This window comes from Cupriavidus ulmosensis, from assembly GCF_977008105.1.
On record NZ_CDRMWP010000002.1, the window covers coordinates 3168873 to 3224876 of the forward strand.

A 56004-nucleotide genomic window follows, 5' to 3' on the forward strand; every position below is an offset into this window, starting at 1 on the left:
CGGCACGTGCGAGATCTTCGCGCCCGACTGGTACTTGAACAGCTCGCCCGCCATGTGCGTCGACGAGCCGTAGCCGGCCGAGCCGAAGAACAGCGTGTCCGGGTGCGAGACGCTGTCCTTGATGATGGCCCCGGTGTCCTTGAGCTTCACGTTCTTCGAGACCACCAGCACGTTGGGCATGGCCGCCAGGATCACGATCGGCTTGAGCTCGGTCGACGGGTTGTAGTTCAGCTTCGGATAGACCTGGTACGTCGAGTGGATGCCCATCGTGCCGAACAGCAGCGTGTAGCCGTCCGGCGCCGAGCGCGCCACGTTCTCGGCGCCGATGTTGCCGCCCACGCCGGGCCGGTTGTCCACCACCACGGTCTGGCCGTATTTCTCGCTGAGCTTCTGCGCGAGCAGGCGGCCCAGCACGTCGGCCGAGCCGCCCGGCGCGAGCGGCACGACCAGCCGGATGGACTTGTTCGGGTAGCCCTGCGCCGATGCCGGACAGGACGCGAGAATGCTGATCGACGCAATGAGGGCCAGCGCTATCTTCTTCATGGTTTCGCCTTGATGTGTGAGTTGCCGGGGAAAACCCGCGCGCGGCGCGGCGGGATTTCCGCTTCGGATGCGATCGATCTGGCGCGGGCCGGCGGCACGCGGCTTCCGGATTCGGTCCGGTATCTCGCGATCTGCGAAGCAATATATGGACGCACCCGGTGGCTGCCCAATTCTTTTAGGCGCGCAGGGTATGTCGTGCGGATATGCGCTCCGGCGCGCTGCCCGCATGCGGTGCGGCGCGCCGGAAATACCGCACCAGGAGAGGGCGGCGCGGGCGGCCCGCGCCCGCAATAGGTGCCGCCGGAACACGCGCCGGCGCGGCGGGAAAGCCGCTTTGCGCGGCCCGCGGCGAGGTTACGGCAACGCCGGCGCGGCGGCGTCGCCCGCCATCAGGTGGCGCGCCAGCAGGCCAGCGTGCGGCGTCAGCGCGGCGAAGTCGCGCGCGCACAGATGCAGCTGCCGCAGCGCCCACGGCTCCGACAGCGGCAGCAGCGCCAGCCCCGGGCGGCGCAGTTCCGCCGCGGAAGCTTCGGAAAGAACCGCGATGCCGACGCCCGCCTCGACCATCGCGCCGACATCCGCCACGCTGCGCAGCCGCACGCGATAGGCAAGCTGGCGCCCGAGCCGCGCCGCGCGCTCGCCGAGGTGGATCTCCAGCGCGGCATCGGCCAGTCCCACGAAAGGCTCGCCGGCAAGGTCGGCGAACGCCACGCGCGCCTGCCGGGCGAGGCGGTGCGCGCCGCTGGCCACCACCACCAGCTGGTCCTGCGCGAGCAGGCGCGTCTGCAGCGCGGCGAGGTCGGCGATGTCCGCCACGATGCCCAGGTCGGCGCGCCCGTCGGCAAGCGCGCGCACGATCTCGCCGCTGGGCTGCTCCTCGAGGTCGACCGACAGATCGGGATACGCCGCCAGGAAGCGGCGCAGGCGGCTCGGCAGCAGCGCGGCCAGCGCCGCCGTGTTGGACAGCAGCCGCACGCGCCCCTTGAGGCCAGTGGCGTAGTTGCGCAGCTCTCCGCGCATCTGCTCCACCTGCCCCAGGATCAGGCGCGCGTGCCGGACCAGCGCGTCGCCGGCCGCGGTGGTGTGCACGCCGCGCCGGGTCCGCTCCAGCAGCGGCGCGCCCAGCGCGGCCTCCATGCCGGAGACGCGCTCGCTCGCGGAGGCCAGCGCGAGATTGGTGGCGCGCGCGCCGCGGGTCAGGCTGCCGTGCTCCACGACGCTGAGAAACAGGCGCATGTCGGTGAGATCGAAGCGCATCGTCGTTGCCTTTCCGGATTTCGGTTGAACCGAAGCCTAGCACCGGAATTGCCAGATTGCGCGCGCGCCGGCGCCCGCCTACGATGCCTGGCATGGACGCTACCCTGCTGCTCTCGCTTGCCGGCCTGACCGCCGGCGCCATGAACGCCCTCGCCGGCGGCGGCTCGTTCGTCAGCCTGCCGGCCCTGATCGCGGCCGGCGTGCCATCGGTTCAGGCGAATGCTTCGAGCACGGTCGCGCTGTTTCCGGGCGGCCTCGCCAGCGCGTGGGCCTACCGCGACGACCTCGGGCCGGTGGGCACGGTGCCGCTGCGCCCGCTGCTGCTGGCCACGCTCGCCGGCGGCGTGGCCGGCGCCGTGCTGCTGCTGTACACGCCCGCGAAGACCTTCGACTTCGTGCTGCCGTGGCTGCTGCTGGTGGCCAGCCTCGCGCTGTCGTGCGGGCGCCGGCTCGGCGAATGGCTGCGCCGGCGCGCGCGCATCCGCCCGGCGGCGGTGCTCGCGGTCCAGTTCGGCCTCGGGGTCTACGGCGGCTACTTCGGCGGCGCCGTCGGCATCATGATGATGGCCGTCTGGGGCCTGCTCGACAGCCGCGACCTCAAGAGCCTGAATGCGCCGCGCACGCTGCTGGTCAGCGCCGCCAACATGATGGCGGTGGTGATCTTCATGGCCGCGCGCGCGGTCCACTGGCCCAGCACGCTGGTGATGCTGGCCGCGGCCACCGTGGGCGGCTACGTGGGCGCGCAGATCGGCCGCCGGGCGCCGGCCCGCGTGGTGCGCGCGGTCACGCTGGCGCTCACCGCCGGCATCACCGTGGCGTTTTTCGTGCGGGCTTATTTGCCCGCGCAGCCGTGATGGCGGCCTTGCTCGAGACCCTCGGCGCGCTGGGCGTGCTCGCGAGCATGGCGGCGGCTGTCAGGGCGCGCCGCGAAAGAATCCGGCGAGGCCAGCGAGGCCGGCGCCCCCGCTGAGCGGGAGGCCGCCAGCGCCATTTCCGACCCCCTCCAAAAATCTGCAAATTTCCCTTGTAATGAGATTAATTCCCATTTACTATGGCATCACTGTCTGACGCGAGGCAAGCAGCACCGGCCCGGCAGGCAGCAGGAACACCGCAAAAAAAGCAGCAGGAAGTAGCAGCAAGCAGCAAGGCCGGCGGCAAGTCCGCGGCCAACCGGATTTTCGATGTGGCGCGCAAGCGCGGCATCCATCACCGTCTTTTGTGGGGACCGCTCCGTACCGCGGAGCGTTTGGCAGTAGCCAGTCACCGGAAGATCGGGAAAGCAACCAGACCCCGCTTTCCCGATCGCGTCTTCGGCCGACAAGCCAAGCCATCTTTTTATTCCGCAAGCCGTGCCAGCACGTCTTGCAGCCAGCGGGCGGCCTTCCGTGCAGGATGCCGCCCGCTGCATTCCTGCGGTCTGGACAGCGTACGCTCGCGCGAAGCGCGCCGCGGCGCGGCCGGCCGGAGCACCACCATTTCCGATCGATGCGCCCGCATGGGCGCGAAGCCGCAGCATGCTGATGCCTCCAGACAGTACCGACCCGATTGACCTGAAGCGCGCCGGCCTCAAGGCGACTTCCCCGCGCGTGCGCGTGCTGGAAGTCTTCCGCGCCAGCGAGCGCCGCCATCTCAGCGCCGAAGACGTCTACCGCATCCTGCTGGCGCAGGACGTGGATGCCGGCCTGTCCACCATCTACCGCGTGCTCAACCAGCTGGTGCAGGCCAACATCCTGCTGCGCCACAGCTTCGAGGCCGACCACGCGGTGTTCGAGCTCAACGAGGGCGGCCACCACGATCACCTGATCTGCGTCGCGTGCGGCCACGTGGAGGAATTCCGCGACGAAGCCATCGAAGCCCGCCAGCGCGAGGTGGCTTCCGCCAACGCCTTCGTGCTGCGCGAACACATGCTGGTGCTGTACGGCCTGTGCCCGAGATGCCGGGCCGACAAGGCCATCAACTGACACGGCCGCCGGTTCCCCGTCCTCCGTCACCCGGAACCTCGGCCCCTGCCCGGCTGCGCCCGCCGGGCCGTAACCGGAGTCCGACATGGATCGCCAGATCAAACCCCTGCCCGAACTCAAGCGCCTGCTGAGCCACTGGCTGCGCGAGCAGCCCGGCTGCCAGGATTGCCAGCTGCGCGCGGTCTGCGTGCACCGCCCCGACCACACCGGCTGCAACTGGAGCGCCGAGGTCGACTTCCCCGACCGCAGCGACGAAGAAGCGGTCAGGAGCCTGCCGCTGGCGCGGCGGGTGGTGGTCAGGGTGCGGGAGCGCTTCAACGTCGAGGGCATCGGCGCCGGCCGGCTGACGCCGACCGCGTAGCCTTCGCGCTTTTTTGCACGGCGCGCGCCGCCCACGCGCGCCGCGTCCGGCTAGAATCCCGCACTGCCCCGTGCGTGCAGGACGGGATCCACAATATCGAGCCGGACCACCAATGCCCACCATCCATGCGCCGCGCCGCGCGCTCCTGGCACTCGCCCTCACGCTCAGCATGCCGGCCGGCTGGGCGGCGGACGGCGCCGCCGCGGACCAGACCGCTCCCGCCAGCAACTGGAAGATCTCCGCCGGCCCCGGCGTCTACGTGGCCCCCGACTTCCCCGGCGCGCGCAGCACGCTGGTCTACCCGATCGTCTACCAGGACATCGACTACGGCGGCCGCTTCTTCTCGCGCGGCTTCGACCTGCTCGGCGTGTATGCGCTCAACAACGACGTCTGGCAGATCGGCGCGGACTTCCAGTTCGACCCGACCTGGCGGCGCAGCAAGAACGATCACCGGCTCGACGGCCTCGGCGACGTCAACATGACCATGCGCGCGCGCGCGTTCGCGCAGGCGCAGGTGTCGTTCATCACCTTCTCGGCCGACGTGGCGCAGGACATCGCCGGCCAGGGGCAGGGCCTGGTCGCCAACGGCGACGTGCTGTTCAGCCTGCCGGCGGGCAAGTGGCTGTTCACGCTGGGCCCGGGCGTGACCTGGACCAACGGCAAGTACATGCAGACCTTCTTCGGCGTGACGGCGGACCAGAGCGCGCGCTCGGGCCTGCCCGCGCACGCGGTGGGCGCGGGGCTGCGCGAGTGGCACGCCAACGGCATCGTCACCTACGAGATCTCGCACAACTGGTCCGCGCTCGGCTCGCTGACCTTCGCCCGGCTGGAGGGCGACGCGGCCAGCAGCCCCGTCACCGAGCGCCGCCAGCAATGGACCGCGATGGCGGCGCTGACCTACCGGTTCCGCTGACGCGGCGCCGCGCGGGCCGTTGGGACTGTCAGGGCCGTCAGGGCCGCCCCGGCACCGCGGGCGCCACCGCCACGGTGGGCGCCGGGCGCAGCACCAGCCACACGGCCACGCCGATCAGCGCGCCGCCGGCGGCATGCGACCACGACAGCTGCTCGTGCAGGAACAGCGCGCCCCACACGATGCCGAACGGCGGGATCAGGAAGGTCACGGTCAGCGAGCGCACCGGCCCCAGGTCCGCGATCAGCCGGTAGTAGAGGATGTAGGCGATGGCGGTGCAGAACATGCCCACGCCGAGCATCGCCAGCCACACGCCCGGCCCGGCGGCCGGCAGCGTGTTCTCGCGCCACAGCGCGGCGGCGCAGAACGGCAGCAGGAACAGCGCCGCGCCGAACATGCTGCCGGTGGCCACCAGGCGGCTGTCGAGCCCGCCCTGCGCGGTGATCCAGCGCCGCGCCAGGAAGCCGGCCAGCCCGTAGCAGGCCGTCGCCACCAGGCAGGCGGCGGCGCCCAGCAGCACCTGCGGCGTGAACGCCACCGGGCCGGTGCGCGTCAGCACCGCCACGCCGGCCACGCCGAGCACCACGCCGCCGGCCTTGTTCAGCGTCAGGCGCTCGCCGAAGCCCACCGCCCCGATCAGCACGCCCATCAGCGGCGTCATCGCGTTGAACACCGCCGAATAGCCGGCCGGCAACCACAGCGCCGCGAACGCATACATGACGAAGGGGATGCCCGAGTTGATCACGCCCAGCGCCATCACCGCGCGCCACTTGCCGCGCATGTCCCAGCGCACGCGCATCAGGGCCAGGCAGGCCAGCAGCGTCAGCGCGCCGATCAGCACGCGCAGGAAGGCCGTCGTGAACGGCCCCAGCACCGGCGCGCCGATGCGCAGGAACAGGAAACTGGCGCCCCAGATGGCGGCCAGGGACAGCAGGCGAAGCAGATCGGTGGGTTTCATGGCGGGGTGGAAGGCCGGGATGCCCGGATTAGACGCGGGGCCGCGGCCGGCCGCAAGCTGCTTTCGGACATGTTCCTGTCCGGAAAAGACGGCGTGAAGTTATCTATTGAACACAATTTGCGCGACTTTAGAGGCGGGAGAGCCTCTCGATCCCCTCGGAAGGGGGGTGACGCAAATCCGGCGTGACAAGCCGCGTTAAGTTATTTTAAAATCTGATCTGCGCCAGAGTTAATTGACCCCTCCGACGCATTCCCGACAAGCCGCCACGCTCGTGGCGGCTTCTTTTTTTGCGGCGCGTGGACCACAACTATAAATCAACGTCAACCGCAATGCGAGATCCCGCGTTTGCACCGTCATGAAACGACAGTTCCTTGGCTTGCTCGCCCGCATCTACGTCCTCCAGTTCGCCGTCGAGGTCCCGGCCACCGTGGCCATGCTCGCCGAAATGCTGATGGAGTACGGCTTCCAGGTGGATATCGGCTCCGTCCGCCCGCTGCTGCGCGCGCTGCAGATGGACGGCTACATCGAAAGCGTGCTGCGCGACGGCATCGGGCGGGTCTACCTGATCACCGAACGCGGGCGCGAGGAACTGCGCGCCAGCCGCGCGCACGTGGACGATCTCTACCGCCGCCTGCACTCGCGCAACGATCCCTCCGAAGCCTCCAACGGCTGACCCGCCGCCGCCGTCCGTTCCTCCTGCCGCGCTCCGCCGCGCATTGCGCGCTACCATCCGTACCCGTTTCTGCGTGGCCACGCGGGCCGGCGCCGGCCCGCCTCCGACGAAAAAAGCCCGGACGCGGCAGCGCCTCCGGGCTTTTTTCGTCGGCGGGCCGGTCAGGCCGCCTTACTTCTTCTCGGCCTTGCCTTCGTAGCGCTTGCTCCACTCGGCCAGGATGCGGTCGCGGTTGGTGCTGGCCCAGCCGAAGTCGTTCTTGATCAGGCGCTTCTCGTAGTCGGCCGGCAGCAGCGCATCGGGCTTGGCGATGCCGGGAATGGCCAGCACCGCGAAGTTCTTCTCGTACAGCGCCATCGCCTCGCCGGAGGCGGAGAAGTCGGCCAGCCTGCGCGCGGCTTCCAGGTTCCTGGTGCCCTTGACGATGGCGGTGGCCTCGATGTCCCAACCCAGCCCCTCGGACGGCAGCACGATGTCGATCGGCGCGCCTTCCTTCTTGGTCTTCATGGCGCGGTACTCGAACGCGATGCCGATCGGGAACTCGCCCTGCGCGGCCATCTTGCACGGCTTGGAGCCCGAATGCGTGTACAGGCCGATGTTCTTGTGCAGCGCGTCCATGTAGGACCAGCCCTTCTGCTCGCCCATCATCTGCAGCCACGCGCTCACGTCGAGGTAGCCGGTGCCGGACGAGGCCGGATGCGGCATGACGATCTTGCCGGCGTACACCGGCTTGGTCAGGTCGGCCCACGAGGCCGGCTTGGGCAGGCCCTGCTTCTGCGCCTCCACGGTGTTGAAGCAGATCGCCGCGCCCCAGACGTCCATGCCGACCCAGGCCGGCGGGTTGGCGGCGCTGCGGTATTGCGCGTCCACCGCCGCCAGGTTCTTCGGCGCGTACGGCTGCAGCATGCCTTCCTTGTCGAGGATGGCCAGGCTGGAGCCGGCCAGGCCCCAGATCGCGTCGGCGCGCGGCGCGGCCTTCTCGGCCAGCAGCTTGGCGGTGACGATGCCGGTGGAGTCGCGCACCCACTTGATCTCGATGTCCGGGTTGGCCTTCTCGAAGGCGGCCTTGTAGGCGGCGATCTGGTCGGCCTCGAGCGCCGTGTAGACGGTCAGCACGGTGTTGGCATGAGCGGCGCCGGCCAGCAGCGCGAAGGCGGCCACGGCGGTGGCGGTGCGGAACGGATGAGGCATGGTTTCTCCTTGGGATGCGTGCGGATGCGGTGTTGCGGGTTCGGAAATCCGGGCCGGCCGGTCAGTGCGCCGGCGCGCGCCACGCCTGCGTGCGGCGCAGCCAGCCGCGCGCGGCGCCGAGCAGCAGCAGGCAGGCCAGCGCCGAGGTCAGCAGGATCAGCGTGGACATGGCCGCGGCGGACGCGGTGTCGCCGGCGTCGTCCATGTTCAGCACGGAGATCGCGGCCAGCACGGTGTCGGGGCTGTAGAGGAAGACCACCGCCGACACCGTGGTCATGGCCGAGACGAACAGGTAGCGGAAGATGTCGAGCAGCGCCGGCAGGCAGACCGGCACCGTGACGCGCCAGCAGGTCGCCAGCGGCGCCACGCCGAGCGACAGCGCCGCGGCCTCGAACTCGCCGTCGAGCTGGCGCAGCGCGGCGGCGGCGGTGAGGTGGCCGGTGGTGTAGAAATGCGCCACGTTGCAGAGCACCAGCAGCGTCATGGTGCCGTACAGCGCGTGCAGCGGATTGGCCGGCGCGTTGAAGAAGAACACGTAGCCGAGGCCGAGCACCAGCCCGGGCACCGCCATCGGCAGCATGAAGCCGGCGCGCAGCGCGCCGTGCAGCCAGGCCGGCCCGCGCGTGCGCTCGGTCAGCCAGGCGCCGAGGAAGATCGCCGCGGTGCCGGCCAGCGCGGTCAGCGCCGCCATCCTCAGGCTGTTGCGGTAGGCCAGCCAGCCGCCGCCGTCCATGTTGTCGAAGTCGTAGTGCGCCAGCGTGAGCTGCAGGTTGTACGGCCACAGCCTGACCAGCGAGGCGCCCACCGCCGCGGCCAGCACCAGCAGCAGCGCGCCGCCCACGGCCAGCACCACCAGCAGGCAGGCCGCGTCGCGCAGGCGGTCGCGGCCCGGCACGTAGACCTGCGCGCGGCTCGACATCTGCGCGCGCTGGCGGCGCTGCATGGCGACGTCCACGCCGAAGGTCAGCAGCGCCGGCAACAGCAGCAGCATGCCGATCAGCGCGCCGCGCGCGAACTGCTGCTGCCCCACCACCGCCTTGTAGGCCTCCAGCGCCAGCACCGGATAACCGCCGCCCACCACCTTGGGCACGCCGAAATCCGTCACCACCAGCGTCAGCACCAGGCAGGCCGCGCCGAACAGGCCGTGGCGCGCGCCCGGCAGCGTCACCGTGAGGAAGGTGCGCCACGGCGACGCGCCCATCGCGCGCGCGGCCTCGTACAGGCGCGCGTCGGCCAGCGAGAGCGCGGCCATCAGCACCATCAGCGCGTGCGGGAACGTGTAGAAGGCCTCGCCCAGCACGATGCCCCAGAAGCCGTAGATGCCGCCGGCGCCGAAGGCGCCCTTGAAGATGCCCTGGTTGCCGAACAGGTAGACCAGCGCGATGCCCGGCAGCAGCGACGGCGCGAACAGCGGCAGCAGCGCGATGCCGCGCCACAGCGGCTTGAGCGCGACGCGCGAGCGCTGCAGCGCGTAGGCGAAGCCGAACGCCAGCGGCACCACCAGCGCGGCCACGGTCAGCGAAACCGCCAGGCTGCGCCCGAGCAGCGGCACGAAATTGGGATTGGCGGCCAGCTCCGCCATGCGCGCGGGCAAGGCCCAGTTGCCGGCCTGGTCGAACCACGCCTGCCCGAACAGCGCCAGCAGCGGCAGCGCGAGCGCCGCCGCCAGGCCCGCCAGCCACAGCCACTTCATGCCGGCCGGCGCGCCGTGGGCGAGGCGCCGCGCCAACCCGGCGCCGCCGGCGCGCCCGGCAGGCGCGGCCGCGGCGGCGGCCACGGGTGCCGCGCGCGTCATGCGAACACCTGCAGTGCCTGGCTCGGCAGCGCGACCCAGAACTTGTGGCTGCCCGGCGCCGGCAGCAGGTGGCGCTGCTCGCGCAGCACGTCGGCGAACAGCGTGATGCCGGGCAGGCGGTCCGCGGCCAGCATCAGCCGGTAGCGGCTGCCGAGATAGGTTTCGTCGACGATGCGCGCCAGCAGGCGGTTGGGCTCGCTCTCGGCCGGCTGCAGCCTGACCGCCTCGGGGCGGCAGCACAGCCGCGTCGCGTGCTCGGGCGCGGCGCCGGCGCACGCCGGCGACACCGCCAGCTCCACCTCGCCCACGCGGAAGGTGTCGCGCCCGCTGCGCCGGCCCGTGAGCCAGTTGGCCTGCCCGATGAACTCGGCGACGAAGGCCGAGGCCGGGCGCTCGTAGATCTCGCCGGGCGTGCCGGCCTGGGCGATGCGTCCGCCGTCCATCACCGCGATGCGGTCCGCCATCGCCATCGCTTCGTCCTGGTCGTGCGTGACCATCACGGTGGTGACGTTCAGGCGCCGCTGCAGCTGGCGCAGCTCCAGGCGCAGATGCTCGCGCACGCGCGCGTCGAGCGCGGACATGGGCTCGTCGAGCAGCAGCAGCGAAGGCGCCGGCGCCAGCGCGCGCGCCAGCGCCACGCGCTGCTGCTGGCCGCCGGAGAGCTGGCCGGGGAACTTGCGCTCGCTGCCGTCCAGGCCCACCAGCGCCAGCATCTCGCGCACGCGCGCGTCGCGGTGGACGCGGCCCATGCCGCGGCCCGGCAGGCCGTAGGCCACGTTCTGGCTCACCGTGAGATTGGGGAACAGCGCGTAGGACTGGAACAGGATGCCGTAGTCGCGCGACTGCGGCGGCAGGCCGGTCAGCTCGCGCCCGCCGGCATGGATGCGGCCCGCGTCCTCGCGCTCGAGGCCGGCGATGATGCGCAGCAGGGTGGTCTTGCCGCAGCCCGACGGGCCCAGCAGGCACAGCAGCTCGCCCTGCGCCACCGACAGCGACACGCCGTCCAGCGCCTGGAAACCGCCCGCCCCTCCGAAACGCTTGCTGACCTGCTCGACCGCCAGGAACGCGCGGCCCGGCGCGGACTCACCTGCTTGCATGAATGCCCAACCCTTGATGCCATGATGACAGGGGGGCATGTTAGGGACGGCGCGTGCCAGTCATGTGGCAGCCGGGCAAAGAATGCCGATGCGGGTATTGGCGGATTTGCGGAGCGGATTTGCGGGCGGATTGACGGGTGAATCGACGAGCGGACTGGCGAACGAATTGACGAACGGATCGGCCGGCCGCCGCCGGCGCCCTACCCGTTCGACGCCACGCGCGCCGGGCGCGCCTGCATGGTGGCCTCGCCGCCCGCCGCGCAGATCTCCATCAGGCCACCGAGCGGCACCGCCTGGCAGAACAGGTAGCCCTGCACCGCATCGCAGCCGCGCTCGCGCAGGAAGGCGAACTGCGCCGGCGACTCCACGCCCTCGGCCACCACCTGCAGGTGCAGTTGATGGCCGAGCGCGATGATGGCGGCGGCGACGGCCTGGTGGTGCTCGTCGTGCGCCACGTCGTCGACGAAGGACTTGTCGATCTTGAGCTTGTCGATCGGCAGCCGCGTCAGGTAGCTCAGGCCGGAATAGCCGGTGCCGAAATCGTCGATCGACAGGCCCACGCCGAGCGCGCGCACGCGCTCGAAGGTCTCGATGGTCTTGCTGCCGCCCTCGATCAGGATGCCCTCGGTGACTTCGATGGTCAGCGCCCGCGCCGGCAGCCCCGCCGCCTCCAGGCACTGCTTGACCATCGCGGGAAAGCCGGCCTGGCGCAGCTGCAGCGGCGAGATGTTGACCGCCACCTCCAGCTCGCGGCCCAGCTTGCCGCGCAGCTGCTGGATCTCGCGGCAGGCGGTGGCCAGGATCCATTCGCCCAGCGGCATGATGAGCCCGCTCTGCTCGGCGATCGGGATGAACTCGGCCGGCGGGATCACGCCGCGCTCGGGCGTGTCCCAGTGGATCAGCGCCTCCACGCCGGTGATGCGCAGCGTGGCGGCATCGACGATGGGCTGGTAGCGCAGCCGGAACGCGCGCGCGGCCAGCGCGCGCCGCAGCAGGCCCTCGATGGTGAAGCGCGCCATCGAGGCCTCCGCCATCTCGCTGGAGAAGCGGCACAACTGCGCGCCGCCGCCGCGCTTGGCGGCGTACATGGCGGCGTCGGCGTTCTTGAGCAGGTCGGCGAGGTTGTCGCCATCGTCGGGGCACAGCACCATGCCGATCGACGGCGTCAGGCGCAGGCGCTGGCTGCCCAGGCGCAGCTCCTCCGACAGGCGCGCCAGGATCTTGGCCGCGACCAGCTCGGCCTCGCTGTCCTGGGCGATGGCGTCGAGCACCACCACGAACTCGTCGCCGCCCATGCGCGCGACCAGGTCGGCGTGGCGCACGGCGGCCTTGAGGCGGTCGGCGACGATGCGCAGCACCTCGTCGCCGATATGGTGGCCGAGCGACTCGTTGATGCGCTTGAACTGGTCCAGGTCCAGCAGCAGCAGCGCGATGCGCTCGCCCTTGCGCAGCGCGCGCTGCAGCACCAGCTCGGTACGCGCGTGCAGCTGGGCGCGGTTGGGCAGGCCGGTGAGCGCGTCGTGGTGCGCCAGGTGGCGGATGTACTCGTCGGCGCGCTTGCGCTCGGTCAGGTCGTGCGCGATGGCCAGATAGCCGCCGCCGTCCAGCGCCGCGCCCGGCCCCGGCGCCGGCGCGCCCGGCAGCGCGGTGAGCGTCAGCTGCACCGGCAGGCGCGAGCCGCCCTTGCGCACGTAGGTCCATTCCTGCTCGTCGGCCAGCCCCAGGCGCGCCTTGCCGGTCACGGCCGGCAGGCCCGCCGCGACCGGCTCGCCCAGCTCGCTGGTGAGCGCCGCGGCGCGCGCGGCCACCTCGTCGGCGTCGAGGAAATCGAGATAGCGCATGCGCCCGGCCACCTCGCTGGCCTGGTACCACAGCATGCGCTGGCCGGCGCGGTTGATGCCCGTCACCAGCCCGTCGCGGTCGAAGGTGATCACGCACAGCGCGGTGTGGTCGAGCACGCGCGAGGTGCGCTCGGCCTGCTCGGCCGCCGCCAGTTCGGCGCGGCGCACCGCGCTCAGGTCGGTGACCGTCCACAGCACGCGGCCGGCGCCGGCCGCCGGCACCGGCGTGGCGGTCACGCGCGCCGGGAACACGGTGCCGTCGGCCTTGCGCGCGGCCGCGTCGAGCCGGCCCTCGGGGGCGCCCGCGGCCAGCGCCGCCGCGTCCGGCAGCAAGGTGGCGATGGCGACGCCGGCGAACTGGTCCGCCGCCTTGCCGAACATCGCCGCGGCGGCGGCGCTGGCGGTCTGGATGTGGCCGCCGGCATCGCACACGATGAAGGCGTCGGTGGCGCTGGCCAGCCCGGCGCGCTGCAGGGCGCCGTCGGACTGGCGCGCCTGGCGCGCCCGCGCGGCCAGCTGCCAGGCGCGGCGCTGCTGGCGCGACAGCACCAGCACCAGCCAGGCCAGCAGTGCCGAGACCAGCACGCCGCCGGCCAGCACCAGCCAGGCGCGGCGCGGCCGGTGCGCGGCCTCGAAAGCGGGCGTGGTGGCGCCGTGCAGGGTCCACACCCGGCCGCCGAAGGCCAGGTCGCGGTCGGCCGCGATCTGCGGCGCGGGCGCGCCGGCCTCGGGCTCGGCGTCGCCGGCCAGGAAGGCGGCCGGCGTGGCGTCGCGCCCGTCGTAGAGCGCCAGCGAGAGCGCGCCGGCGGCCGGCAGGCTGACCCCGCGCAGCAGGTCGTCGAGCCGCAGCGAGGCGTAGACGTAGCCGGCCACCGCCTGGCGCCGCTGCGCGGTGGTGTTCAGCGGCATGCCGTTGGCGTACACCGGCATGTAGAGCACGGCGCCGCGCTGCGGCATCTGCGCCTCGCTCTCGCGCACCAGTTCCAGGCGCGTGGTCAGGCGCGCCTCCCCGCTGTCGCGGGCGGCGTCCACCGCGGCGCGGCGCGCCGGATCGGACAGGATGTCGTAGCCCAGCCCGCGCGTGATGCGCCCGGCAAACGGCTCGACGAAGACGATCGGGGCGTACAGCTCGCGCGCGCCGCGCGGGTAGACCTCGAACACCGGCAGGCCCTCGCGGCGCATGGTCTCGCCCAGGCGCTCGAGGTCGCGCGCCGCGGTCAGGCGCGCGAAGCCGATCGAATGGGTGCCGGCCGGCAGGTCGTCGATCTGGGCGGTGTACAGGTAGCTGCGCCACTGCGCGCGCGTGGCGTTGGGATCGGCCGCGAACAGGCCGGTGGTGCCGCGCAGCAGTTGCTCGTTCTCCTGCAGGCGGCGCTGCAGGGCGGCGTGGACCGGCGCGTAATAGCCGTCGAAGTCGGCGCGCGCCGCCTCGCGCTCGAGCGCGCGCATGGCGTGCCAGGCACCGCCCGTGGCGAGCGCGCCGGCGGCCGCCGCCAGCAGGGACAGCAGCACGGGCGAAAGTGAGGGCAGTTTCATGTATGGTCCTGGCGCGGATGGAAGCCCTCGGAGCCTCGCCCTGCCGCTGCAGGGCTACGAGGCACTATACCTTGGCGGCCGGGCCTCGCCCAGCCCCGGCGCGCCCGCGCAACGTGCGGCGCCACACGCACACGCGCGGCGGCCGGCGCGCGCGCATGCCGGACTCGCGCCCGGCCGGCGCTTGTGGTAGGGTTGCCGCACCCGCAACCCTGTCGTAGCCGGATTTCCCGGCAGCCCAGCGGGGCCGGCCGGCCGCAAGGCGCGTGCCGCCCCCCGACTCCGCCGGCTCGCATGTCATTCGTTTCGCTTTCCCTGAAAGCGCGTCTCGCGCTGATCACCACGGCGCTGGCCGCCGTGCTCGGTACCGGCATCGTGCTGGCCTCGCTCCATTACGCCCACAACGACCTGCGCGCCGCGCTGCAGGACCAGCAGGACTCCATCGTCAAGCTGGCCGCCAGCCAGCTCGACACCGCGATGGAAGACCGCATCACGCTGCTGTCCCACCTCGCGCCGCAGCTGGCGGACCAGCTGACGCTGCCCACCCCGGCGCTGCGCCGCCTGCTGGACAGCCGCATCCCGATCCCCGGCACCTTCAACTCCTACATCATCGCCGACGCCCAGGGCCGCATGCTGGGCCAGCCGGGCGTGCCGGTCAGCATCGCCGACCGCGACTACTTCCGCGAGGCCGCGCGCACGCTGGAGCCGGTGGTCTCGGCGCCGATCCGCGCCCGCACCAACGGCACCACCGGCGTGCTGGTGACGGTGCCGATCCTCTCGGCGCAGGGCGAGTTCCGCGGCCTGCTGGGCGGCTGGCTGAACCTGGCCAGCGCCAACTTCCTGGTCGAGATCACCCACAACCGGCTCGGCACCACCGGCTTCTACTGCCTGGTCTCGTCCGGGCGCGCGCCGGTCTACGTGCGCCACCCCGATCCGGCCCGCGCCATGCAGCCGGCGCGCGCGCTGGGCGACACCTGCGGCGCGGACAACCGCAACGGGCGCATCGAGTTCCTCTGGCCCGAGCGGCCGCTGATCGCGCGCTACCTGATGGAGAGCACCGGCTGGGAGCTGGTGGCCGTGCTGCCCGCGCAGGAGGCCTTCGAGCCGCTGCACGCCATGCAGGCGCGCTTCCTGTGCCTGGCGCTGCTGGCGCTGGCGGGGGTGGCGCTGATGATCTGGCTGACCGTGCGGCACCTGCTGGCGCCGCTCACGCGCCTGCGCCAGGTGGTGCGCGAGAGCGCCCACGACCTGGCCGCCTACGAGCGCCTGCCGGCCCAGCAGCACGACGAGATCGGCGACCTCGCGCGCGCCTTCGGCCAGCTCATGCGCGACCTGCGCGAGCGGCGCGAGCAGCTCGACCTGAGCGAGCGCCAGCTGCGCGCCGTCACCGACACGCTGCCCGCGCTGCTCGGCTTCATCGACACCGAGGAGCGCTACCTGTTCAACAACGCGGCCTACGAGCGCACCTTCGGCATCCCGCTCGACAAGCTGCGCGGCATGACCGTGCGCGAGGTCGTGGGCGAGACCCGCTACACGCGCGCGCGGCCGTTCCTGCAGAAGGCGCTGGCGGGCACCGCCGTGACCTTCGAGGTGGAGGACAGCGATCCCGAGTACCGCTGCATGGAAACCAGCCTGCGCCCGGAATGGAATGCCGACGGCAGCCAGGTGATCGGCGTGCACGTGCACGTGCAGGACGTGACCCAGCGCAAGCTGGAGACCATGCGGCTGTCGCGCATCTCGCGCCTGGACCACCTCACGCAGCTGCTCAACCGCAGCGCGTTCGAGTCGCTGCTGCAGGCGGCCATGACGCGCAGCCGCGAAGGCGGCCGGCTGATGGCGCTGCTCTACCTCGACATGGACCGCTTCAAGGCCGTCAACGACTTCCACGGCCACATCACCGGCGACCTGCTGCTGCAGGCGTTCGGGCGGCGCCTGCAGCGCTGCGTGCGCGAGCGCGACGCGGTGGCCCGGCTCGGCGGCGACGAGTTCGCCGTGGTGCTGGAGGACATCGGCGCCGCGGCCAACGCGCGGCGCATCGCCAACGCCATCGTGATGTCGGTCAGCCGGCGCTTCTTCATCGACGGCGTGTTCGCCGACGTGGACGTGAGCATCGGCGTGGCGCTCTACCAGGGCGCGCCGATGCCCGACCAGGAGCTGATGCGCCAGGCCGACACCCTGCTCTACCGCGCCAAGGCCGCGGGCCGCGGGCGCTTCGAGATCGGCCCGCCCGAGCTGCTGCCGCAGGACGCGGGCGGCGCGTGGCCGCAGGATACGCCGGACCTCTAGGCGCGGCGGCCTCTCTCCCGCGTCTCTGGCCTCTGCGGCCTCTGCGGCCTCTGCGGCCTCTGTGGCTTCTATTCGCCCTCGAACGGCACGTGCTTGCCGTCGCGCGACTGGTAGCCGAGCTTGGTGTCGGCGCCCATCATCTTTTCCCAGGCCACCATCGCGTCGGCCACGGCGTTGGGCTCGCCCTTGAACACCAGCACGTCGTTGCCGCAATTCGGGCACTGGCCGCCGAACACAGCGTCGATGCCGCGCAGGTTGGGCGCGTCGATGGCGTCGAAGGTGCCGAAGGCGGTCTTGCACGCGCCGCACACCAGTTGGGCGGGCCGCAGGGCCGCCAGTTTTGCGCGGGCCTGCTCCGCGCGCGCCGCCTGGCTGCCCCGGCGTTTTGCTTCACCCATGATTCACTTCCTTCGCGCGCGCCGGCTGGCGCGCGCTTTCTCCAAGCATTGATATGGCCGGCGGCGCCGCTCAGAACGGCAGCGGGCCGACCGCGGATTGCGGCGGCACCGGCGGGAACGCGATCGGCGCGGTCTGGCGTTGCAGCGCATAGCGCACATAGACGCCGGCGTACCACTGGCGGTAGTCGCGCGCGTTGTCGAGCCCGAGCAGGCCGCCCACGTAGAGCTGCTGCGCCGCCTGGTACTCGGCCGATCCGACCAGATTGTAGGCCAGGCCGGTCTTCGACTGGCCCTGGTAGACCGCGCTGGACGAGCTGGTCAGGTTCCGGCCGTTGGCCGTGGCCATCGCCGCGTTGGCCGCCGACTGCGCCGCGGCGTCGGTCGGGAAGTAGTTCGAATCGTCCTCGCGGAAGGCTTGCATGCCCAGCGCGCCGCGCACGTGGTAGGCCAGCCGGCCGCTGCGCCCGGTGAGCGACAGCGGCACCGTCACCGCGAAATAGGTCTGCGGGCTGAAATAGCCGCCCTGCCCGAAGGTGAAATAGCGCAGGTTGTCCGCGTAGCCCATCGAGGTGAAGTTCACCCCGCTCATGAGGCGCTGGTCCGGCTTGTCGATCACGCGCAGGTAGAAGCCGCCGCCGCCTTCCCAGCGCGTGTTGCGCTTGACGTCGTGGCCGGTCAGCAGGCCATAGCCGCCGTAGCCGTACAGGCCGAAGAAGCCGTCGTCCCAGCCGAGGTCGGCGCGCGCGCTGCTGTTCATCACGCCGCCCCATTGCAGGCCGGTGCGCTCGTCGCGCGCGCCCGCGTAGGACAGCAGGCTGTCCGTCACCGGCCGGCGCGAGGCGCCGAGCGACAGCGTGGCGCGCTGCGTGAGCGGCAGGTTGAGCCTGGCGCCGGCATTGACGTCGGTGTAGCGGAAACCCAGCGGCGTGCTGCCGACGTCGGCGGTGAAGCGCTCCGATTCGTAGGCCACGCCGAGCGCCACGCCGAAGGCGTTCTGCGGGCCGGCCGAGGCCGACCGCAGCGGCGCACCGGCCAGGTTCACGGGCGCGCCGTTCACGCCGTAGGCGAGCGGGCCGCCGCCGAAGCGCGAGGCGCTGTTGAAGTCGGCGCCGACCGAGCCGCTGTCCAGCGCCACCGGGGTCACGCGCGCCGCCAGCTTGCCGTTGCCGGCGGCGATCTTGGCTTCGGCCACCACCTGCATCTCGGTGAGCTGGCTCATGCCGGAGTCGCCCGTGCGCCCGCGCAGCATGGGGCCGCCGGCGAGCGTGCTGGCGCGCTGCGCCTCGATCTCGCCGAGTTCCTGCTGGGCGGTGCGGGGGCCGGTCGGGCTGGCCTGCGAGTCCGCGTCGGCCAGCCACGGCGCGCGCGCCTGCGCGCCGAACGGCTGGCGCGCGGGCACGGCGGCAGCGGGTTCGGCGACAGCGGCCACGGCGGCGGGCGCGGCCTGCGCCGGATACTGGTTCGGGTACTGGGCCGCCGGATATTGCGCCGGATATGGCACCGGATACTGGACCGGGTATTGCGCCGGAGCCGGAGATGCGTACTGGGCATCCTGCGCCGCGCCGGTGGCGCGGCTGGCCGCGGTGGCCTTGCCGCGCGTGGTGGCGGTAGTGGCGCGCGCGCGCAGCGGCGCGGGCGCCTGTTGCGGATAGTAGGCCTGCGGCTGCTGGGGCATGGGCGCCGCGGCCGGCGCGGCTGGCGCGCTGCCGGCCGGCAGCGGGATGTAGGGCTGGCCATACGCCTGGCCGCCGGCGCTCGCCGCCGGCGCGGCCTGCGCCACCGTGGGTGCCGGCACCGCGAGATACGGCGCCTGCGAGCCGGGCGGCGGCAGTTGCGAGACCGCGCGCTGGCCCGGCAGGCCGACGAAGGGATTGGACGGCACGCGGTCGAACCCGGCGGCGCCCGCGCGCGCGCCCGGCGGCGCGCCGGCGGCAGCCTCGGCCGCCACCGCGGCGCGGAAGTAGTCCGCCGCGCGCGAGGTCTTGCCCTCGGCGCGGTAGAGCCGCCCGGCGGCGGTCAGCACCTTGGGCGACTTTGGCGCCTGCGCCAGCGCCATCTGCAGCGTGCCCTCGGCCCAGCTGAATTCCTTGGCGGCGGTGGCGGTGCCGATCGCGGCCAGCATCAGGTCGAGGTTGCGCGGGTCTTTTTCCAGCACGCTCTCGTACAGCGCGAGCGCCTGCTTGTTGTCGCCGGCCTGCGCGTACATGCGCGCCAGGCTGGCGCGCACGGCGCCGTTGCCGCCGCGCTCGGACAGCGCCGGGGCCAGCATGTCGTAGGCGGCCACGAGGTCGCCGCTCTCGGTGAGCGCGTCGGCCTGGCGCACGATGTAGGCCACGCGCAGGTCGTCGTAGTCCTTGCGCTGCTGCGGGTTCAGCGCCGCGCCGGCGAGCTGGCGCAGCACGCCGGCCAGCTCCACGTCCTGGCGGGTCTTGAGCAGGATGGCGGCGTATTGCAGCTGCATGCCGGTGTCGGGCCGCGGCGTGCGGCTCATCACGCTGCGCATCAGCGCCAGCGCGCGCGGCTCGTCGCCGGCGTCGGCATAGGCCAGCGCCAGCGCGCCGAGCTGGTCGGCGTCCTGCTGCGCGTAGCGCTCGGCGTCCTGCAGCACGGCGCGCGCGGCGGATTGCTGGCCGGCGGCGGCCAGGCCGCTGGCGCGCTCGGCCTCGGCATGCACCCACAGGCGGCGCTGCAGGGTGCCCATGTCGCGCGTGCGGCTCTGCGGCGGCACGCGCTCGAGCGCGTCGAGCCCGGCCTGCCATTCGCCGGTCTCGGCGCTCAGCAGCGCGCTGGCGTAGAGCGCGTCGGGCATGTTGGGGTTGGACAGCAGCAGGCCGTCCATGATGCTGCGGGCCTGTTCCTTGAGGCCCATCGACGCATAGGCGCGCGCCGCGTCGAGGCGCACCCACGGGTTGGTGGGGTCGGCCGCCATCGCGTCTTCGAGCGCGCGCCGCGCGCCGGCGGTGTCGCCGCGCTGCAGGGCCGCGCGCGCCTGGCCGCGCGCCTCGTCGGCGCGCAGCCTGCCGAGCGAGCCCACTTTCTCCTGCTGGGCCGGCGTCAGGTCCTGCACGATGGCGAGCGCCTCGGCGCCCTTGTTCTGCGCCGACAGCACGCCCACCAGCCCGCGCGTGGCGTCGGGGTTGTCGGGCTGCTGCTTGAGCACGCGCCGGTAGGCGGCCTCGGCCTGCGCGTACTGGCCGTCCTCGGCCATCACGTCGGCCAGCGCCACCTGCGCGGACGGCTCGCGCGCGTCGAGCTTGACGGCGCGCTCGAGCAGGCGGCGCGCCTCGGCGCGGTTGCCGCCGTTGCGCGCGGCGGTGGCCTGCTCGGACAGCAGCCAGTAGGTGGCGCTGTTCTGCGCGCTGCGGTAGCGCGTGCCGGCGCCGCGCCGGGCGGCCTGGTCGAGGAAATCCACCGCCTCGGCGAACTTCTCCTGCTTGAGGCGCAGCACGCCCATGCCGCCGAGCGCGTCGGCGTCCTCGGGGCGCTGCGCGAGCGCGGCCTGGAAGCGTTCGCCGGCGCGCTCCAGGTCGCCGGCGTCCAGCGCGTCGAAGCCCTGCTGCACGATCTGGCGCGCCGGGTTGGCGGCGGCGCCGGCACCGGCGCCGACCGCGCGGGTGGACTCCTGCTGCTGCTGCGCCTTGACCGCGTCGAGCCTGGCGCGGATGGCGGCGTCGTCCGGATGGCCGGCCAGCCAGGCCTGGTACAGCGGCGCGTCGGCCGGGCGCCCGCCCAGCCAGGTCAGCGCGCGCTGCCAGCTCTGCGCGGCGGGGCCGGCCACGTCGGTGCCCTTCGAGAGCGCCTCGAGCTGGCGGATGCCTTCGCGGCGCGTGGACTCGCGGTAGGTGAGGTGCTGCGCCAGCGCGAGCTGCGCGCGGTTGTCGGCGGGGTTGGCGCGCGCCAGCTGCTCGAGGCCCTTGCGCGCCGCTTCCCAGCCCTGCGCGGTGCCGCCCAGGGTCTGGTAATACTCCAGCGCGAGATCGCCCTGCGGCACGGCGCCGCCGGCGGCCTGCTGGTAGCGCCTGACCGCTTCCTCGCCCTGGCCGCTGCGCGCGAGCTGGCGGGCCTGCTCGATCTGCTGGCTGGTGCCGCCGCCGCTGATGATCTGCGTCAGGCGCGCGATCTGCGGCGAGCCGGGCTGGGCCTTCTTCAGGCGCTCGAGATAGGCGCGCGCGCCGTCGGCGCGGCCGGCCTCGGCCTCGGACACGCCCATGCCGTAGAGCGCCTCGGGCTGGCTCGGGTTGAGCCGCAGGATCTTCTGCCACGCTTCGGCGGCGCGGTCGCCGCGGCCGCGCTCCTGCCAGTACTTGCCCTGGTCCACCAGCAGCTTGACCGGGTCTTCCTGCGCGGCGGCAGCGGTGGCGAACGCGGCCAGCAGGCTCAGCGCGAGCGTCTTCGCGCGCCGCCTGCCGGCGGCCTGCCCGCGCGCCGCGGGCATCGTGCGTCCGTTCATGGCCGGGCGCTTGCGGTTCTGCATGTCTTCTCCCACTCCAGCTCCAGTTGGCCCGAGGGCGCGAACCGGTAGCGGCCTTCGGCAAAGCCGAGGCCGAATAATCCCAATACGGTGTCGTAGTACGTGGCCGCGGACTTGCCGCCGGCGGTGTCGAGCATGGTCTCGGCGCGCGCGCGCTGCACCGCCGCGGCCGGCGAGCCGGCGGCCTGCAGGAACGGCACCAGCGCGGCGGAGAAGCCGGCCGGGCCGTCGCCTTCGAGCGCGCCGCCGTCGGCGTGCATGCGCTCGGGCGGCGCGGCGCGGCCCGCCATGCGCTGCGCGTGCGGCGCCAGCGCCTTCATCAGCGCGCGGCCCGCGGCGTCGCCGCGCGGCGTCATGCCGGCCCACAGGTAGACGCGGATGGCGTCGTAGCTGCTCACGTCGCCCTTGACCGGGTCGGTGAGAAAGCCGGTGCCGCCCTGGTCGGCGCGGTAGGCGGACCAGTCCGGCACGATGCCCTGCCTGGCCACCGCTTCGGCCAGCCGGCCGGCCTGCGTGGCCAGCGTGCCCCACGGCCCGGACGGGTCGGCGCCGGCCAGCCGGCGCAGCAGCGGCACCGGCAGGTAGCTGGCATTGAGGCGCCACTGGCGCGGGCCGTCTTCGCTGCCCTCGGCAAACCCCTGCGGGGCGGGCAGCAGCATGGCGCCGAAGCCGGGCAGCGACGCCACTTCCTGCTGCGCCGCCAGCTTGAGCAGCGCGCGCGCCTGCGTGGCGTAGCGCGGCTCGCGCCACAGGCGCGCGGCCTCCAGCAGCGCGAACGCGAACCACAGGTCGGCGTCGGCGGCGGCGTTGGCGTCGATCACGCCCCACGAGCCGTCGCCGCGGCGGCCCCACTGCCACGCGGGCAGCTTGTCCTGCAGGCTGCCCGCGCCGAGGTTGGCGATGCTCCACTGCCACAGGCGGTCGAAGGTGGCGCGGTCGTTGGCGACCAGCGCGAACACCATGCCGTAGGACTGGCCTTCCGAGGTGCTGTGCTGCTCGCGCGTGGACGGGTCGAGCACGCGGCCGTCGGCTTGCACGAAGCGCGCCAGGAACTGCTGGTACAGCGGCCACGGGCAGGCTGCGGGCGCGGCCGCCGCGGCGCCGGCCCAACCACCCAGCGCGCCGAGCGCGCCCAGCGCCGGCAGACCCGCCAGCCAGCGCCGGCGCGACCGGTTCACCATCATTGCACCCCCTGGTTGCGCCGGTTGGCGCGCGCGCGCAGCGTCAGGAACAGCAGCGTCGCCAGCAGCAGCGCGGCGGCGCCGGTCATCAGCACCAGCGCCAGCGGGCGCCGCGACAGCCACCATTCCACGTAGGTCCACGGCGCCAGCCTGCCCACGTAGTAGTTCTGCTCGGCGGCCAGGCTGTCGACGTCCTTGCCGTGCACCAGCGCCAGGCTGCCCTGCACGTGGACCACCTGGTCGGGGTCGAGCAGCGCCTCGGTCATCGCCTGCAGGCCCTGCGGCGCGTTGCTGACCAGCGCCACCACACTGCGCCCGGAGGCCAGCGGCGACTCGAACGCGCTCAGCGCGGCGTCGGTGCCGGCGCTGGTGAGCGACAGGCGCGTCTCGACCGGGCGGTCGCGCGTGACGTCGGCGCCGTTCCACCAGCCCGCCACGGTGGACACGATGTCGGACATGGTGAAGCGCTTCTCGTTGCCCGCCAGCGAAACCGGCATGCGCTCGGCCCACTGCGTGAACAGCGGCTGGTTCTGCGTGGTGCCGATCACCAGCAGGTCGCGCGCGGCCTGCTGGGCGACCTGCGCCGCGCCGGACACGGCCACGCCGGTGGCGGGATAGCCGGTGGACTCGCCCATGCGGCCCATCAGCGTGAGATAGGCCGTGTAGTCCTCGGCGCCGGGCTTGTCCGGCAGGATCACCGCGGTCTCGGACAGGTCGGCCAGGCGCGTGAACGGGAAACCGCTGTTGCCGAACACGGCCAGGTCCGGCAGCGCGATGAAGTGCGACAGGCCGGTGATGTCGATGGTCGAGTCCGGGTCGATGGCGCCCTTGACGTTGTCGAGCATCACGTCCTTGCAGGCGCCCTGCTTGAGGTAGTCGTAGTAGAAATGGAACTGCAGCTGCGACTGCGCGGGCAGCATGAACAGCGGCAGCGCGATGCGCTCGTGCACCGGCACCGAGCCGTCCGGCAGCACCTTGGCCAGCAGCTGGCTGGCGCGGCCGTCCTGGTTCTTGAGCGCGCGCAGCGGATAGGCGCGCAGGAACTGGCGGTTGACGTTGACGTTCAGGGTGGACTTGTCCACCACCGGGCGCGGCGTGTAGCGGTAGTGCAGGTCGATCGGGATGCCCTTGTCGCGCCAGCCGAACAGGTCCGGCGGCAGGCGGAAGTTCACGCGCACCAGGTCCGGGTTGTAGCCCGAGACGTTGAGGTCGCGCACCTCGGTCAGCTCGCCGAAGCGCACCGGGCGGTCGCTGCGGATCCAGTTGGGCGCGTCGTAGGGCACGCGCGGTGCGACCTCGTCGAAGCGCGAGATGGTGGCGCTCTGCCCGGACAACGCGCGCGCGCCCAGCGTGAGCGCGCGCGCGGCGGTCTTGAGCTCGGCGCTGTCGCGGCCCATCACCAGCAGCAGCTTGGCGTTGGCGTCGCCCGGATTGGGCACCACGGCCAGCGTCGGGCCGCCGATGGCGGGCAGCGCCACGCCGGCGGGCTTTTCCTCGCCGGTGACGAACACCACCGCGTTGCCGCTGGCCGGCACCTGGTTGAGCAGCGCGCCGAACGACGCGCCGCGGTAGCCGGCCAGCGCGCCGAACCACGACGACACCGCGCCCGCGGCCTCCAGCGTGGCCGCCGACGGCGCGCCCGCGAACACGAACGGCAGCCGCAGGCGGCCGACGTCGCGGCGGTCGAAGAACGGCAGCGGCAGCAGCGACAGCTCGTTGGCCAGCGCCACCGGCGCCACGGTCAGCTCCAGCACGCTGCTGTTGCCCACCGTGGCCCACAGGCTGGAATGGAACGGGTCCTCGCAGTCGGTGGTGTAGTGGCCGACCAGCTCCAGGTTGAGACGGTTGAATTCCGTGATCAGGCGCGGCTCGATGGCGAGGTCGCGCTCCTGGCTGGTGCCCGCGCCCTCCTTGGGCACGGGCACGCTGGCGGCCACTTCGCCGTTGACCATCACGTTGATGTGCGACAGCGCCGGGATCAGCGCCGGCGAATAGGTGTAGCGCAGCTTGAGCCGGGCGGCGGTCACCACTTCGTCGGCGCGGATCGAGAACGGCACGCCGTTGATGGCGTCCACGCCGCGCAGCTGGAACGGCGCGTCGGCGCCGAGCTGCTTGAGCGTGAACTGCACCGTGCGGCTGGCCGCGCGCGGCGCGGTGGCGGCACCTGCAGCGCCGGCGGGGATGGCGGTGGCCGCCGCGGGCGCCGGCGGGACCACGGTGTCGCGGCTGGTGTCCGGCAGCGTGGCGCGCTGGGCGCCGGCGGGATGCGCCGCCAGCAGGGTGAAGGCGAGGATGGCGCCCAGGCGGGTCAGCGCGGGCAGGCGTGGTTTATGGTTCAGGCGCATTCGTCTCTTGAGCCGGTGGTCCGTGGCGTGTATGCCGGGCCGGGCCCGGGCAGATGGTCAGTTGGTGGAGGCGCCGGGCTCGGGGCGGCGCAGCAGCCGGCGCATCTCGCGCCCGAGATGGAACATCATGTTGTGGAAGCCGAGCATGCCGATGCGCAGGATCTGGCCCGCGGCCAGCCCCGGCGCGTCCAGGCGCTTGCGGCCCCAGGAGCCGACCCATGCGTCGGCGCGCGCGAAGGTGCACTGGATGAAGGCCATCTCGTCGCGCGGGCTCATCTCGCCCAGCACCAGGCCGGTGTGCGACTCGCCCTGGAACACCACCTTGGCGGGGAACATGTGCTCGTCGTCCTGCAGGTACAGCGAGATCTGCACCGGCTCGCCCACCGTCGCCGTGACGCCCGGCGGCAGGCGCATGCCGATGCCGCCTTCGGCGAAGTCGATGGTCTCGCACACGGTGGTGCGGCCGTCGGCGAAATGCAGCGTGGCCGGCAGCGTCATCGCCACGCGGTGCGCCACGCGGATCTGCCGCGTCTCGCTGGCCACGGCGATGGAAGCGCCGAGGATGACGAGGTTGTAGCAGGTCCAGATCAGGTTCAGCACCACCGTGGTGGCCTCGAACTGGTTCCACAGGAACAGCCGCAGCAGACCCACCCCGATGCCCAGCAGGTTGAGCAGCAGCAGCACCAGGTAGGGCCGCGAGATCTCCCAGTCGAAGTAGGCTTCCTCGATCACCCCGCCCTTGGGCGTGACGTTGAACTTGCCCGCGGCCGGGTTGAAGAAGGCCACCAGCACCGGCCGCATGATGTACCACGCCAGCACCGACTCGTAGACCTCGTTCCAGAACGAATGGCGGAACTGGCCCTGCACGCGCGAGTTGGTCATGTTGGCGTGCAGCAGATGCGGCAGCGCGAAGGTGGCGATGGTCAGCGCCGAGGCCTGGATCACGTGCGCGCCGAACAGCAGGTAGGCCAGCGGCGCGGTCAGGAACACCAGCCGCGGCAGCCCGTAGAAGAAGTGCAGCATGGCGTTGAGGTAGCACATGCGCTGCCAGATCGTCAGCCCGGGGCCGAGCAGCGGGTTGTCGAGCCGGCAGATCTGCGCCATGCCGCGCGCCCAGCGGATGCGCTGGCCGACGTGCCCCGACAGGCTCTCGGTGGCCAGCCCCGCCGCCTGCGGGATCGCCAGGTAGGCGGTGCCGTAGCCCTTGCGGTGCAGCTTGAGCGCGGTGTGCGCGTCCTCGGTCACGGTCTCCACCGCGATGCCGCCCACCTCCAGCAGCGGCGCGCGGCGGATGATGGCGCACGAGCCGCAGAAGAAGGTGGCGTCCCACAGGTCGTTGCCGTCCTGCACCAGGCCGTAGAACAGCTCGCCCTCGTTGGGCACTTCCTGGAACGTCTGCAGGTTCTTCTCGAACGGGTCGGGCGAGAAGAAATAGTGCGGCGTCTGCAGCATGGACAGCCGGCGGTCCTTGAGGAACCAGCCCATGCAGATCTGCAGGAAGGAGCGCGTGGGGATGTGGTCGCAGTCGAAGATGGCCACGTACTCGCCGCTGGTGTCCTTGAGCGCCTCGTTGATGTTGCCGGCCTTGGCGTGGCGGTTGTGGCTGCGGGTCACGTGGGTGACGCCGACCTTCTCGCAGAACGCGCGGAATTCCTCGCGCCGGCCGTCGTCGAGCACGTAGACGTTGATCTTGTCGCGCGGCCAGTCCAGCGACATGGCGGCGAACACGGTGGGCTTCACCACCGAGAGCGGCTCGTTGTAGGTGGGGATGAAGACGTCCACGGTCGGCCAGGTGGCGCTGTCCGCCGGCATCGGCACCGGGCGGCGCTGCAGCGGCCACGCGGTCTGGAAGTAGCCCAGCATCAGCACCGTGAAGGCGTACAGCTCGGCCAGCACCAGCCCGATGCCGAACACCGCGTCGAACAGGCCGCCCAGGCCCACGGTCTCGGTCAGCCGCCAGTACATGTAGCGGCTGGAGGCGATCACCGACAGCACCACCATCACCAGCGTGGCGAGATGGCCCTTGAGGCGGTTGAGCCATACGGCGAGCGCGAAGCACACCGCGGCGAAGCCCACCTGCTGCCAGAAGTCCAGCGGCACGGTGGCGACCAGCGCGAACAGGCACAGCGCGACCACCAGCGCCAGCACGCGCATCGGGATGCTGTCCCACAGCGGCATCTCGACGAAGGCGAGGCCCAGGCGCCGCACCTTGGCCGACAGCGCGTTGGGGCGGGTGGCCGCCGGCGCCGCGGCCTTGCCGGCGGCGGCGGCCTTGCGGGCAGCGGTCTTGCGGGATCTGGCGGGCTTCACGCGGCTTCTCCATGTGCGGCCAGCGCCTGGCGCAGCCGGTCGGCACAGCGCAGCAGGTCGTGCGTGGCCTGGCTGTGGGGGTTGTATTCGAGCACGCTGCGGTCGTAGGCGAGCGCCTCGGCCACGGCCTGGTCCTGGTGGACCACGCCGAGCACGCGCTCGCCGAGCTGGGCGCGCAGCGTCTGCACCACGTCCTTGCCGAGCTGGCGGCTCACGTCCACCTGGTTGATCACCAGCACGTGGCCCACGTAGTCGGGCCGGCCTTCGCAATACGTGCGGATCAGGTCTTCCATCAGCGGCAGCGCGGCATAGGAGGCGGCATCCGGCAGCGCCACCATCACGCACACCTGCGCGCACGACAGCGCCTGGCGCATGTAGGGCGAGGGGCCGGGCGGGGTGTCGATCACCACGATGTCGTCGTGGCCCAGGCCCAGCGCGCCGAGCTGCGCGCGCAGCCAGCCGGGATGGGTGACGAGATGCGCTTCGAACGCCGAGCGGTCCGCCTCGTTGAGCGCGCCGAACGGCATCACCAGCGCGCTCGAGCGGCCGCGGTACAGGCTGGGCTCCCACGGCTCGCCCGCCAGCGTGGCGCGCGCGTGGCCGCCGACTTCCTGCGGCGGCATGCCGAAATGCAGCCGCAGCGCGTTCTGCGGGTCCAGGTCGACGGCGAGCACGCGCTCGCCGGCGGCGGCCAGCGCCTCGGCAAGGTTGGCCGACAGCGTGGTCTTGCCCACGCCGCCTTTGGCCGATACGACGGCAATGATTTTCACGAGCGGTTCAGCCGGTCTAGGAATGAGCGTCGTCCGGGCGCGCGTTCGGCAGCCGGGGCCGGTTCCGGGCGGCCTTCGAGCCGCGCGAAGATCCGCGACAGCTCGGTGCCCGCGGCGGGCGCCGGCGAGGCAGCGGGCGCGGACGGCACGGACGATATGGACGGTATGGACGGTATGGACGACAAGAGCGGCGCAGGCGGGGCGGGCGGCGGCGCCGGCTCCCAGGCCGGCGGCTGAAGCGGCGCGGCCACGGCCGGCGCCGCTTCGGCCGCGCGCGCCGGCGGCGGCGTGCCGCCGGGGGTGCGGAAGCGCGGCTCCATCGCCGCGGCAGGCGCCGGCACGGGAGGCTTGCCAATCACTTTTTCCACGGCAGCGACCGGCGGCTCGGCCGGGGCGCGCCAGAACGGCGCGGCCGCGGCGCCGTCCTGCGCCGGCACGCCGGCCGGCTGCACCGGCGGCACCGCGGCAGCGCGGTCCACCCGCACGGACGACAGCAGCGGCCAACGCTCGCGCGCCTGCGCCGCCTCGTCGTCGCGCACGATCTCCTGGTAGGCTTCCGCCTTGCCGCCAAAGCGCTCGAACAGCTTTGACAGGTCGTCTGACTGACTCATGATTGTTGCTCACACGGAAAGAAAGTGGCCCGGCGCCTGCGTCCCGGGCCCGGGCGCGCGTCAGCGGCCGAAGCGGAATTCCACGCTTCCGGTCGCGTCCATCGGCGTGCTTTGGCTGACTTTCAGGGATTCGGATGAGCCCAGCATGCGGAACCACTGCTGGTACGCCCCTTCCAGGAACGCGGCAGACCAGCCATCGGCTGACTCGCCCAGCGCCACTCTGAGCGGCGCGCAGTAATGCCGGATCACCAGCGCGCCGCCGGCGTCCTCGATGCTGGCCCAGCCCCAGTCCACGTCCAGCCAGATCTGGGCGATCGCCCGCTCGAATTCGGCCAGCGTGGCGCAGGCCCCCGGGTCGAAACGTTGCGCGAAACGCACACCGACGCGCCGCATCATCGCGCGCAGGGTGGCAGGATCCGTCACCTCGGCCAGTTCTTCGGCGAGTGCGGACAAAACGTCACGCCATTGCGAGGAGCAATGCCGCTCGCTCAGATACTGCAGAATTGCCTGATTCACACCCAAAAACCCCGTTCAGATTCCCAATTATCGTTTTTTGTATTGTGAAGCTCATTTTCAGTCCAAGGTATGTCCGGCGGCAAATGCTGCGCGCGCAACGGCCTCCCTGGAGCGAACCATGTTTCATCTCTACAACAAACGAACCACCCCTTAGGGTCCATGCCATCCCGGTCACGGACCGGGCCGGACGGCCCGGGCGCCCGCCACATCGGAACAGTCTTAGCAGACTGACAGCTTACGAACGCCCCGGGAAGTCTCCCCCCGCCGAAGCGGGGAAAGCCTCGCCGGTGATCTGGAAGGCACCGGCCGGCGGTGTTTTGGGGTGGGGAGCGGGGGTTGCAGCGGGATCGCGGCGGGAAGGACGCCGGGCGGGACCCTGCGCCGCCGGAGCCACCGCCGGCGGGAAGACCCGCGCGCGGCGGAAACGACGAGGCCAGTCGCGCGGACTGGCCCCGGGATGCCGCGCGCGGGCGGCGCGGCGTGGAAGGCAGGAAGGGCCGGCCCTCCCGCGGCGGAATCAGGCGGTCGCCAGCACGCTGGCGATGGCCTGCGCCACCGCCGCGACGTTGCCCTGGTTCAGCCCCGCCACGCACATGCGGCCCGAGCGCAGCAGGTAGACGCCGTGCTTGTCGCGGAGCACGTCGACCTGCTCCGCGGTCAGGCCGGTGTAGGTGAACATGCCGCGCTGGGTCAGGTAGCGCGACAGCGCCTCGCCACCGACGTGCGGGCGCAGGTTGTCGTGGATCAGCCCGCGCATGGCGGCGATGCGGCCGCACATGGCCTTGAGTTCTTCCTCCCACTGCGCGCGCAGCGCGGGGGAGCCCAGCACCCGGGCCACCACGCGGGCGCCGTGGGTGGGCGGGTTGCTGTAGTTGGCGCGCACGGTGCCGGTGAGCTGGCCCAGCACGCGGCCGGCCTCGTCGGCGTCGCGGCAGACCACGCTCAGGCCGCCGCAGCGCTCGCCGTACAGCGAGAAGTTCTTGGAGAAGGAATTCGCCACCAGGCACGGCACTTCCTGCGCGGCCAGTTCGCGCACGGCGAACGCGTCCTCGTCGAGGCCGGCGCCGAAGCCCTGGTAGGCCATGTCGACGAACGGCAGCAGGTCGTTGGCCTTGAGCAGCGCGATCACCTTGCGCCACTGGTCCTGGTCCAGGTCCACGCCGGTGGGGTTGTGGCAGCACGCGTGCAGCAGCACGATGCTGCGGCGCGGCAGCTCGCGCAGCGCCGCCATCATCGCGTCGAAGCGCAGCCCGCCGGTGGCGTCGTCGTAGTAGGGATAGGTGTTGACGGTGAAACCGGCGCGCTCGAAGATCACGCGGTGGTTTTCCCAGCTCGGGTCGCTGACCCAGACCTGCGCCTGCGGGAACGCGCGGCGGAGGAAATCGGCGCCGACGCGCAGCGCGCCCGAACCGCCGAGCGTCTGCAGCGTGGCGATGCGCCCGGCCTTGCGCGCCTCGCACTGCTCGCCGAACACCAGCGCCTGGACCGCGTCGCGGTAGGCGGCGTTGCCCGCCATCGGCAGGTAGGGGCGCGGGCCGAGGTCGGCCAGCAGCTCGGCCTCGGCCTGCGCCACGGCCTTCATGACCGGCAGCCGGCCCGCATCGTCGAAATAGATGCCGATGCTCAGGTTGACCTTGTCGGTGCGGGGGTCGGACTGGAAGCTCTCGTTCAGCGAGAGAATGGGATCGCCTGGGAAGGCCTCGATGTGTTCGAACATGGTGCGCTCAGTGGGTGGTGCGACGAAGATGCAGCCGGCATTGTAGGACAGGCGCCAGGCGGCCGGGGCGGGGCGCCCCGGCGCTCGCGCTCAGACCTTCAGCGTGCCGCGCTCGATCTGGTCGCGCTCCAGCGACTCGAACAGCGCCTTGAAATTGCCTTCGCCGAAACCTTCGTCGCCCTTGCGCTCGATGAACTCGAAGAACACCGGGCCGAGCGCGGTCTTCGAGAAGATCTGCAGCAGCAGGCGCGGCTTGCCGCCTTCGGTGGTGCCGTCGAGCAGGATGCCGCGCGCCTTGAGCTGCTCGACCGGCTGGCCGTGGCCCGGCAGGCGCTTGTCGAGCGCTTCGTAGTAGTAGTCGTTGGGCGCCGTCATCAGCGGCACGCCGGCCATCTGCAGGTTGTCGATGACTTCGATCAGGTTGTCGGTCAGGAAGGCGATGTGCTGGATGCCCTCGCCGTTGAAGGCCATCAGGAATTCCTCGATCTGGCCGCTGCCCTTGGACGATTCCTCGTTGAGCGGGATGCGGATCTTGCCGTCCGGCGCCGTCATCGCCTTGGAGGTCAGGCCGGTGTATTCGCCCTGGATGTCGAAGTAGCGGATCTCGCGGAAATTGAACAGCTTCTCGTAGAAATGGGCCCAGTAGGCCATGCGGCCGCGGTAGACGTTGTGCGTCAGGTGGTCGATCAGGCGCAGGCCGTGGCCCGGCGGGCGGCGCTCCGCGCCTTCGACGAATTCGAAGTCGATGTCGTAGATGGACTTGCCGTCCTCGAAGCGGTCGATCAGGTACAGCGGCGCGCCGCCGATGCCCTTGATCGCGGGCAGGCGCAGCTCCATCGGGCCGGTGGCGATTTCCACCGGCTGCGCGCCCAGTTCCAGCGCGCGCTTGTAGGCCTTGTGCGAGTCCTTCACGCGGAAGGCCATGCCGCACGCGCTCGGGCCGTGCTCGGCCGCGAAGTACGCCGCCGGGCTGTGCGGCTCGCGGTTGACGATGAAGTTGATCTCGTTCTGGCGATACAGCAGCACGTCCTTGGAACGGTGGCGCGCCACCAGGCTGAAACCCATCTGCTCGAACAGCGGTTCCAGGAGGTTGGGCGTGGGCGAGGCGAATTCCACGAATTCGAAGCCCATCAACTGCATCGGGTTTTCAAAGAGGTCTGCCATGATCGGGGGCCAGATGAACGGGGGAAGGGGGCGGCGTCCGGCAAGCGGCGAAGGCGGCGTGGCTGCCGCGCGGGCCCGCGGGACGTCTCTGTCTTGGTCCATGTTCCTGCCGGTGCGCCGGAGACTGCAACGCCGTCAACAGGACCATAGGTTGCAGAGAGTTTATTGGCTAGCCCGGGGAATGTAATAGCGAAATCGGGAAGGGATAACCCTATTGTCCGCCATGAAATAGCGCCGATATTTTCGATTTGAGCATGGAAATGCGCGTCCTGTCCCGGCCCGCGGTCCGCGCCTGCGCGCATGGCCCGCGCCGGACGAACGCCGGGCAGCCCTCCGCGCCCGCTCCGGAAACCTCGAAGCGTACCCGTTTCTGCGTGCTGGTCTTGCGCCGCCGCGCGCGGCGCCGGATCGCGCGAACGCGCGCCGCCGAACCGCCCGCATGGCCGCCTGCGCGGGTGGCGCATTGCGCGCCGGGGGCCGAAACGGACCGCGCCGCGCCCGCGCCGGCGGCAAAGCGTACCCGTTTCTGCGTGCGGTCGGTGCGTGCTCAGCCGATCGCGCCGCCGCTGTCCACCAGCACCCTGGCGTTCTTGAAATCGGGAAACATGGCATGGCTCCTTGAGAAAGCGAAACGAAAGCAAGACGAGGAAAAAGCGCGCCGATGCGCGGCGTGGCGCATCGCAATCGCAATCGCAATCGCATGCCGTCGATTATGGCCGCCGCGCGGCGGCCGATCATCCATGCCGGATTGGAAGCACTGTTGGCAGGGATTTGATAATGGGCCGGCGCGGCGCGTCCAGGCACGGCCCGCGCCAGCACGCACGCCGCGCCGCCGCTACAATGCTGCGGTGCAGCTTGGTCCCGTCCGGGGCCGCTGGCGCATCGCCTCGACCGCTCCAAGACTCCCTTCCGCCATGAAGCCCCTCCTGCTGGTCCTCAACCACGTCCAAGACGAACACCTCGGCTGGATCGCCGAGCAATACGATGTGCTGTACGCACCCGACGACGCGGCCCGCGCCGCGCGCATCCGCGCGGACAGCGCGCGCATCCGTGCCGTGCTGACCATCGGCTCGGTCGGCCTGACCGCCGCCGAGATCGACGCGATGCCGGCGCTGGAGCTGGTCTGCGCGCTGGGCGCGGGCTACGAGAACATCGCCGTGGCGCATGCCCGCGCGCGCGGCATCGTGGTCGCCAACGGCGCCGGCACCAACGACAGCTGCGTGGCGGACCATGCCGTGGCGCTGCTGCTGGCCACGGTGCGCGCGCTGCCCGCGCTGGACCGCGCCACGCGCGCCGGCCAGTGGCGCACCGAGCTGCCGCTGCGGCCCAACGTGTCGGGCAAGCGCCTGGGCATCCTGGGCCTGGGCACCATCGGCCGGCGCATCGCGCAGCGCGGCCTGGGCTTCGACCTGGAGGTGGGCTATCACAACCGCTCGCCGCGCGAGGACGTGCCTTACCGCTATTTCGGCGACGTGGGCGCGCTGGCCGAGTGGGCCGACTACCTGGTGATCGCCACGCCCGGCGGCGCCGGCACGCGCCACCTGGTGGGCGCCGAGGTGCTGGCGCGGCTCGGGCCGCACGGCTTCGTGGTCAACATCGCGCGCGGCAGCGTGCTCGATACCGCCGCGCTGGCGGCGGCGCTGCGCGCGGGCCAGCTGGGCGGCGCCGGCCTCGACGTCTACGAGACCGAGCCGGAACCGCCGGTGGCGCTGTTCGACTGCCCCAACGTGGTCCTGACCCCGCACGTGGCCGGCTGGTCGCCGGAGGCCATCGATGCGTCGGTGCGGCAGTTCGTCGAGAACAGCCGCCGCCATTTCGCCGGCGAGCCGGTGCTCACGCCGGTCGGCTAAAGCCGGCCCGCTCAAGGCCGGCCCGCTCAGGCCGCGGGAAACACCACGCGCACGCGCAGGCCCGGCGCCGCGTCTTCCAGCAAGACGCGCGCGCCGTGCGACTGCGCGATCTCGGCGACGATGGCCAGGCCCAGCCCGCTGCCGCCGGTGGGCGCCTCCGGCACGCGGTAGAAGCGGTCGAACACGCGCTCGCGCTCGGCGGCCGGGATGCCGGGGCCGTCGTCGCGCACCACCAGCTCGACCGAGCCGGCGCCGCCGGTAGCGGCCACGTCGACCTTGCCGCCGGGCGGCACGTAGCGCAGCGCGTTGTCCACCAGGTTGGTCAGCAGGATGCGCAGCGCGTCCGCGTCGCCGCGCACCAGCGCCGGGCCGGCCGCGCCGCCGGCATCCACGCCGAGGTCGATCCCGCGGTCGAGCGCGGCCTGGGTCATCTCGGCCACCACGCCGCCGGCCAGCGCGCGCAGGTCCACCGGCTCGTGCGCCGGCGCCGCCGCGCCCGGCTCCTGCCGGGCCAGCGTGAGCAGCTGCGCCACCAGGTGCGTGAGCCGCTCCAGGCCCTGGCGCAGCTTGCCCACGGCTTCGCGGCGCGCCTCGGCGGAATCGGCGCGCTCCACCAGTTGCGCCTGCAGTTGCAGCGCGGCCAGCGGCGTGCGCAGCGCGTGCGCGGCGTCGGCGACGAAGGCGCGCTGGGTGTCGATGGCGTGCGACAGGCGCGCCAGCAACTGGTTGAGCGCCTCGGTCAGCGGCGCGATCTCGTCGGGCATGCTGGTCACGGCCAGCGGCGAGAGCGCGTTGGCGTCGCGCTGGCGCACCCCGGCGGCGATCTCGCGCAGCGGCCGCAGGCCGCGCCCCACCGCCACCCACACCAGCCAGCCCAGCAGCGGCAGCAGCAACAGCAGCGGCGTCACGGTGCGCAGCGCCATGCGCGCGGCCACCTCGCTGCGCGCCGACATGGGCTGGGCGATCTGCACCACGGCCGGCCCGAGCTGCACGCTGTAGATGCGCCATTCGCCCTCGTCGGTGCGCACGTTGGAAAAACCGAGCTCGGCGCGCTGCGGCAGGCGCGGATGCGCCTGCGACAGGTACAGGCTGCGGCCCGAGCCGTCCCAGATGTGGATCACCACGTCCTCGTCGGCGTGGAACAGGCTCGCGCCCGGCTCGGGCTGCGCGAACGAGGGCATCACCGGATCGGCGAACTGGCTGGGCAGCGCCGCCGCCACCTGCTTCATCTGGTAGTCGAACAGCGCGTTGGCCTCCTGGCGCGCCTGGCCGTAGATCAGCGCGGTGGCCATCAGGATGCCCGCCAGCAGGCCGAGCGCCAGCCACCACAGCAGGGTCTTCTGGATGGAGCGCATCAGGCCGGGTCTCCGGGCGCGGCAGCCTCCGGCCTGGGCACCACGTAGCCCACGCCGCGGATGTTGCGGATCAGCGCCGCGCCGAACTTCTTGCGCAGCGCGTGGATGTAGACCTCCACGGTGTTGCTGCCGACCTCGTCGCCCCAGCCGTACAGGCGCTCCTCGAGCTGCGCCACCGACCACACCTTGCCGGGGCGTGCCAGCAGCGCGGACAGCAGGCCGAACTCGCGCGCGGACAGCCTGACCGGCTCGCCGGCGAGCGTGACCTCGCGCGTGACCGGGTTGAGCACGATCTCGCCGTAGCGCAGCAGCGGCTCGGCGCGGCCCTGCGCGCGGCGCACCAGCGCGTGCATGCGCGCGGCCAGTTCCTGCAGGTCGAACGGCTTGACGAGGTAGTCGTCGGCGCCGGCGTTGAGGCCCGCCACGCGGTCGGCCACGGCGTCGCGCGCGGTCAGGATCAGCACCGGCGTGGCCACGCCGCGCGCGCGCAGCGCGGCCAGCACCTCCAGCCCGGAGCGGCGCGGCAGGCCCAGGTCGAGCAGGATCAGCGCGTAGCAGTCCTCGCCGTCCGGCCCGCCCTGCTGGGTCGCCGCGGCCAGGCCCGCCTCGCCGTCCTGCACCCAGTCCACCGCAAAGCCTTCCTGGCGCAGCGCCACTTTCACGCTGTCGCCGATCATGGCGTCGTCTTCCACCAGCAATACACGCATGTTCAGGTCCGCATCAGCATCAGGCCGGGTTGGCGCGCGCGCCGTGCGCCAGCGCATCGGCCAGCGCCTGCGCCAGGCCCGGCAGCGCGGGGAAGCCGGCGGTAATCACGTAGACGGGCACGCTCTCGAGGTAGGCGCCCATGCGGCCCTTGGCGACGAAGCGCGCGTTGAAGGCCGACGCGCGCAGCGCCGGCACGAAGCGCGGCACGATGCCGCCGCCGAGGTAGACGCCGCCGCGCGCGCCGAGCACCAGCGCGATGTCGGCCGCCACCGAGCCGAGCAGGCCGCAGAACACCGCCAGCGCGCGCCGGCACAGCGGATCGCCGCGCACCAGCGCGCCGTCCGTGACCTCGGCCGGATCGAGCCGGCGGACCGGGGGCGTACCCGTTTCTGCGTGCAGCGCGGCATGCGTGAGCGACAGCCCCATGCCTGACAGCAGGCGCTCCGCCGACACGCGGCCGAAGGCCTGGTGCGCGGCGCGCCAGGCGATCCATTCGTCGTCGGTGTCGGGCATCAGCTCGATGTGGCCGCCCTCCCCGGCCAGCGCCACGGCCGGGCCGGCGCGCGCCGGCACCAGGCCGGACACGCCCAGCCCGGTGCCGGGCCCGACCAGCGCCAGCGGCGCGTGCGGCACCGGCGTGCCGGCGCGCAGCGGCGCCACGTCCTGCGGGCCGAGGTGCGGCAGGCCGAGCGCGAGCGCGGTGAAGTCGTTGAGAGCCACCAGCAGGTCCAGCCCGAGCGCGCGCTGCATCTCCGAGATCGAGAACGCCCAGGCGTGGTTGGTCAGCTTGACGCGGTCGCCCGTCACCGGGTTGGCGAGGCCGACCGCGGCATGGCGCGGGCGCGCGGTGCCGGGCGGCAGGCGGTCGAGGTAGTGGCGCATGGCGGCTTCGAGCGAAGCGAAGTCGGCCACCTTGAGCGCGGTCACGGGGCCGATGCGCTGCGGCGCGGTTTCCAGCGCGAAGCGCACGTTGGTGCCGCCGACGTCGCCGAGCAGGCGTGGGAAGCTGGGCATGGTATCGGGCGGCATCAGGCGGAAAAGACGTCGGTGCCGTGGCGGTGCCGGCTCATCACCAGGCTGACCGGCAACGCCGGGGTCGGCCCCTGGCAGGCGCGCGCGAACACGGCGGCCTTGGCCGCGCCGGCGAACGACAGGAACACACGCTCGGCCGCCAGCAGCGCCGCGAGGTTGAGCGTGATGCGCGCGTGCGGCGCCGCGCGCGGATGGGTGACGAGATAGCCCGGGCGCGGCTCGGACAGCGCGTGCTCCAGTTCCGGCGCCTCCGGGAACAGCGAAGCGGTGTGGCCGTCCTCGCCCATGCCCAGCACCACCACGTCGGGCTGGCGCCAGGCCGCGTCGAGGCGTGCCACGGCGCTGGCGGGATCGGCCGCCTCGGCCTCGCTGTTTACCAGCGGCACGAAGGCGGCGCTGGCGGCGGCCTCGCGCAGCAGGTGGCGGCGCACCAGCGCGCCGTTGCTGTCCTCATGGTCCGGCGGCACCGCGCGCTCGTCGACCAGCGTGACGGTGACCGCCTCCCAGCGGATGGTGCGGTAGCGCAGCCGCTCGAAGAAGGCCACCGGCGAGCGCCCGCCCGACACCGCCAGCACCGCCCAGCCGTTGACGCCGATGGCCAGTTCCAGCGCATGGCCGACCGAGATCGCCAGCGCTTCGGCCAGGTCCATCTCGGAGGTATGTTCGAAGCGTCGCATGCGGGTCTCCCGTGGGTTGGTCTGCCTGCGGCGCGGCGGCGGGTTGCCGCGCGGCCGCGCCTGCCTGTCGTCGGCTGCCTGTCTCCTGCCGCCGTCCTGCGCGGTGCTCACACCTCCTCGTGCCACAGCGCGCCGTCGCGCGACATCAGCGCGGACGACGCGGCCGGACCCCAGGTGCCGGCGGTGTAGGGCTTGGGCGGGACCGTGCTTTCCTCCCAGGTGTCGAGGATCGGCTCGACCCAGCGCCACGCCTGCGCCTGCTCGTCGCGGCGCACGAACAGGCCCAGCCGGCCGCGGATGACGTCGAGCAGCAGGCGCTCGTAGGCGCCCGCGCGGCGCACCTTGAACGAGTTGGCGAAGTCCAGGTCGAGCGAGGTCGGCGTGAGCGCCACCGTGTCGCCGGGCTGCTTGACCAGGAAGTACAGGCGGATGCTCTCCTCGGGCTGCAGCCGGATCACCAGCCGGTTCTGCGGCGAGAGCGTGAGCGGGCGCGGGAAGATCGCGTGCGGCACGTCGCGGAAGTGGATCACGATCTCCGCCACGCGCGACTGCATGCGCTTGCCGGTGCGCAGGTAGAACGGCACGCCGGCCCAGCGCCAGTTGGCGATCTCGGCCTTGATGGCGACGAAGGTCTCGGTGCGGCTGTCGGCGGCGATGCCCTTTTCCTCGAGGTAGCCCGGCACCGGCTTGCCGCCGGCGGCGCCCGCGCGGTACTGGCCGCGCACGGTCTTCTCGGCCACGTCCTGCGGCAGGATGGGCTTGAGCGCCTTGAGGATCTTGATCTTCTCGTCGCGGATGCTGTCCTCGGACAGGCTGGTGGGCGGCTCCATCGCCACCATGCACAGCAGTTGCAGCAGGTGGTTCTGCACCATGTCGCGCAGCGCGCCGGTGCCGTCGTAGAAGTCGCCGCGCGTCTCCACGCCGAGCTCCTCGGCGATGGTGATCTGCACGTCCTGCACCCACTCGCGGCGCCACAGCGGCTCGAACAGCGCATTGCCGAAGCGGATCGCCATCAGGTTCTGCACCGACTCCTTGCCCAGGTAGTGGTCGATCCGGTAGATCTGGTCCTCGGCGAAGAACTGCGCCACCGCCGAATTGATGGCGTCGGAGGATTGCAGGTCGTGCCCCAGCGGCTTTTCCAGCACGATGCGCACATTGCGCTGGTTGAGCCCGGTTCGCGCCAGTTGCTCGCAGATGGGCACGAAGATGTGCGGGCCGGTGGCGAGATAGCAGACCACCACCTCGGGCGCGCGCTGCAGGACCGTGCGCGCCAGCGTGTCGAAGTGGCCGGGCTCGCGCGCGTCGACCTGCACGTAGGCGATGCGCGCGAGGAAGGCGGCCCAGGCCTCGGGCGGCGCGTGCTCCAGGCCCGGGCGCACGCTCTGCTCCAGCGAGCCGGCGTAGTCCGCGGTGCTCAGCGGGTGGCTGCCGGTGGCGAGGATGCGGGCATTGGGGTGCAGCAGTCCGGCGCAATGCGCGTCGAACAGCGCCGGCAGCAGCTTGCGCCGCGCCAGGTCCCCGGTGCCGCCGAACAGCACCATGTCGAAATCGGGCATGCTCACCCTGAGCTCCTTGTCGTGACCAGCGTGATGGCGGCGCGCGGCACCGCGTGAGTTCCGGCAAGTTTACGTGAGTCGCCGCCGCTTGGCGAGGCTGGCCGGGGCTAGGTGCCCAGCAGGTCCACCCACAGCGTGCGCGCGTGCAGCTGGTAGCTGCGGGTGGCCTCGATCAGCGCGCGGCGCGGCGCCGGGTCCATGATGGCCTCGGGCAGCAGCGGATCGCGCACGATGGCGCGGATGATGGCGCGGCCCACCAGCATGCTCTCGCGCGCGCCGGCGTCGGGCGCCATGCGCGCGAGCTTGGCGCGGCTGCGGTCGAGCTGCGCCAGCGCGCGGCGGTAGGCCGACTGCAGCGCCGGCACGTCCCACAACTGCACCATGCGCGTGGCAGTGTCCACGTCGAACTCGCGGCCCACGAACAGCAGGCTGGCGCCGGCCATGCCGAGCCGCGCCAGCTTGGCGCGCATCGCGGTGGCGCCGCCGGCGAGATTGTCGGGCCGCACGTTGATGGCCGCCGCCAGGGGCCGGAAGCCGCACAGCGCCAGCGCGCGCGCGTGGTGGCGCCAGGCGGTCTTCTCGGCGCGCGCCACGGCCGCGTCCTGCACCACCAGCCAGCCGCCGTTCCACTGCTCCAGCCGGCTTTCCTTCTCGAACCAGTGCTCCACCTCGTTGTAGACCGGGTTGCCTTCCGGCACCGCGGCGTAGCAGCCGCGTTCGGTCTTGACGATGCGGCCCTGCCGCTGCAGGCGCGTCAGCGCCACCCGCACGCTGGGCGTGCCGATGCCCATGACCTCGGCGCCGCGCGCCAGCGCCTGGACCGGCAGCGTGCGCTCCGGATGGCCGAACAGCAGGTCGATCACCAGGTCGGTGGCCGAGGGCTCGCGGATCTCTATCTCATGCATGGACGGAAAAGGCGGCGATGGAGCGGGCATTGGCAGTCGCTCGGGGTCGTGGGGCCGTGGGGTATACGAGAAATATTTCTTCGCCTGACATACAAATATGATTCAACGAAATATCTGGTTTGCTCGACAAAACACGGAAACCGCCACTTTGGCACAACTTTGCTAACTTCACCCATCGAGGATGCGCGCATGGACAGCACCGCCAGCCCCCATGTCAGGACCGAGACCGACGGCCCGGTCTTCACCGTCATCCTGGACCGCGCCGACAAGCGCAACGCCGTGGACGGCCCGATGGCGCTGGCGCTGCGCGCGGCCTTCGCGCATTTCGAGGCCGACCCGGCGCTGCGCGTGGCGGTGCTGTGGGGCGCCGGCGGCCACTTCTGCGGCGGCGCCGACCTGGGCGCGGTGGGCGACCCCGCGCGCCGCCACGAGCTGGACCCGCGCGGCGGCGGCGCGGGGCCGATGGGGCCGAGCCGGATGGCCTTGTCCAAGCCGCTGATCGCCGCGGTGAGCGGCTACGCGGTGGCCGGCGGCCTGGAGCTGGCGCTGCTGGCGGACCTGCGCGTGGCCGAGCGCGATGCCGTGTTCGGCGTGTTCTGCCGGCGCTGGGGCGTGCCGCTGATCGACGGCGGCACGGTGCGGCTGCCGCGCATCGTCGGCATGGGCCGGGCGCTCGACATGATCCTGACCGGGCGCGCGGTGCCGGCCGGCGAAGCGCTGGCGATGGGCCTGGCCAACCGCGTGGTGGAAAACGGCCAGGCGCGCGCGGCGGCCGAGGCGCTGGCGCGCGAGCTGGCCGCGTTCCCGCAGCGCTGCATGCTGGCCGACCGCGCCTCCGCCCACGCGCAGTGGGACCTGCCGCTGGCCGACGCGCTGCGCGCCGAAGGCGCGGGCGGCGTGCCGGTCGTGTTCGAGGAAGGTATACCCGGCGCGGCGCGCTTCGCCGGCGGCGCCGGGCGGCACGGCAAGTTCGCGGACTGAGCGCGCGCGGTGCCCGCGCGCAAACCCGGGCGTACCCGTTTCTGCGCAAAAAGATCCATGAAAACAACGGCGAAGAAACCAGCCCGTGACGGCCGCCACGCCTGGACCTGTCTGCGCGGCGCGGCCCGCGCATGGCCGCTGTGCCCGGTGAACGCCGCATGATGTATACGCTGGGTATACGCAGGTAAACCGCAAGTAAGCGCCCTCGGCGCGAGGTGGCGGCATCGTGCGCCGGCGCGCCGGACACATGCCGACATCGCGTCATGCCGGCGGTGAACCGCGGCACGCCCGCCGTCATGTGACGCCAAGCGCTGACCGACCCGCTCTTGTATGCTACGGCTATTGCCGCCGACGCCGATCGAGCCTCTCATGAGCCACAAATCCCGGACCCTGCTGCAGTCGATCTTCAGCCACCCGCTCAGCAACAACATCCACTGGCGCGAAGTGGAGACCCTGCTGCAGCAGCTTGGCGCGACGGTCGAGCCCATCCAGGGCGCGCGCTTCCGGGTGGTCCTCAACGAGCATGAGTTCTACCTGCATCATCCGCACCACGGCAACGTCTGCGCCAAGCAGGAAATCAAGCACCTGCGCGATTGCCTCACGGCCGCGGGCGTGAGCCCGCCCGGCGACGACAAATAGCATCGGGAAAAAAAGCAAGCGCGGGATGGGGCCACCGCAGGCCCTCCCCGCGCATTGCATCGCATCGCATTTCACCATCTCACCATTTCAGCCAACCGGATCTCCCCCCTTCATGACCGAGCATTCCGCTTCCTCGTCCGCCGCCTCGTCCGCCACCCTGTCCGATTTCCCGATCACCCGCAAATGGCCCGCGCAGCATCCCGGGCGCATCCAGCTCTACTCGCTGCCGACGCCCAACGGCGTGAAGGTGTCCATCATGCTGGAGGAAACCGGCCTGCCGTATGAACCGCACCTCGTGCGCTTCGACGCCAACGACCAGATGTCGCCGGAATTCCGCTCGCTCAATCCCAACAACAAGATCCCCGCGATCCTCGACCCCGATGGCCCGGACGGCAAGCCGCTGGCGCTGTTCGAGTCCGGCGCGATCCTGCTCTACCTCGCCGACAAGAGCGGCAAGCTGATCCCGCAGGACGCGGCGGGCCGCTACGAGACCATCCAGTGGCTGATGTTCCAGATGGGCGGCATCGGCCCGATGTTCGGGCAGCTCGGTTTCTTCAACAAGTTCGCCGGCAAGGACTACGAGGACAAGCGCCCGCGCGACCGCTACGTGGCCGAGGCCCGGCGCCTGCTGGGCGTGCTCGAAACCCGCCTCGCGGGCCGCGCGTGGATCATGGGCGACCAGTACACCATCGCCGACGTCGCCACGTTTCCGTGGGTGCGCAACCTGATCGGCTTCTACGAGGCGGGCGATCTGGTGGGCATCCGGGACTTCCCGAACGTCACGCGCGTGCTGGAAGCGTTCGTGGCGCGGCCGGCGGTGGCGCGGGGGCTGAATATTCCGAAGCGGGATTAGGCAGGCGCTCGGCGTGCCGCAGGAAGACTGACCCGCCGGACCCCGGCATCGCCCCAAGAAAAAGCCCGCGCCGGCGTCATGCCGGGCGGGCTTTTCGTTCACCTCGCGTTGGCCGCTATGCGACCGCTTGCGCCACCTTGGCCGGCACCGGCGCGTAGTGGTCGAACTGCATGCCGAAGCTGCCGCGTCCCGAGGTCAGCGCGCGCAGGCTGCCGATATAGCCGAACATGCCGGCCAGCGGCACGTGCGCCTCGATCACGGCGCCGCCGCCGCCCTGCTGCGACTGAGCGCGCACCACGCCGCGGCGGCGGTGCAGGTCGCCGATCACGTCGCCGACGTGGTCGGCGGGCGCGCTCGCTTCCACCGCCATGACCGGCTCCAGCACCACGGGCGCGGCGGCCTGCGCCGCTTCGCGCATGGCCGCCGCCGCCGCGGTCTCGAAGGCCAGCGCCGAGGAGTCGCGCTCGTGATGGCTGCCGTCGAGCAGCACCGCCCTGAAGTCCACCAGCGGATGGCCGGCCACCACGCCCTGCGCGGCGGCGCGGCGGATGCCGGCTTCCACCGCGGGCACGTACTCGCGCGGCACCGCGCCGCCGGCGATGCGGCTCTCGAAGCGGATGCCCTCGCCGCGCGGCAGCGGCTCCACGCGCAGCAGCACCTCGGCGTACTGGCCGGGGCCGCCGCTTTGCTTGCGGTGCAGGTAGCGCGCTTCGGCCGCGCGCGTCAGCGTTTCGCGATAAGCCACCTGCGGCCGGCCTACCGTCACCTCCACGTTGAAGCGCGCGCGCAGCTTTTCCAGCGTGACTTCGAGCTGCAGCTCGCCCATGCCGGACAGCAGCGTCTGCCCGCTTTCCGGGTCCTGCCGCAGGCGCAGGCTGGGGTCTTCCTGCACCAGCGCCTGCAGGCCGCGCGACAGGCCGGCCTGGTCGGCATGGGTGCGCGGCTCGATGGCGACGTCGATCACCGGCTCGGGCGCGTCGATGCTTTCCAGCACCACGGGATGCGCCGGATCGGTCAGCGTGTCGCCGGTCACGGTGGCCTTGAGGCCGGCGATGGCCACGATGTCGCCGGCCACGGCCGCGCCGCGCTCCTGCTTGCTGTCGGCATGCATCTCGTACAGGCGCGCCACGCGCTCGCGCTTGCCGCTGCCGGCGTTGAGCACGGTGTCGCCGGCGGCCACGCGGCCGCGGTAGATGCGCACGAACGTAAGCGTGCCGTGCGCGTCGTGCACGACCTTGAAGGCAAGCGCCGCCAGCGGCTGGGCCGGGTCCGCGTCCAGTTCGGGGCGCGCCACGTCGGCCGGCGCCGGCAGGTAGCCGGTGACGGCGTCGAGCAGCGGCTCCACGCCCTTGTTCTTGAACGCGGAGCCGGCCAGCACCGGCACCGCGGCGCCGGCCACGGTCACGCGGCGGATGGCCGCGCGCAGCGCCGCCGCATCCGGCTCGCGGCCGGCGAGGTAGCCTTCCAGCATGGCGTCGTCGTGCTCGGCCAGCGTCTCCAGCAGGCGCTGGCGCCAGGCCGCGGCCTGCTCCGCCATCGCGTGCGGCACGGGCTGCGTGGCGTAGGCCTGCCTGCCGGCGCCGTCCGGCCACAGCAGCGCCCGCATGGCGACGAGATCGACCACGCCGGCGAAAGCGGCTTCGCTGCCGATCGGCAGTTGCAGCACCAGCGCCACCGCGCCCAGGCGCTGCTCGATCATGCCCGCCACGCGCAGGAAATCCGCGCCGGTGCGGTCGAGCTTGTTGACGAAGGCGATGCGCGGCACGCGGTAGCGGTCGGCCAGGCGCCAGTTGGTCTCGGTCTGCGGCTCCACGCCGGCCACGCCGTCGAACACCACCACGGCGCCGTCGAGCACGCGCAGCGAGCGGTTCACCTCGATGTTGAAATCGATGTGGCCGGGCGTGTCGATCAGGTTGATGCGGTGGCCGCGCCAGGCCACGGTGGTGGCGGCGCTGTTGATGGTGATGCCGCGCGCCTGCTCCTGCGGGTCGAAGTCCAGGGCGGCGGCGCCGTCGTGCACTTCGCCGAGCCGGTGGCTGGCGCCGGTGTAGAACAGGATGCGTTCGGAGGTGGTGGTCTTGCCCGCGTCCACGTGGGCGATGATGCCGATGTTCCTGACGATGCCGTTGTCGTTGTCGTTGTTGTTGAGTGCCTTGCGTTCCATGATGGGCTGCCTTTGCGAAAACACCCTGGCGGGTGCGTGCCGGCCAGGGTGTTGTCGGTGTCCCCGGCGGGCGGTCTGTGCGATGCCCCGGGACTGCGGATGGCAGCCAGGGGGCTATGGAATCGCTTGCGGGGCGGCGCCGGCATGCCGCATGCGGCACGCAGTGACATCGATGGCGGCGACAGCCGATGCCGTTACCACGCCAAGGGACGAGCGCAAGCTCCCGTTCCCTTGGCCGGTTTGAATCGTGGCGATCAGCTTGTCGTAGGTACGCATGGCGTGTGAGATGGTGGCGAAGTGCAAAAACAAAACCCCGGCGGGCCTGCGGGGCCGTCCGGGGTTTGTGCATGCTTCGCGTTCCCCGGAGCGGCCTGCCAGCCTTCCGGGCGCGACGCTCGGAAGACTAGACGTGAATGGCCAGCAGCACGCGATCACCGTGCGGTGCCGCGGCAAACGCGGCAAACCCTGCGAAGGGCGCGGCGGTGCGTCGGGCTGCTTGTTTCATGTTGTCCGGACTCCAGAGAATGGCGCGCAGTCTAGCACCGTTGCATGAAACGTGCAGGGCGCGTGGCATGCGTGCAGCGCCCGGCAAAGTGCACTAGGCTGGAAGCCAAGGACACCCCGCAGGAGATCCCCATGCCAAGCCATCCCGTCCTGGAACGGGTCACCGCCCGCATCGTCGCGCGCAGCGCCGCCACCCGCCAGGCCTACCTGGCGCGCACGCGCGCGCTGGCCGGACAGAAGGTGGAACGCGCGCACCTGTCCTGTACCAACCTCGCGCACGGCGTGGCGGCCATGCCCGAGCAGGCCAGGATCCGGCTCAAGGCGCAGGAGCGGCCCAACCTCGCCATCGTCTCGTCCTACAACGACATGCTGTCCGCGCACCAGCCGCTGGCGGCATATCCGCAATGGCTCAAGGAGGCCGCGCTCGAAGCGGGCGGCACCGCGCAGTTCGCCGGCGGCACGCCGGCCATGTGCGATGGCGTGACGCAGGGCCAGGACGGCATGGACCTGTCGCTGTTCTCGCGCGACGTGATCGCGCTGTCGGCGGCGGTGGCGCTGTCGCACCAGATGTTCGACGGCGCGCTGTACCTGGGCGTGTGCGACAAGATCGTGCCGGGGCTGGTGATGGGCGCGCTGTCGTTCGGCCACCTGCCCGCGGTGTTCGTGCCGGCCGGGCCCATGACCACCGGCATCGGCAACGAGGAAAAGGCGCGCATCCGCCAGCAATACGCCGAGGGCAAGATCGGCCGCGCGGAGCTGCTCGAGGCCGAGAGCAAGTCCTATCACGGCCCCGGCACCTGCACCTTCTACGGCACCGCGAACTCCAACCAGATGCTGATGGAGATGATGGGCCTGCATCTGCCCGGCACCGCCTTCGTCAATCCCGGCACGCCGCTGCGCGAGGCGCTCACGCGCGAAGCCGCGCGCCAGGCGCTGCGCCTCGTGCACGGCGGCGAGCGCTACACGCCGGTGGCCGACGTGCTCGACGAGCGCGCCTTCGTCAACGGCATCGTGGGGCTGCTGGCCACCGGCGGCTCCACCAACCACACGCTGCACCTGGTGGCGATGGCGCGCGTGGCGGGCATCGTGCTGGGCTGGGACGATTTCGCCGAGCTCTCGGAAGTGGTGCCGCTGCTGGCGCGCGTGTACCCGAACGGCAGCGCCGACGTGAACCAGTTCCAGGCCGCCGGCGGCCTGCCGGTGGTGATCCGCGGGCTGCTGTCGCTGGGCCTGCTGCACGACGACGTGACCACGGTGGCGGGCAAGGGGCTGGCCGACTACACGCGCGAGCCGGTCCTGCGCGACGGCAGACTGGTGTGGATCGACGGGCCCGCCGCGCCGCTGGACGACAGCATCGTGCGCGCCGCCGCGCGGCCGTTCGCGCCCGAAGGCGGCATCAAGCTGCTCGACGGCAATATCGGCCGCGCCGTGCTCAAGATCTCCGCGGTCAAGCCCGAGCACCACGTGGTGGAGGCGCCGGCGCTGGTGTTCCACACGCAGGACGCGCTGATCGATGCGTTCAAGCGCGGCGAGCTGGAGCGCGATTTCGTCGCGGTGCTGCCGTGGCAGGGGCCGGCCGCCTGCGGCATGCCCGAGCTGCACAAGCTCACGCCCACGCTGACCGTGCTGCAGGGGCGCGGCTTTCGCGTGGCGCTGGTGACGGACGGCCGCATGTCGGGCGCCTCGGGCAAGGTGCCGGCGGCCATCCACGTCTGCCCCGAGGCGCTGAACGGCGGCGGCATCGCGCGCGTGCGCGATGGCGACCTGATGCGCGTGGACGCGCATGCGGGCGTGCTGGCGGTGATGGTGCCGCAGGCCGAGTGGGACGCGCGCGACATCACGCCGCCGGACCTGTCGGTCAACCGGCACGGCGTGGGGCGCGACCTGTTCGGTGGCTTCCGCAAGCACGTCGGCTCGGCGGAAGAAGGCGCGTGCGCGCTGTTTGCCGACGAGGGCTGACGGCGGCGGGCGTGGCGCGCCGCGTTGCCGTGTGGCGGGGCCTGCGTCAGCTCAGGCGCTGGGCCGCGGACAGCGCCGCGGGCGCGGGCCGGGCGCCGTCCGGCACGCGCACTTCCTGCACCGGCACGGCGAGCGGGCAGCCGGCCGCTTCGAGCGCCGGCTTGATGCGCTGGTAGAAGGCGAAGCGCACGTTCCAGTAGTCGCCGGCAGCGGTCCAGCAGCGCACGTTGAGCGTGACGCCCTGCGCGGCATAGTTGACCACCATGACTTCGGCCGCGGGTTCGGGCAGCACGCGCTTGTCCGCCGCGAGCATGGCGCGCAGCGCGTCGAGCGCGGCCTGGATGTCGGCGCCGAAGGTGACGGTGACTTCGATGTCGAGCCGGCGCGTGGGGTTCTCGCTGTAGTTGGTGATGGCGCTGCCCCAGATCTTGCCGTTGGGCACGCGCAGGCAGACGCCGTCGAAGGTGGTCAGCTCGGTCATGAACAGGCCGGTCTCGCGCACGGTGCCGGCCACGCCCTGCGCGTCGATGTACTGGCCCACGCGGAACGGCCGCAGCAGCACCAGCATGATGCCGGCGGCGATGTTCTGCAGCGTGCCCTGCAGCGCCAGCCCGATGGCCAGGCCGGCCGCGCCGAGCATGGCGACGATGCTCGCGGTCTGCACGCCGAACTGCGACAGCACCAGCACCACGGTCAGCACGCGCACGATCCATTGCGTGACGCTGGCCAGCATCGGGCGCAGCGTGGCGTCCACGCTCGGCCGGTCGAAGGCGTGCAGGATGGCCGCGCGGGCGCGCCCGGAGATCCACCAGCCCAGGATCAGGATGACGATGGCGGCGATGCAGTTCAGGCCCTGCTGCACGGCGAGCTGCGCGAGGTAGGTGCCGGCAGCTTCCAGCTTCTGCGGGTCGATGAAGTTGAGGTTCATGGCGATCGGCTCCGGCGGAGAAAACAAGGACAAGGACAAAGATCGGGACAAGGCGAAGCGCGATGGGAACGCGCCGGGCGTACCCGTTTCTGCGTACCCCGACAGCGCGCAAACCCGGCGCCACGGCGCGCCGGTTTCGCGCGGCGCGGCACCGGGACCTGCCCGCGATAGCCCGACCGGATGTCGGACGATCACCGGCAATGGCTCGATATTGCGGATGTATTCAGGACAGAAGCGCGGCAGTGAGGTTCCCGCGCGCGGCCGCGCGAGGCGCGCGCGAAATAGCGCCAGCTAGCGCCAGCCCTTGTCGCGCAAGGGCTGGCGCCGCGTCGAAAAATGTCGCCGGAGGTCAGGCCGATGGCGTGCGGGCCGGATGCCCGCGGGCATTCGCGGCAGCGCCGCCGCATGGGACCGGCGGCACGCAGAAACGGGTACGCTTTCGCGTCTGGAAGGGATTCGGAGGGGATTCGAAAGGGATGCGCGGCACGGCGCGCGGCGCCGTGCCGGGAGCCCGCGGCGGCCGGCTCAGGCGGCCACGGGATGGTCGTGCAGGCGGTCGCGCTCGGCGAGTGAGGGGAACAGGCGCATCCATACCGCCACCACCACCAGCGTGCCCAGGCCGCCCAGCAGCACCGCGCCGACCGGCCCGAGCAGCGCCGCCGTGACGCCCGACTCGAACTCGCCCAGCTGGTTGGATGCGCCGATGAAGACCGAGTTGACCGCGCCCACGCGCCCGCGCATGTCGTCGGGCGTGTCGAGCTGGACCAGCGTGGAACGCACCACCACGCTGATCATGTCGGACGCGCCGAGCATGACCAGCGCCACCATCGACAGCGGCAGCCAGCGCGAGACGCCGAACACCATCGTGGCGACGCCGAACACCGCCACCGCGCCGAACATGATGCGGCCCACGCGCCGGTTCATCGGATGGTGCGCCAGCCACAGCGCCGTGGTCAGCGCGCCGATGGCCGGCGACGAGCGCAGCAGGCCGAGGCCCCACGGGCCGGTGTGCAGGATGTCGCGCGCGTAGATCGGCAGCAGCGCGGTGGCGCCCCCCAGCAGCACGGCGAACAGGTCCAGCGAGATGGCGCCGAGCAGCACCGGCCGGCTGCGGATGTAGGCGATGCCCGCGAACAGCGTGGCGACGCTGACCGGCGTGTTGTTGCGCTGCACGAGCTGGCGCAGCTTGAGCGCGCTCACCAGGCAGGCGGCGATGGCGAACAGCGTGGCGCTGATGGCGTAGACCACGCCGGGGCCGGCCACGTAGGCGAAGCCGCCCAGGGCCGGGCCGATGATGATGGCGGTCTGCACGGCCGAGCTCGACATGGCCACCGCGCGCGGCAACTGGCGCGCCGTGACCACGCTGGGCAGCAGCGCCTGCAGCGTGGGCGTCTCGAAGGCGCGGGTGGCGCCGATCAGGGCCACGAAGACGAAGATGTGCTCGCGCGTGATCCAGCCCTTGAGGCTGGCCACCGCCATCGAGACCGCGATCAGCGCTTCCAGCGTCTGGCACGAGCGCACGATCACGCGCCGGTCGAAGCGGTCGGCCACGTGGCCGGACATCAGCAGCAGAACCACCGAGGGCAGGAACTGCACCAGCCCGACCATGCCGAGCATGAAGGGGTCGCGGGTGAGGTCGTAGATCTGCCAGCCCACCGCCACCGTGAAGATCTGGTAGCCGATCGTGGTGCACAGGCGGGCAAACCAGAACAGCCGGAACGAAGGGTCGCGAAAAACGGAATCCGGCTCGGCGGCCGGAACGGTGGCAGGGGTCGACATGGATGGCGGCAAGGACGGGAAAGTCGGCGGGGCGCACAGCAAGGCCCTACGCGGCGGAACGTAAAAAAGCGCCTGAAGCTGCCCTTTCCCCTGGAACGAGCCTGGGAGCGGGCCTCCTGTCTGGCCTGATGCTTGATTCCGCAAGCTTTGGATTCTATCCGAGCGGGCCGCCGCATGCAGCCGCATGCGGCAAGTTCTATGTATCGAATCTGACACAATAGCGCCGCAGTGACGGTATCGGCACCTGCAAGGTGCCCTGCGGCGGCGACCGGACCGCCCCCAGACCCGCTTCCGCCAGCGCAAGCCGCGACACCGCGGCAGCCTGCGCGCGCGGAACGTCAGACGATCTCGCGCGTCTCGCGGAACTCCACCTTCGGGAAGCGCTCCTGCGTCAGGCGCAGGTTGACCATGCTCGGCGCGAGGTAGACGTGGTCGCCGGCGCCGTCGAGCGCGACGTTGTGGCCGGCCTTCTCGATCAGCTTCTCGATCTCGGCCGGGTCCCCCTTGAGCCAGCGCGCGGTGGCGCATTCGTGCGATTCAAAGATCGCGTCGACGCCGTATTCGTGCTCGAGCCGGTGCGCCACCACGTCGAACTGCAGGATGCCCACGGCGCCCAGCACGAGGTCGTTGGAGGCGATCGGGCGGAACATCTGCGTGGCGCCTTCCTCGGCCAGCTGCTGCAGGCCCTTCTGCAGCTGCTTGACCTTGAGCGGGTTGTTCAGGCGCGCGCGGCGGAAGAACTCGGGCGCGAACGAGGGGATGCCGGTGAACTTGAGCGGCTCGCCCTCGGTGAACACGTCGCCGAGGCGGATGGTGCCGTGGTTGGGCACGCCGATGATGTCGCCCGAATACGCTTCCTCGGTGGTGTTGCGGTCCTGCGCCATGAAGGTGATGGCGTTGTTGATGGCGACCGTCTTGCCGGTGGACACGTGCAGCAGCTTCATGCCGCGCTCGAAGCGGCCCGAGCACACGCGCACGAAGGCGATGCGGTCGCGGTGGCGCGGGTCCATGTTGGCCTGGATCTTGAACACGAAGCCGGTGAACCTGGGCTCGTCCGGCTCCACCACGCGGGTCTCGGTGTTGCGCGCCTGCGGCGGCGGGGCGAGCTCGCACAGCGCGTCGAGCAGCGACTGCACGCCGAAGTTGTTGATGGCCGAGCCGAAGTAGACCGGGGTCTGCTTGCCGGCGAGGAACGCGTCCTTGTCGAACGCATGCGAGGCGCCGCGCACCAGTTCGATCTCGATGCGCAGCTCCTCGGCCTGGCTGCCCAGCATGCGGTCGAGCTCGGGGTTGTCGAGCCCGTCGACCATCGCGGAGGTGCCCTTCTCACCGTGCGGGTCGAACAGTTGCACGCGGTCGTCGATCAGGTGGTACACGCCGCGGAAGGACTTGCCCATGCCGATCGGCCACGTCATCGGCGCGCACTGCATCTGCAGCACGTCTTCGATTTCGTCGAGCAGCTCGATCGGCGAGCGGCCTTCGCGGTCGAGCTTGTTGATGAAGGTGAGGATGGGCGTGTCGCGCAGGCGGCAGACGTTGAGCAGCTTGATGGTCTGCGCTTCCACGCCGTTGACCGAGTCGATCACCATCACCGCGGAGTCCACCGCGGTCAGCGTGCGGTAGGTGTCCTCGGAGAAGTCTTCGTGGCCCGGGGTGTCGAGCAGGTTGACGATGTTCTCGCGGTACGGGAACTGCATCACCGACGAAGTCACCGAGATGCCGCGCTGCTTTTCCAGCTCCATCCAGTCGGAGGTGGCGTGGCGGTCGGCCTTGCGCGCGCGCACTTCGCCGGCGACCTGGATGGCGCCGCCGAACCACAGCAGTTTTTCGGTCAGGGTCGTCTTACCCGCGTCAGGGTGCGAAATGATGGCAAAGGTGCGACGACGCGCAATTTCGGATACGAGCGAGCTCACGGCGGTGGATTCTGCAAACGGAAGATGGAAAGGCCCGGGGCGCAGCGGGCCGGCGCCAGGGGCCGGCGGGACCATCAACTCGAGGTCGGGGCGCCGGGCACTGCGGGCATGCACGAAGGGAATCGGGCGGTATTTTACCGGTTCGCGGGCGCGGCGGCGCGCGGCGCGGCCTGCGCGCCCGCGCCCTGGCCGCGCAGGCTGCCGAATTGCAGCGCGTACTGGCGCGTCAGCTCGGCCCCGAAAAAGAAGATTTGCGCCGAGTAATACACCCACAGCATCAGCGCGACGACCGAGCCGGCCGCGCCGTAAGAAGACGCCACCGCGCTGTTGCCGAGGTACAGGCCGATCAGCCGCTTGCCGGCGGCGAACAGCAGCGCGGTGATGACGGCGCCCATGATGACGTCGCGCCACGCGATGCGCGCATTGGGCAGCATCTTGAAGATCACCGCGAACAGCAGCGTGACCACGCCGAACGAAAACGCGGTGGAGAGCACGTCGGCCACCGGCGCGAACCAGGACTGCGTCCACATCTGGCCCCAGAAGCGGTCCACCACGGCCAGCGCGGCGTTGACGATCAGCGACACCAGCAGCATGAAGGCCAGCACCAGCACCAGGCTGAACGACAGCAGCCGCGCGCGCAGCAATTGCTGCCAGCCCGCGCCCTGCGGCGCCGGCGCGGCCCAGATCTCGTCCAGGCTGCCCTTGAGCTCGGCGAAGGCGCTGGTGGCGCCGACGAACAGGATGCCGGTGGCGATGGCGGCGGCCAGCCCGCCGCCGCCGGCGCGGTGGGTGGCGGCCAGGATCTCCTGGATGGCGGCCGCGCCCTGCGCGCCGACCAGGCCGTCGATCTGGGCGAAGATCTCGCCGCGCGCGGCCTCGGCGCCGAAGAAGATGCCGGCGATGGAGATCACCAGCACCAGGATCGGCGCGAGCGAGAACAGCATGTAGAACGACAGCGCCGCGCCCTTGCTGGCGGCGCGGTGGGCCACCCAGGCGCGGACCGAGGCCCCCACCACGCTGGCGGTGCGCGCGGCGGTGTGGCGGTCGGGCAGCCAGCGGCCCGGGCGCGGCCGGGGCGCATCGGCGTCCAGGGGGCGGCGGGGCGCATCGGCGGGATTCACGCGCGGGTCCGGCGGGGAGGTGGCCATGAGGACGGCACGGGCTACGCCGGCATGGTTAGCGCTCCTTGCGCAGGCCCCAGACGAGCGACACCGCGAACAGCACAAGGAAGACGATGAAGAGCAGCTTGGCTACCTGGGCCGCCCCGGCGGAAAGGCCGCCGAAGCCGAACAGCGCGGCAATCACGGCGACCACGAAGAAAAGCACGGCATAGCGCAACATGATGAGACTCCGGCAAGGCCTCTCCCGTTTTTGCATGTGGCCGAAAGTCCATGATACAGCCGCCCGCGCGCTTTGCCCAAGCGCGCGCGCGGCGCGCCAGCGGCTAGACTGGAACCGGAAGGCAGGCGGGCGGCGGCCACGCCGGGCGCCGTCCTTCCGGCCGTCTTTCCCGAACCCAGTCAGAAGGAGGCACCATGAACCGGACCACCGCGCACTGCCTCGGCATTGCCGTCTTCCTGGCGCTCGGCGTGCTTGCCGCCACCGGCTGCGAGCGCAGCCAGCCGGGCCCGAAGCCGATCTCCGGCGGCATGGCCGAGCAGGCCAGCGCCGCGCCGGCACGCTAGGCGCGCCGCGCATCCACGCCGCGGCACGGCATGCGCGGGGCGCGATGGCGGCGCGGACATCGCCGTTGCCCCGCGCGCCATCCCCGCGCCCGCGCCACTTCACGCACCCTCCGCAAGCGTCCGGCGTACCCGTTTCTGCGTGAATGAGACGGTCGACCACCGTGCGCGCCGGCCGCCGGCGCGCCTGTTACAGCCCTGCAACCAACGCCGGGCCGCCAGCGCGGCCCCGCGCGGGCGGACTCCTTGCCGGACACGGCAAGCCGCGCGGGCGATCGGCCGCCGAAAGCCGCCGCCGGCGCGGCCGGCGGCATGTTTCAGTACCGCAACCAAAGCGTCCCCCCGTTCGGGGGGAACCTCCCCGCGTGCTTCCGCGCCGCCCGCAAACCGGCCCCGGTGCTGGCTTCGCGCGGATTGGCATGCTTGTCGCTCTGTGCCCGGCAGGGAGACATAAAAAAATGACGCGACGAGTCCTACAACGCGGGAGTGAGTTCTGCCATGCGTCAGCCGCCTGCGCGTATGACGGCACGAAGGCGATCGCATCGGCTGGCGCGGCCCGCGCCGTCGGTGTTGCAGCTTTTGTCGCCGCCCTTGCTCCCCTCTGCGCGATTGCCGGCACAGGCGACATCGTCGTTCTGCGCAGCGTCGAGCCGCGTATTGCCTATCGCGGCATTCCGCAGGGGGACATACCGATAGCCGCCGCTGTCGAGCCGTTTCCGTCCCAGCGCTTCCAGCAATCCGCCGCCGCCGTGGCGAGCGACCTGACCGACAGCGACCTCGCTGCCGCGGTGGGCCGCAGCGCCGCGGGCGGCGCCGCGCCCGCTGCCGGCCAGGCGGTGCCTGCGCGCCGCGCCGGCCTGCCGGCCCAGGCCGAAGGGCCGGCCGCGGGCGTCGCCGCCGCCGGCGTCGCGGGCGGCATTACCGGGCAGGTAACGCAGGCCACCGGCGGCGCGAGCGGCGCCTTGCTGCGCGGGCTCGCGCCGCTGGCCGCGGGGCTGCGGCCATGACACCGGCGCGCGCCATCGCCTGCGCCGTGCTCGCGCTGGGCGGCATGCCGGCGCACGCGCAGGTGGCGGGCGCGCAGGTGGCGAGCGCGGACAACGCCGGCATCGGTCCGGGCGCGCTGGCCGGCGTGTCCGGGCGCGCCGCCGTCAACGTGGCCGCGGGCAGCGGCAACGCGCAGAGCAACCAGGCCGCGATCTCCACCGCCGCCGCCGCGGTGCAATCGATGCAACGTGCCGGCGCCACCGCGCCCGCGGCCGGCGCCGCCAGCCAGATCGGCGGCGGTGCGTTTGCCGGCGCCAGCGGGCTGATCGCGGCCAACGTGGCCAGCGGCAACGGCAACCTGCAGAGCAACGCGGCGGTGCTGGCGCCGTCCGCCGCGGTGAGGATCGAGGCGATCTCGGACGGCCTGCTGGCCGCCGCATCGGCAGGCGGGAGCCGCCCGGATTCAGCGGGCCGCGCGCCGGGACCGCGCGAGGCAGTCATCCAGCCGGATGCCTACCGCAACGCCAGCGGCCTGGTGCAGCTGAACCAGACGGCGGGATCGGGGAACGTCTCGTCCAACGTTTTTGTGCTCCGTCCCCCGGCGGGCACTTTTTTCTAGCAAGGGAAGGAGAAGATCATGAAAACGAGAATGCTCGCCATCGCAGCGATGGCCGCGCTTTCCACCAGTGCGTTCGCGGGCGGGTTCAGCTACTTCGATCGTCCCGACGAGGCCGACATCTTCAACCAGACCGCCATCAGCAACGACATCTACGTGCGCGGCTTCGGCTTCGCCTGGGGCGACATCCGCTTCAAGTCCGAATCGGGCGCGGTGGTCGACAGCCAGCAGAGCGCGCGCGGCAACGGCGTGCGCATCGGCCCGTCGAACAATACCGCGTCCGGCGGCGGCAGCGCGCTGGTCAACGCGCAGGGCAATATCGGCGTGAACGTCTCCGCCGGCGCCGGCAACGGCCAGTCCAACCAGGCCGCGCTGGCGAGCATCGACGCCGCCGACGTGTTCGCCTCCGCGCAGGTGTTCTCCAGCCAGAAGACCGGCGGCAACGGCGTGCGCATGGCCGGCGCCGCCAACAGCGCCACCCTGGGCGACGGCATGCTCGCCGGCGCCAGGGGCAACGTCGGCGTGAACATCGCCGCCGGCGCCGGCAACCTGCAGAGCAATGCGCTGGCGGCCTCGGTCAACACCGGCGGCGGCACCGGCCGCGGCGGGCAGCCGGTCGGCGTGCTGGCCAAGGCGAGCGCGTCCAATGACCAGTCCACCTACGGCAACGACCTGTCGATGTGCGGCTGCCGGCCGAGCAACACGGCCTCGCTGGCCGGCGGCGCGCTGGCCAACGCGGTGGGCAACATCGGCGTGAACATCTCCGCCGGCGCCGGCAACGCGCAGAGCAACGGCCTCGCCATTTCCACGGCGACGCACTGAGCGCGGCGCCGCGGCATGGCCGCATTGCGGCCGCGGTACGAAAGACGCGGCGGCGGAGCCGGGCACCGGGGGGTACCGGCTCATCCCGCCCGAGGGAGGAAACGAGATGCGCGCGCTATTTCGCGTGACCGGGGCATGCCTGCTGCTGGCCGCCGCCTGCGGCGCCAGCGGGCAGGGCACGATGACCATCAACCTCGATGGCCAG

47 protein-coding genes (2 of these 47 running past the window's edge) are annotated in these 56004 nt (G+C 71.8%); 17 read left to right on the plus strand and 30 right to left on the minus strand.

The window, feature by feature from the left end; genetic code table 11:
* Both ACWTPI_RS33685 and ACWTPI_RS33690 read right to left on the minus strand, forming a co-directional pair.
* Positions 1–543: the 5' portion of a Bug family tripartite tricarboxylate transporter substrate binding protein gene (locus ACWTPI_RS33685; RefSeq protein WP_020203788.1), read on the minus strand. It extends 423 nt beyond the left edge of the window; the window shows 543 of its 966 coding nt (coding positions 1–543); it begins with the start codon at positions 541–543; its stop codon lies off the left edge, out of view.
* 354 nt (positions 544–897) lie between these two features.
* Complete coding sequence (locus ACWTPI_RS33690; protein ID WP_454733954.1) at positions 898–1800, minus strand: LysR substrate-binding domain-containing protein; 903 nt, start codon at positions 1798–1800, stop codon at positions 898–900.
* Positions 1801–1892: 92 nt separating this feature from the next.
* Between ACWTPI_RS33690 and ACWTPI_RS33695 the strand changes: the two genes are divergently transcribed.
* The 4 genes from ACWTPI_RS33695 to ACWTPI_RS33710 all read left to right on the plus strand — a co-directional run bounded on the left by ACWTPI_RS33695 (position 1893) and on the right by ACWTPI_RS33710 (position 5035).
* Entirely contained in the window at positions 1893–2654 is a 762-nt protein-coding gene (locus ACWTPI_RS33695; RefSeq protein ID WP_454733955.1) for a sulfite exporter TauE/SafE family protein, read from the plus strand.
* 660 nt (positions 2655–3314) lie between these two features.
* Entirely contained in the window at positions 3315–3761 is a 447-nt protein-coding gene (fur, locus tag ACWTPI_RS33700; RefSeq protein WP_020203805.1) for a ferric iron uptake transcriptional regulator, read from the plus strand.
* 85 nt (positions 3762–3846) lie between these two features.
* Entirely contained in the window at positions 3847–4122 is a 276-nt protein-coding gene (locus ACWTPI_RS33705) for a hypothetical protein (RefSeq protein ID WP_020203806.1), read from the plus strand.
* A gap of 112 nt (positions 4123–4234) precedes the next feature.
* Positions 4235–5035: a MipA/OmpV family protein gene (locus tag ACWTPI_RS33710; protein WP_454733956.1), complete on the plus strand. Its 801-nt coding sequence runs from the start codon at positions 4235–4237 to the stop codon at positions 5033–5035.
* A gap of 37 nt (positions 5036–5072) precedes the next feature.
* Here ACWTPI_RS33710 and ACWTPI_RS33715 read toward each other — a convergent pair whose 3' ends face one another.
* Positions 5073–5990 (minus strand): DMT family transporter, encoded by a 918-nt coding sequence (locus ACWTPI_RS33715; protein WP_454733957.1) that lies wholly within the window; start codon positions 5988–5990, stop codon positions 5073–5075.
* A gap of 355 nt (positions 5991–6345) precedes the next feature.
* On the opposite strand from ACWTPI_RS33715, the gene ACWTPI_RS33720 reads away from it, so the two are divergent.
* On the plus strand, positions 6346–6663 hold the full coding sequence (locus ACWTPI_RS33720) for a PadR family transcriptional regulator (protein ID WP_029043783.1): 318 nt from the start codon (positions 6346–6348) through the stop codon (positions 6661–6663).
* Positions 6664–6834: 171 nt separating this feature from the next.
* Here the strand turns inward: ACWTPI_RS33720 and ACWTPI_RS33725 are convergent, their stop codons facing one another.
* The 4 genes from ACWTPI_RS33725 to ACWTPI_RS33740 form a co-directional block, all read right to left on the minus strand.
* Entirely contained in the window at positions 6835–7854 is a 1020-nt protein-coding gene (locus ACWTPI_RS33725; protein WP_454733958.1) for a putative 2-aminoethylphosphonate ABC transporter substrate-binding protein, read from the minus strand.
* A gap of 61 nt (positions 7855–7915) precedes the next feature.
* Complete coding sequence (locus ACWTPI_RS33730; RefSeq protein WP_454733959.1) at positions 7916–9649, minus strand: putative 2-aminoethylphosphonate ABC transporter permease subunit; 1734 nt, start codon at positions 9647–9649, stop codon at positions 7916–7918.
* Positions 9646–10746 carry a putative 2-aminoethylphosphonate ABC transporter ATP-binding protein gene (locus tag ACWTPI_RS33735; RefSeq protein WP_454733960.1) on the minus strand — a complete coding sequence of 367 codons (1101 nt, stop codon included), beginning with the start codon at positions 10744–10746 and terminating at the stop codon, positions 9646–9648. Before ACWTPI_RS33735 ends, ACWTPI_RS33730 begins: the two co-directional genes overlap by 4 nt.
* Positions 10747–10946: 200 nt before the next feature.
* Entirely contained in the window at positions 10947–14123 is a 3177-nt protein-coding gene (locus tag ACWTPI_RS33740; RefSeq protein ID WP_082079524.1) for a bifunctional diguanylate cyclase/phosphodiesterase, read from the minus strand.
* 291 nt (positions 14124–14414) lie between these two features.
* On the opposite strand from ACWTPI_RS33740, the gene ACWTPI_RS33745 reads away from it, so the two are divergent.
* Positions 14415–16406 (plus strand): sensor domain-containing diguanylate cyclase, encoded by a 1992-nt coding sequence (locus ACWTPI_RS33745; protein ID WP_020206406.1) that lies wholly within the window; start codon positions 14415–14417, stop codon positions 16404–16406.
* Between the two features lie 68 nt (positions 16407–16474).
* On the opposite strand, the gene ACWTPI_RS33750 is transcribed toward ACWTPI_RS33745, so the two are convergent.
* The 11 genes from ACWTPI_RS33750 to ACWTPI_RS33800 all read right to left on the minus strand — a co-directional run bounded on the left by ACWTPI_RS33750 (position 16475) and on the right by ACWTPI_RS33800 (position 32631).
* Positions 16475–16804 carry a hypothetical protein gene (locus tag ACWTPI_RS33750; protein ID WP_059411977.1) on the minus strand — a complete coding sequence of 110 codons (330 nt, stop codon included), beginning with the start codon at positions 16802–16804 and terminating at the stop codon, positions 16475–16477.
* 70 nt (positions 16805–16874) lie between these two features.
* On the minus strand, positions 16875–21278 hold the full coding sequence (locus ACWTPI_RS33755) for a cellulose synthase subunit BcsC-related outer membrane protein (RefSeq protein ID WP_454733961.1): 4404 nt from the start codon (positions 21276–21278) through the stop codon (positions 16875–16877).
* On the minus strand, positions 21251–22459 hold the full coding sequence (gene bcsZ / locus ACWTPI_RS33760) for a cellulose synthase complex periplasmic endoglucanase BcsZ (protein ID WP_454733962.1): 1209 nt from the start codon (positions 22457–22459) through the stop codon (positions 21251–21253). Before bcsZ ends, ACWTPI_RS33755 begins: the two co-directional genes overlap by 28 nt.
* Positions 22456–24801 carry a cellulose biosynthesis cyclic di-GMP-binding regulatory protein BcsB gene (gene bcsB, locus ACWTPI_RS33765; protein ID WP_020206410.1) on the minus strand — a complete coding sequence of 782 codons (2346 nt, stop codon included), beginning with the start codon at positions 24799–24801 and terminating at the stop codon, positions 22456–22458. The genes bcsZ and bcsB overlap by 4 nt, the downstream gene beginning before the upstream one ends.
* A 57-nt stretch (positions 24802–24858) precedes the next feature.
* On the minus strand, positions 24859–27111 hold the full coding sequence (gene bcsA / locus ACWTPI_RS33770; protein WP_454733963.1) for a UDP-forming cellulose synthase catalytic subunit: 2253 nt from the start codon (positions 27109–27111) through the stop codon (positions 24859–24861).
* Positions 27108–27881, minus strand: a complete 774-nt coding sequence (gene bcsQ / locus ACWTPI_RS33775; RefSeq protein ID WP_020206412.1) for a cellulose biosynthesis protein BcsQ — start codon at positions 27879–27881, stop codon at positions 27108–27110. Before bcsQ ends, bcsA begins: the two co-directional genes overlap by 4 nt.
* A complete protein-coding gene (gene bcsP, locus ACWTPI_RS33780; RefSeq protein ID WP_454733964.1) occupies positions 27878–28492 on the minus strand; it encodes a cellulose biosynthesis protein BcsP in 615 nt (204 codons plus the stop codon). The genes bcsQ and bcsP overlap by 4 nt, the downstream gene beginning before the upstream one ends.
* A gap of 60 nt (positions 28493–28552) precedes the next feature.
* Entirely contained in the window at positions 28553–29008 is a 456-nt protein-coding gene (gene bcsD, locus ACWTPI_RS33785) for a cellulose biosynthesis protein BcsD (protein WP_029043985.1), read from the minus strand.
* A gap of 517 nt (positions 29009–29525) precedes the next feature.
* Positions 29526–30725 carry an amino acid aminotransferase gene (locus ACWTPI_RS33790; RefSeq protein WP_059411981.1) on the minus strand — a complete coding sequence of 400 codons (1200 nt, stop codon included), beginning with the start codon at positions 30723–30725 and terminating at the stop codon, positions 29526–29528.
* Positions 30726–30815: 90 nt separating this feature from the next.
* On the minus strand, positions 30816–31889 hold the full coding sequence (gene hppD, locus ACWTPI_RS33795) for a 4-hydroxyphenylpyruvate dioxygenase (protein ID WP_029043984.1): 1074 nt from the start codon (positions 31887–31889) through the stop codon (positions 30816–30818).
* Between the two features lie 547 nt (positions 31890–32436).
* Positions 32437–32631: a hypothetical protein gene (locus ACWTPI_RS33800; RefSeq protein ID WP_454733965.1), complete on the minus strand. Its 195-nt coding sequence runs from the start codon at positions 32629–32631 to the stop codon at positions 32437–32439.
* Positions 32632–32803: 172 nt separating this feature from the next.
* Between ACWTPI_RS33800 and ACWTPI_RS33805 the strand changes: the two genes are divergently transcribed.
* Positions 32804–33739 (plus strand): 2-hydroxyacid dehydrogenase, encoded by a 936-nt coding sequence (locus ACWTPI_RS33805; RefSeq protein ID WP_454733966.1) that lies wholly within the window; start codon positions 32804–32806, stop codon positions 33737–33739.
* A 26-nt stretch (positions 33740–33765) separates the two neighbouring features.
* Here ACWTPI_RS33805 and ACWTPI_RS33810 read toward each other — a convergent pair whose 3' ends face one another.
* The 6 genes from ACWTPI_RS33810 to ACWTPI_RS33835 all read right to left on the minus strand — a co-directional run bounded on the left by ACWTPI_RS33810 (position 33766) and on the right by ACWTPI_RS33835 (position 39972).
* On the minus strand, positions 33766–35094 hold the full coding sequence (locus ACWTPI_RS33810) for a sensor histidine kinase (protein WP_454733967.1): 1329 nt from the start codon (positions 35092–35094) through the stop codon (positions 33766–33768).
* The gene (locus ACWTPI_RS33815; RefSeq protein WP_029043983.1) at positions 35094–35801 is read right to left on the minus strand and encodes a response regulator; all 708 of its coding nucleotides are present in this window, start codon (positions 35799–35801) and stop codon (positions 35094–35096) included. The genes ACWTPI_RS33810 and ACWTPI_RS33815 overlap by 1 nt, the downstream gene beginning before the upstream one ends.
* A 19-nt stretch (positions 35802–35820) precedes the next feature.
* Positions 35821–36816 (minus strand): glucokinase, encoded by a 996-nt coding sequence (gene glk / locus ACWTPI_RS33820; protein ID WP_454733968.1) that lies wholly within the window; start codon positions 36814–36816, stop codon positions 35821–35823.
* A 14-nt stretch (positions 36817–36830) separates the two neighbouring features.
* A complete protein-coding gene (gene pgl / locus ACWTPI_RS33825; protein ID WP_454733969.1) occupies positions 36831–37511 on the minus strand; it encodes a 6-phosphogluconolactonase in 681 nt (226 codons plus the stop codon).
* 107 nt (positions 37512–37618) lie between these two features.
* Complete coding sequence (gene zwf, locus ACWTPI_RS33830; RefSeq protein ID WP_020204793.1) at positions 37619–39067, minus strand: glucose-6-phosphate dehydrogenase; 1449 nt, start codon at positions 39065–39067, stop codon at positions 37619–37621.
* A 107-nt stretch (positions 39068–39174) separates the two neighbouring features.
* Complete coding sequence (locus ACWTPI_RS33835; protein ID WP_020204792.1) at positions 39175–39972, minus strand: hypothetical protein; 798 nt, start codon at positions 39970–39972, stop codon at positions 39175–39177.
* A 189-nt stretch (positions 39973–40161) separates the two neighbouring features.
* On the opposite strand from ACWTPI_RS33835, the gene ACWTPI_RS33840 reads away from it, so the two are divergent.
* From ACWTPI_RS33840 to ACWTPI_RS33850, 3 genes are all read left to right on the plus strand, one after another.
* Entirely contained in the window at positions 40162–40953 is a 792-nt protein-coding gene (locus tag ACWTPI_RS33840; RefSeq protein WP_454733970.1) for a crotonase/enoyl-CoA hydratase family protein, read from the plus strand.
* 369 nt (positions 40954–41322) lie between these two features.
* Positions 41323–41592, plus strand: a complete 270-nt coding sequence (locus ACWTPI_RS33845) for a type II toxin-antitoxin system HicA family toxin (RefSeq protein ID WP_020204790.1) — start codon at positions 41323–41325, stop codon at positions 41590–41592.
* Positions 41593–41704: 112 nt separating this feature from the next.
* On the plus strand, positions 41705–42445 hold the full coding sequence (locus ACWTPI_RS33850; protein ID WP_454733971.1) for a glutathione S-transferase C-terminal domain-containing protein: 741 nt from the start codon (positions 41705–41707) through the stop codon (positions 42443–42445).
* A gap of 115 nt (positions 42446–42560) precedes the next feature.
* Here the strand turns inward: ACWTPI_RS33850 and fusA are convergent, their stop codons facing one another.
* Positions 42561–44609 (minus strand): elongation factor G, encoded by a 2049-nt coding sequence (gene fusA / locus ACWTPI_RS33855; RefSeq protein WP_454733972.1) that lies wholly within the window; start codon positions 44607–44609, stop codon positions 42561–42563.
* A gap of 636 nt (positions 44610–45245) precedes the next feature.
* Here fusA and edd point away from each other — a divergent pair.
* On the plus strand, positions 45246–47072 hold the full coding sequence (gene edd, locus ACWTPI_RS33860; protein ID WP_454733973.1) for a phosphogluconate dehydratase: 1827 nt from the start codon (positions 45246–45248) through the stop codon (positions 47070–47072).
* 46 nt (positions 47073–47118) lie between these two features.
* Here edd and ACWTPI_RS33865 read toward each other — a convergent pair whose 3' ends face one another.
* Positions 47119–48000, minus strand: coding sequence for a mechanosensitive ion channel family protein (locus tag ACWTPI_RS33865; RefSeq protein ID WP_454733974.1), 882 nt, complete (start codon positions 47998–48000; stop codon positions 47119–47121).
* On the opposite strand from ACWTPI_RS33865, the gene ACWTPI_RS33870 reads away from it, so the two are divergent.
* A complete protein-coding gene (locus ACWTPI_RS33870) occupies positions 47999–48295 on the plus strand; it encodes a hypothetical protein (RefSeq protein ID WP_454733975.1) in 297 nt (98 codons plus the stop codon). The two genes, ACWTPI_RS33865 and ACWTPI_RS33870, sit on opposite strands and share 2 nt — an antisense overlap.
* 230 nt (positions 48296–48525) lie before the next feature.
* Here ACWTPI_RS33870 and ACWTPI_RS33875 read toward each other — a convergent pair whose 3' ends face one another.
* The 4 genes from ACWTPI_RS33875 to ACWTPI_RS33890 form a co-directional block, all read right to left on the minus strand.
* Positions 48526–49779, minus strand: a complete 1254-nt coding sequence (locus tag ACWTPI_RS33875; RefSeq protein WP_059411988.1) for an MFS transporter — start codon at positions 49777–49779, stop codon at positions 48526–48528.
* 338 nt (positions 49780–50117) lie between these two features.
* Positions 50118–51692, minus strand: a complete 1575-nt coding sequence (locus tag ACWTPI_RS33880; RefSeq protein WP_059411989.1) for a peptide chain release factor 3 — start codon at positions 51690–51692, stop codon at positions 50118–50120.
* 134 nt (positions 51693–51826) lie between these two features.
* On the minus strand, positions 51827–52840 hold the full coding sequence (locus tag ACWTPI_RS33885; RefSeq protein ID WP_020204783.1) for a YihY/virulence factor BrkB family protein: 1014 nt from the start codon (positions 52838–52840) through the stop codon (positions 51827–51829).
* A gap of 28 nt (positions 52841–52868) precedes the next feature.
* Positions 52869–53033 carry a DUF1328 domain-containing protein gene (locus tag ACWTPI_RS33890; RefSeq protein ID WP_020204782.1) on the minus strand — a complete coding sequence of 55 codons (165 nt, stop codon included), beginning with the start codon at positions 53031–53033 and terminating at the stop codon, positions 52869–52871.
* 194 nt (positions 53034–53227) lie between these two features.
* On the opposite strand from ACWTPI_RS33890, the gene ACWTPI_RS33895 reads away from it, so the two are divergent.
* The 5 genes from ACWTPI_RS33895 to ACWTPI_RS33915 all read left to right on the plus strand — a co-directional run.
* Positions 53228–53377, plus strand: a complete 150-nt coding sequence (locus ACWTPI_RS33895; RefSeq protein ID WP_020204781.1) for a hypothetical protein — start codon at positions 53228–53230, stop codon at positions 53375–53377.
* Between the two features lie 455 nt (positions 53378–53832).
* The gene (locus ACWTPI_RS33900) at positions 53833–54381 is read left to right on the plus strand and encodes a hypothetical protein (RefSeq protein ID WP_454733976.1); all 549 of its coding nucleotides are present in this window, start codon (positions 53833–53835) and stop codon (positions 54379–54381) included.
* Positions 54378–54980: a hypothetical protein gene (locus tag ACWTPI_RS33905; RefSeq protein WP_454733977.1), complete on the plus strand. Its 603-nt coding sequence runs from the start codon at positions 54378–54380 to the stop codon at positions 54978–54980. The genes ACWTPI_RS33900 and ACWTPI_RS33905 overlap by 4 nt, the downstream gene beginning before the upstream one ends.
* Positions 54981–54998: 18 nt before the next feature.
* Positions 54999–55799, plus strand: coding sequence for a hypothetical protein (locus tag ACWTPI_RS33910; protein ID WP_454733978.1), 801 nt, complete (start codon positions 54999–55001; stop codon positions 55797–55799).
* Between the two features lie 106 nt (positions 55800–55905).
* Positions 55906–56004, plus strand: the start of a protein-coding gene (locus ACWTPI_RS33915; RefSeq protein WP_020204777.1) for a C39 family peptidase. The gene runs 594 nt beyond the window's last position; 99 of the gene's 693 nt are visible here — the first part of the coding sequence; its start codon is at positions 55906–55908; the stop codon falls past the right edge of the window.

Bases quoted from the DNA above. Each gene is read 5' to 3' on its own strand.
- fusA (WP_454733972.1), bottom strand. From the start codon at position 44,609: ATGGAACGCAAGGCACTCAACAACAACGACAACGACAACGGCATCGTC.
- ACWTPI_RS33885 (WP_020204783.1), bottom strand. From the start codon at position 52,840: ATGGCCACCTCCCCGCCGGACCCGCGCGTGAATCCCGCCGATGCGCCC.
- ACWTPI_RS33845 (WP_020204790.1), top strand. From the start codon at position 41,323: ATGAGCCACAAATCCCGGACCCTGCTGCAGTCGATCTTCAGCCACCCG.
- edd (WP_454733973.1), top strand. From the start codon at position 45,246: ATGCCAAGCCATCCCGTCCTGGAACGGGTCACCGCCCGCATCGTCGCG.
- hppD (WP_029043984.1), bottom strand. From the start codon at position 31,889: ATGGCAGACCTCTTTGAAAACCCGATGCAGTTGATGGGCTTCGAATTC.
- ACWTPI_RS33890 (WP_020204782.1), bottom strand. From the start codon at position 53,033: ATGTTGCGCTATGCCGTGCTTTTCTTCGTGGTCGCCGTGATTGCCGCG.
- ACWTPI_RS33800 (WP_454733965.1), bottom strand. From the start codon at position 32,631: ATGGATGATCGGCCGCCGCGCGGCGGCCATAATCGACGGCATGCGATT.
- ACWTPI_RS33730 (WP_454733959.1), bottom strand. From the start codon at position 9,649: ATGACGCGCGCGGCACCCGTGGCCGCCGCCGCGGCCGCGCCTGCCGGG.
- ACWTPI_RS33900 (WP_454733976.1), top strand. From the start codon at position 53,833: ATGACGCGACGAGTCCTACAACGCGGGAGTGAGTTCTGCCATGCGTCA.
- ACWTPI_RS33705 (WP_020203806.1), top strand. From the start codon at position 3,847: ATGGATCGCCAGATCAAACCCCTGCCCGAACTCAAGCGCCTGCTGAGC.
- ACWTPI_RS33690 (WP_454733954.1), bottom strand. From the start codon at position 1,800: ATGCGCTTCGATCTCACCGACATGCGCCTGTTTCTCAGCGTCGTGGAG.
- ACWTPI_RS33745 (WP_020206406.1), top strand. From the start codon at position 14,415: ATGTCATTCGTTTCGCTTTCCCTGAAAGCGCGTCTCGCGCTGATCACC.
- pgl (WP_454733969.1), bottom strand. From the start codon at position 37,511: ATGCGACGCTTCGAACATACCTCCGAGATGGACCTGGCCGAAGCGCTG.
- ACWTPI_RS33740 (WP_082079524.1), bottom strand. From the start codon at position 14,123: ATGAAACTGCCCTCACTTTCGCCCGTGCTGCTGTCCCTGCTGGCGGCG.
- ACWTPI_RS33850 (WP_454733971.1), top strand. From the start codon at position 41,705: ATGACCGAGCATTCCGCTTCCTCGTCCGCCGCCTCGTCCGCCACCCTG.
- ACWTPI_RS33695 (WP_454733955.1), top strand. From the start codon at position 1,893: ATGGACGCTACCCTGCTGCTCTCGCTTGCCGGCCTGACCGCCGGCGCC.
- ACWTPI_RS33865 (WP_454733974.1), bottom strand. From the start codon at position 48,000: ATGAACCTCAACTTCATCGACCCGCAGAAGCTGGAAGCTGCCGGCACC.
- ACWTPI_RS33815 (WP_029043983.1), bottom strand. From the start codon at position 35,801: ATGCGTGTATTGCTGGTGGAAGACGACGCCATGATCGGCGACAGCGTG.
- ACWTPI_RS33710 (WP_454733956.1), top strand. From the start codon at position 4,235: ATGCCCACCATCCATGCGCCGCGCCGCGCGCTCCTGGCACTCGCCCTC.
- ACWTPI_RS33870 (WP_454733975.1), top strand. From the start codon at position 47,999: ATGGCGATCGGCTCCGGCGGAGAAAACAAGGACAAGGACAAAGATCGG.
- ACWTPI_RS33840 (WP_454733970.1), top strand. From the start codon at position 40,162: ATGGACAGCACCGCCAGCCCCCATGTCAGGACCGAGACCGACGGCCCG.
- ACWTPI_RS33790 (WP_059411981.1), bottom strand. From the start codon at position 30,725: ATGTTCGAACACATCGAGGCCTTCCCAGGCGATCCCATTCTCTCGCTG.
- ACWTPI_RS33735 (WP_454733960.1), bottom strand. From the start codon at position 10,746: ATGCAAGCAGGTGAGTCCGCGCCGGGCCGCGCGTTCCTGGCGGTCGAG.
- ACWTPI_RS33905 (WP_454733977.1), top strand. From the start codon at position 54,378: ATGACACCGGCGCGCGCCATCGCCTGCGCCGTGCTCGCGCTGGGCGGC.
- ACWTPI_RS33750 (WP_059411977.1), bottom strand. From the start codon at position 16,804: ATGGGTGAAGCAAAACGCCGGGGCAGCCAGGCGGCGCGCGCGGAGCAG.
- ACWTPI_RS33910 (WP_454733978.1), top strand. From the start codon at position 54,999: ATGAAAACGAGAATGCTCGCCATCGCAGCGATGGCCGCGCTTTCCACC.
- ACWTPI_RS33805 (WP_454733966.1), top strand. From the start codon at position 32,804: ATGAAGCCCCTCCTGCTGGTCCTCAACCACGTCCAAGACGAACACCTC.
- ACWTPI_RS33810 (WP_454733967.1), bottom strand. From the start codon at position 35,094: ATGCGCTCCATCCAGAAGACCCTGCTGTGGTGGCTGGCGCTCGGCCTG.
- zwf (WP_020204793.1), bottom strand. From the start codon at position 39,067: ATGCCCGATTTCGACATGGTGCTGTTCGGCGGCACCGGGGACCTGGCG.
- ACWTPI_RS33875 (WP_059411988.1), bottom strand. From the start codon at position 49,779: ATGTCGACCCCTGCCACCGTTCCGGCCGCCGAGCCGGATTCCGTTTTT.
- bcsZ (WP_454733962.1), bottom strand. From the start codon at position 22,459: ATGATGGTGAACCGGTCGCGCCGGCGCTGGCTGGCGGGTCTGCCGGCG.
- ACWTPI_RS33755 (WP_454733961.1), bottom strand. From the start codon at position 21,278: ATGCAGAACCGCAAGCGCCCGGCCATGAACGGACGCACGATGCCCGCG.
- ACWTPI_RS33725 (WP_454733958.1), bottom strand. From the start codon at position 7,854: ATGCCTCATCCGTTCCGCACCGCCACCGCCGTGGCCGCCTTCGCGCTG.
- ACWTPI_RS33720 (WP_029043783.1), top strand. From the start codon at position 6,346: ATGAAACGACAGTTCCTTGGCTTGCTCGCCCGCATCTACGTCCTCCAG.
- ACWTPI_RS33895 (WP_020204781.1), top strand. From the start codon at position 53,228: ATGAACCGGACCACCGCGCACTGCCTCGGCATTGCCGTCTTCCTGGCG.
- bcsB (WP_020206410.1), bottom strand. From the start codon at position 24,801: ATGCGCCTGAACCATAAACCACGCCTGCCCGCGCTGACCCGCCTGGGC.
- ACWTPI_RS33715 (WP_454733957.1), bottom strand. From the start codon at position 5,990: ATGAAACCCACCGATCTGCTTCGCCTGCTGTCCCTGGCCGCCATCTGG.
- glk (WP_454733968.1), bottom strand. From the start codon at position 36,816: ATGCCCAGCTTCCCACGCCTGCTCGGCGACGTCGGCGGCACCAACGTG.
- ACWTPI_RS33835 (WP_020204792.1), bottom strand. From the start codon at position 39,972: ATGCATGAGATAGAGATCCGCGAGCCCTCGGCCACCGACCTGGTGATC.
- fur (WP_020203805.1), top strand. From the start codon at position 3,315: ATGCTGATGCCTCCAGACAGTACCGACCCGATTGACCTGAAGCGCGCC.
- bcsP (WP_454733964.1), bottom strand. From the start codon at position 28,492: ATGAGTCAGTCAGACGACCTGTCAAAGCTGTTCGAGCGCTTTGGCGGC.